The following is a 55,595-nucleotide window of genomic DNA, read 5'->3' on the forward strand; positions in this document are numbered from 1 at the left end:
TAGTGATGTTGTTGAGGAGGCCCACAGGTGCACCACAAGTTTCGAATTCAGTGATGTTCTTGAGGAGGCCCACAGGTACATCACAAGTTTCGAATTCAGTGGTGTTCCTGTGGGAGCGGGTTTACCCGCGAAGAGGCCGGTCCTGCTTATGGCATACCGGGAAGTTCATTGGGCCGCAGGTCGAACACCAGCACTTCGGCATCCACGCCATTGCCCAGCTCCAGCAGCTGTTCCTGGCGCACCCGCACGCCGTCGCCTTCATTCAGCACCTGGCCATTGAGCTCGATGCTGCCACGAGCCACATGCACATAGGCATGGCGGTTTTCCGGCAAGACCAGCGACGCGCGCTCCGCTCCATCAAACAGCCCGGCATACACCCGCGCGTTCTGCCGTACCTGCAATGACCCCTCGGCCCCATCCGGCGAGATGATCAGGCGCAACTTGCCGCGTTTCTCCTCGGCACTGAAGTGCTGTTGCTGATAACGCGGTGTCGCCCCGTTGACGTTGGGCACGATCCAGATTTGCAGGAAGTGCACCGGCTGCGCCTGGCTGTGGTTGAACTCGCTGTGCGCCACGCCGTGGCCGGCACTCATCAGCTGAACATCGCCCGGCCGGATCACCGAGCCAGTGCCCAGGGTGTCCTTGTGCTCCAGTGCGCCTTCAAGCACATAGGAGAAGATTTCCATGTCGCGGTGCGGATGCTCGCCAAAGCCTTTACCGGCAATGACACGATCATCGTTGATGACCAGCAGGTCGGAGAAGCCCTGCTCGTCGGGGTTGCGGTAATGGCCAAACGAGAAGGTGTGGAAGGATTTCAGCCAGCCATGAAAGGCCAGGCCGCGGTCTTGAGCGTTACGGACGGTGAGCATGGTGAATTCTCCTTGAAACGCCGAGGCTGAAAGGGCTGGCGGCTGTTTGAAAAAGACCCGCCTGGGCGGGTCTTTTGTTGTTCAACGAGTCACTGCAGATGCACCTTCAATTCCCCAGCCGCCTGGCGCATCGCCGCTTTTACTGCTGGCACCTGGCTCAACGGGTTGAGCAGCCCATAGTCATGGATCATGCCGTTGTACCGTACTGAGGTCACCGTTACGCCCGCCGCATTCAGCTTGCGTGCATAAGCCTCACCCTCGTCCCGCAGCACATCGAATTCGGCAGTCTGCACCAGTGCTGGCGGCAGGCCCTTGAGCTGCTCGCGGCTGGCGCGCAGCGGCGAGGCGTCGATCTGTTCCCGAGCCTTGGCGTCGGTGGTGTAGTTGTCCCAGAACCATTTCATCATCCCGGTGGTGAGGAAGTGCCCCTCGGCAAACTGCTTGTACGACGCAGTCTCGAAGCTGGCATCGGTCACCGGCCACAGCAGCAACTGGAAGCGCAGTGCCGGGGTGCCGGCCTCTTTGGCCTTGAGCGCGACCACTGCCGCCATGTTGCCGCCAACGCTGTTGCCAGCGACGGCCAGGCGCTTGCCGTCGACACCGATTTCCTTGCCGTGTTCGGCCACCCACTGGGTTGCGGCGTAGGCCTGGTTGATCGCCGTCGGGTAGTGCGCCTCTGGCGATGGGGTGTAGTCCACGTAGACCGCCACCGCGCCAGAGCCGACCACCAGGTCCCGGATCAGCCGCTGGTGGGTCGGGAAGTCGCCGAGCACCCAGCCGCCGCCGTGGAAGAACATGAACACGGGCAGGTCACCTTTGACATTGGCCGGGCGCACCACTTGCAGCTTGATCGACTGGCCGTTGGCCGGGATGGTGCGTTCCTTGACCTCGATACCGGACAGGTCGACCTTCACCGAAGCCTGGGCGCCGGTCAGCACGGCACGGGCGTCTTTAGGGCTGAGCTGCTCGAGCGGCTTGCCACCCCCTTGTTCCAGCGCTTCGAGGAAGGCCTGGGTGTGCTGTTCGACGCCTGGGCTGCCGGCGGCGAATGCGGTCGATACGGACAGGGCGAGGAGGGAAGCGGTGAGGCCCTTGTGGACAATGTTCATGCGCGAATCCTTTTCTGTTCAAGTGTTGGTATTGGGCGTCTTGCCTGGCCTTCAGGGCCATCGCTGCGACCTGTGTGTAGATTAAGAAGATGCACTTTCGAGAAAAAGCCGCTATAAAGCGTTTGACTGTCACCAAGAGTGAGACAATGAACCCCTACGAAGACATGCGCATCTTTGCTCAGGTCATGGAGGCCGGTAGTTTCACCGCCGCTGCCGACCGCCTGGGCATGTCCAAGCAATCGGTCAGCCGCCGCCTGATGCAGCTCGAAGAGCGCCTTGGCGTGCGCCTGCTCAACCGCTCCACCCGGCGCCTGGACGCCACACCGCTGGGCCAGCACTACTACCAGTCGGCGCTGCGCCTGCTGGGCGAGGTGCACCAGGTGGAGCACGACATCAGCGGCCAGGCCCAGGCCTTGCGCGGCACCTTGCGCGTCAGTGCGCCGCTGTCGTTCGCCATGGCTCACCTGGGCTGCCTGCTGACCGAGTTTCTGCAGTTGCATCCCCAGGTGGATGTGGAGGTGGACCTCAGCGACCGCCCGGTGGACCTGATCGGCGAGGGCTACGACCTGGCGCTGCGTATCGGTGCGCTGGAGGACTCCAGCCTGATTGCCCGGCGCATTGCCGATGTCGCGCGGGTGTATTGCGCGAGCCCGGCCTACCTCGACGCACGTGGCGTACCGGCCAAGCCGGAAGCACTGGCCGAACATGATTGCCTGCCCTACGGGCACTCGCGGCAGGTGCAGTGGCAGTTCCGCCAGGGCGGCAAGGTGCAGACGATCCAGGTGAGCGGGCGCATGCGGGCGAACAACGGCGAGTTGCTAAGGGATGCGGCGATTGCCGGGATGGGGGTGACCTATTTGCCGACCTTCATCGTCGGGCAGGCGCTGGCGGACGGGCGGCTGGTGACGGTGCTGGATGAGTGGGCGACGCCGGCGTTGCAGTTGTCGGCGGTGTATCCGCAGCACCGCCAGGTGGCGCGGCCGGTGCAGGGGTTTGTGAACTTCCTGCGCGAGCGGTTGGTGCAGCTGTAAAGCTGGGGCTGCTTTGCAGCCCTTTCGCGACACAAGGCCGCTCCTACAGGCGATCGCATTCCCCCTGTAGGAGCGGCCTTGTGTCGCGAAAGGGCCGCAGAGCGGCCCCCATGGATATCAAACCTCCAACTCGTCCACCCCAACCCACCCACCCTCGAACTCACCCATGGCATCCAGCACCGCTTCCTGGAAATACGCCAGCGACGCCCTGTCGAACAGCAGCTGCAACGCCGGCAGTTCATCACTCCCGACATTCACCACGATCACATTGATCCGCGCCGCCGAAGTCTGCGCCACGGCCCCGACCGCAAACGCCTGCGGACGCAAATCGACCCCGCACAACTTGGCCATCACCGCACTGCAGTGTTCCCCCGACAGCTGCAACCAGGCATGGCTGTCCTGGCGCGGCAGCAGGTAGTTGCGCCGGGCATCCTGCACCCATGCCTGTTCTTCGGCGGCTACCCGCGTGCCTTGGTCGGCAACGCTGCCCAGCAACAGATACTCGCTGGCCGACAGGCGCGCCACCCAGCTGCCGTCATCCTGGCGCAACGCCTGGTTGGGCAGCGCTGGCAAACGGTATCCACGCTCCTGCAAATACGCCGCACTGTCCCCCCCGCGAAAACCGACCCGCGCCAGGTCGGTCAGGTCGCTCAACGCACAGGTGTGCAGCAGCTCGGTCCGGGGGCTGCGTGGGATGAAGGCTTCGGCTTTCAGACTGGTCATGGCTCAGAGCTCCTGGCGCAGGTTGTCGGGGTCATGGAAGGGCAGTTGCACCACCTTGGCATTGACCATCAGGCCGCCTTCAACGCGGATCGGGATGTGCATGCCAGGCGTCGCCTGATGGGCGCTGGCGTAGGCCAGGCCGATGATCTGCCCCAGGGTTTGCGAGTACTCGCAGGAGGTGACGTTGCCGCTGATGTCCGGGCCGTCCAGCACCAAGTGGCCTTCCAGTGGCTGCGGGCTGCCCTTGGGCAGGGTGAAGCCGACCAGCTTGCGCTTGAGTGGCTGGGCTTCGAGGATCTCGATCGAGCGCTTGCCGACGAAGAACGGCTTCTTGCGGCCGATCGCCCACTGCATGTCGATTTCCGCCGGGTGGGTCATGCCGTCGGTGTCCTGGCTGATGATCACGTGGCCTTTTTCCAGGCGCAGCAGGCGCTGGGTCTCGACGCCAAATGGGCGGATGCCCAGCCCGGCACCAGCCTGCATCAGGGCGTCCCACAGGCGCTCGGCGTGGCGCGCCGGCACGTGCACTTCGTAACCCAGCTCGCCGACGAAGCCGACGCGCAGGATACGCGCCGGGATGCCGGCCACCGTGCCCAGGCGTACACCCAGGTAGGGGAAGGCAGCGGCCGACAGGTCGACATCGTCACAGACCTTGGCCAGCACCTGGCGCGACAGAGGCCCGGCCAGGTTGACCGCGGCCAGCGCGGCAGTCACGTTGGTGATGTCCACGTCCAGGCGCCACTGCGCGTTCCACTTGAGCATCTGCTGGTAGATGCGGTCGACGCCGCTGGTGGTGGCGGTGACATAGAAGTGCTGCTCGGCCAGCCGCGCACAGACGCCGTCGTCGATCACCACGCCGTGCTCGTTGGTCATCAGCGCATAGCGGGTGCGGCCGATGGGCAGCTTGGCGAAGCCGAAGGTGTACAGGCGCTCCAGCAGCTCGGCGGCGTCCGGGCCGCGCACATCCAGGCCTCCGAGGGTGGAGACGTCGATCAGGCCGACTTTCTCGCGCACATGGCGGGCCTCTTCCTGCATGCAGCGCTCGCGCTCTTCGGGCTTGCCGTAAAAGGCCGGGCGCTGCCAGATGCCGGCAGGCATCATCTTCGCGCCGGCTTGCAGGTGGCGGCGGTGCATTGGCGTCTGCCGGTACGGGTCGAATGCGCGACCGGCGACATGCGCCAGCTTCTCTGCCTGGAACGGCGGGCGGGCGGTGGTCACCCCGGTTTCGCTGATGCTGCGGCCGGTGGCCTGGGCCACCAGGCGCGCGGTGGGCAGTGCCGAGTGGCGGCCCTGGGACGGGCCCATGCCGACCGTGGAGAAGCGCTTGACCAGTTGTATGTCGCGGTAGCCGCTGCGGGTGGCGTTGACGATATCGCGCACTTGCAGGTCCTCGTCAAAGTCGACGAAGTCCTTGCCCTTGGGGTGTGGGAAGATCGGCCAGGGGAAGTTGACCTTGGCCTCGGCAACGTAGGCCGATGGCGTAGGTGCTTGCAGGCCCAGCGCGGCGAGTGCTTCAGCAGCGCCGCGGCTGGCGTCGGTTAGCACGTTGTCCAGGCGGTGGCGGCCGTTCACGGAGCCTGCGATACCCAGCCCGGCTGGCAGGTTGCTGATGGTGAACTCGTCACGGTTGACGTCATAGGCCAGCTTGCCACCGGCCTGGCACAGCAGTTGGTACACCGGCATGTAGCCGGCGGACATGCACAGCAGGTCGCAGGCCACACGCAGGCCCTGCTCGGCAACCTTGCCCTGGCCAGTGACCGGGCGGATGTCCGCGCCCGTGACATGGCGCAGGCCTGCTTCGTGCAGGGCTTCATAGACGGTGCAGCCCAGGTGCAGGGGAATGTCGCGGCGCTTCAGCTCGCTGGCCAGCGCGGCATCGGCAGGCGCGGCGCGCATGTCGACCAGGGCGGCGACGGCCACGCCTTGCTCCTGCAGGTCGAGCGCGGCCAGGTAGCCGTCATCGTGGCCGGTGAGGATCACCGCACGCTGCCCCGGCTTCACGGCGTAAAGCTTCATCAGCCGCTGCGCGGCACTGGTCAGCATCACCCCGGGCAGGTCGTTGTTGCGGAATACCACGGGCTGGTCGAACGAGCCGGCCGCCACCAGGCAGCGCGTGGCCCGCACCTTGTACAGGCGTTTGTGCTGGATCACCGGCAGGTAGTTGTCGGTGAACCAGCCGTTGCAGGTGGCTTCGCACAACACCTGTATGTTCGGGTGCCCTTCAACGGCGGCCAGCAGTTCCTTGCGCAGGCTGCTGGCGCGGCTGCCGGCGATGTCGAAGCGGGCGTAGGTCAGCGAGCCGCCCAGCACCGGCTGCTGCTCGACCAGCAACACCTTGGCCCCGGCATTGGCCGCGTCCAGCGCAGCGCGCAGGCCAGCCGGGCCAGCACCGATGACGGCGACATCGACAAACAGATAGGCCTTGTCGTAGTACTGCGGCCTGAAGCCCAGGTCCAGCACGCCGAGGCCGGCCTTCTTGCGGATCAGCGGCTCCCAGACCTTCCACATGCCCTTGGGCTTGTAGAACGAGCGGTAGTAGAAGCCCACTGGCATGAAGCGCGAGAACTTGCCCAGATAGGCGTCGCGGTCATGCTCCAGGCTGCCGCTGAAGTTCTGCCCGGTGACCACCTGGCCATCACGGGCGGCTTCCATGTCGGCCAGCACGTTGGGCTCTTCGGGTAGTTGCACCAGGGTGTTGGCGTCCTGCCCGGCCATGCTCAGCGGGCCACGCGGGCGGTGGTATTTGAACGAGCGCGACAGCAACCAGCGGCCGTTGCCAAGCAGGGCGCTGGCAATGGTGTCACCGGCAAAGCCCGAGCAGGCCTGGCCGTCGAATTCGAAACGAACGGGCCGCTCGCGGTCGATCAGCAGGCCCATGGGCGCGGGGAGGCGAGTGAGGCTGTTCATCCGGCGATCTCCGGGGTGGCGGCGGGGCTGAAGTCGACGCGGCGGTCGAACAGTTGTTTGGGATCGAAGGTGCGCAGTACCTGGTCGCTGACAGTGTGGCGCTCGGCCAGGAACCAGTAGCTGGAGGCGTTGTGCAGCCACCATTCGATGACCACGCCGGCCAGGTTGTCGCTGTTGAACACGTAGTCGGCCCACTCGGCGTCACTGCAACTGGCCGGGTCGGGCATGTGCTTGAACTCGCCGCCGTAGGTGAACTCGCTGATGTTGCGCGGGCCGTTCAAGGGGCAGGTCAGGATCTTCATCGTCGTATGCTCCTAGTGGCTGGCCGCGGTGGCGCCCATCTCGTTGACTTGCTGGAAGCGGCTGAAGCGCTCCAGGGCGAATGGCGCAATCATGTCTGGCACCTTGCCGCCGCTGGCGACCAGCTCGGCCATGGTCTTGCCGCAGATCGGCGTCGCCTTGAAGCCCCAGGTGCCCCAACCGGCATCCAGGTAATAGTTCTCGACCGGCGACAGGCCCATGATCGGGCTGTAGTCCGGGGTCATGTCGGTCATCCCGGCCCACTGGCGCATCAGCTTGGCGTTGGCCATGAACGGGAACATCTCGATGGCATGGGCCAGCAGGCTTTCCTTGAGGTCGAGGGTGGAGCGGGTGTTGTACAGCGGGTACGGGTCGGAGCCGCCGCCGAAGACGATCTCGCCACGGCTGGTCTGCTGCACGTAGCAGTGCAGCGCCGAAGAGCTTACCAGCGGGTCGAGGAACGGTTTGAACGGCTGGGTGACCATGGCTTGCAGCGGGTAGGTGTGGATCGGCGCGCGGATGCCCGCCTTGGCCATCAGTAGCGAACTGGCACCGGCCACCGCCTGCACCACGCAACCGCACTGCACGGTGCCGCGGTTGGTCTTGACCGCTTCGATGCGGCCGTTGCGGATCAGCAGGTCCTGCACGTCGGTCAGCTGGTGGATCTCCACGCCGCGCTTGGCGGCCTGCTTGGCGTAGCCCCAGGCCACCGCATCGTGGCGCGCGGTGGCGCCGTCGATGTGCCACAGCCCCGCAAGCACCGGCAAGTGCCCAGGGTCGAGGTTCAGGCTCGGCACCAGCTCGCGGATCTGTTGGCGGTCGATCATTTCGGTGCGCCCGCCGAAGTGCTTGTTCACCTCGGCGCGCTGGCGGAAGGCGCGCACTGTGGCGTCTGTGTGCGCCAGGGTCAGTTGGCCACGCTCGGAGTACATGATGTTGAAGTCGAACTCGTTGGACAGGTTCTGGAACATCCGCACCGATTCTGCGTAGAAGCGCACGCCCTCGGACGTCAGGTAGTTGGAGCGGATCACCGCGGTGTTGCGCGCAGTGTTGCCGCCGCCCAGGTAGGCCTTTTCCAGCACCGCGACATGGGTCACGCCGTGGTACTTGGCCAGGTAGTAGGCGATGGCCAGGCCATGGCCGCCGCCGCCAATGATCACCACGTCGTAGCGTGGCTTGAGTTCGCACGGTGGCGGCAGGTCGACCTCCACCGGGTAGTCGGCGCTCAGGCCGTATTTCAGCAGGGCGAAAGGCATGCGGTGCGCTCCGGGTGGGCGGCCTGTTGCTGCAGGTCGAGGGCGAGCAGGGTGTTTTTCATCAGGTAGGCGATGGTCATCGGGCCGACGCCGCCGGGCACCGGGGTGATGGCGGCGACCTGGGGCAGTGCGGCGGCGAAGTCGACGTCACCGACCAGGCGGCTGTGGCCGGCCTCCTCGATGCGGTTGATGCCGACGTCGATCACCACCGCGCCGGGCTTGAGCCAGTCGGCACCGATCAGGCGCGGCTTGCCGACGGCGGCGACGACGATATCGGCCTGGCGGCACAGTGCTGGCAAGTCGCGGCTGCGCGAGTGCACCAGGGTCACCGTGCAGTCGGCCTGCAGCAGCAGGGCGGCCATGGGTTTGCCGACAATGTTCGAGCGCCCGACCACCACCGCATGCTTGCCGCGCAATTCGCCGCAGGCATCGCGCAGCAGGCGCATGCAGCCGCTGGGTGTACAGGGGGTGAGCACGTCACGCCCCTGGGCCAGGCCGCCGACGTTTTCGCTGTGGAATCCGTCGACGTCCTTCAGTGGGCTGATCGCCTGGAGAATGCGGTGTTCGTCCACATGCTTGGGCAACGGCAATTGCACGAGGATGCCGTTGACCCCGCAGTCACGGTTGAGCCGGTCGATCAAGGTCAGCAGCTGCGCCTGGGTGGTGTCGGCTGGCAGGCGGTGTTCCAGCGACCGGATGCCCACTTCCTCGGCGCGCAGCACCTTGTTGCGCACATACACCTGGCTGGCTGCGTCGGCCCCGACCAACACCACTGCCAGGCCCGGCTGCACGCCAGCCTGGCGCAAGCGTTGCACCTGCTCGCGGACCTCGGCCAGCACCCGCGTCGCAGTGGCCTTGCCGTCGATCAGCTTGATGCTGGGGATGGCGTTCATTTGAAGATCACCGTGCGGTCGTGGTTGAGGAACACCCGGTGTTCGAGGTGGTACTTCACTGCGCGGGACAGGGCGATGGTCTCGGTGTCGCGGCCGATCGCCACCAGGTCGCCGGGGGCGTAGGCGTGGTCCACGCGCTGCACTTCCTGTTCGATGATCGGGCCTTCGTCGAGGTCGCTGGTGACGTAATGGGCGGTGGCGCCGATCAGCTTGACCCCGCGCTGGTAAGCCTGGTGATAGGGTTTGGCACCCTTGAAGCCGGGCAGGAACGAGTGGTGGATGTTGATCGCCCGGCCCGACAGCTGGCGGCACAGGTCATCGGAGAGGATCTGCATGTAGCGCGCCAGCACCACCAGCTCGGTGCCGGTGTCCTCGACGATGCGCATCAACGCGGCTTCCTGCTCGGCCTTGGTCTCTTTGGTCACCGGCAGGTAGACGAAGCGGATGCCCTGGCGCTCGGCCATCGGCCGCAGGTCGAGGTGGTTGGAGACCACGGCGGTAATCTGCATGTCCAGCTCGCCTTTGGCGTGGCGGTAGAGCAGGTCGGCCAGGCAGTGGTCGAACTTGCTGACCATCAGCAACACGCGCAGCGGCCGGGCACTGCTGTGCAGGCTCCAGTCCATGTCGAAACGCCGGGCCACGTCGGCGAAACCCGCTTCCAGTTGCGGGGTGTCACCCGTGATGCCGGTGTTGTAGCGGAACACGGCGCGCATGAAGAAGCGGCCATTGTCCTCGTCGTCGAACTGCGCCATCTCGCTGATGTAGCAACCGTGCTCGGCCAGGTAGGTGGTCACCGCGGCGACGATGCCGGACACGGCCGGGCAACTGACGCGCAGGATGAAGTGATCGGGAGCGGGGTGCATGTCGGATAGGCCTCGTGATGGAGTGGGGCAGGTCGGGCACAAGGGCAAAAGAAGTTTCGCGGCGGGCGAAGTGATGTTTCTTGGTGGGAATATAAATTTCCCTTTGGCGATTTATAGGCGAAGCGAGGGGCTGCGGTCTAGTGGTTTGTGAAATTTTTTATCCTGTCAGGAAAGTTCTGGTCAGGCGTTCACCGCGAACTGGCCGTGAGGCTATGATTGCTCCATGAGTTCCCCACCCCCGCTTCGCCAACCGTGCCCCCCTGGCGCCTGTGACTGCGGCCGCGAACACCTGGTCGAGCACCCGCCGGCGGCCCAGCGCATCCTGCTGCTCACCCGCCAGGAAGAAAAGCGCCTGCTCGAACGCTTGGAACACCTCAAGGACCTCGAAGACCTGCAGCGTCTGCAGCTGAAGCTGTACGAAAACCTCGGCATCCGCGTGCACATCAGCCCAGGCTTCAACGAGGTACGTACCATGCGCGGCATCGTTATTGAACTGGACGACCAGCCCGGCCTGTGCCGCAAAACCCGCCAGTCGATCCCGGCCGCGATCCGCCGGGGCCTGGAACGCAATCCAGAGGTGGCGTTCCGCTTGCTGGATGCTCACGACCTGTTGCGTAACACCTGAGAGCAGGCGCGTTTTTTGTAGGAGCGGCCTTGCCGGGGCGCTAATTTTTATGAAGCGTCCTACGTCTACCTGAGAACCTCCCTGCGCCAAGCGCGCAGCGGCATCCAACACTCAAGGAGACAGGCAATGACTTCCGTATTCGACCGCGACGATATCCAGTTCCAGGTAGTGGTCAACCACGAAGAGCAATATTCCATCTGGCCGGACTACAAGGCCATCCCCGAAGGCTGGCGCGCGGTGGGCAAGAGCGGCCTGAAGAAGGACTGCCTGGCCTACATCGACGAAGTGTGGACCGACATGCGCCCCCTGAGCCTGCGCCAGCAGATGGCTGAAGCTGCCGCTCAGTGACCACGCTCAACCTGCTGTGCCTGCCTTACTCCGGGGCCAGTGCCATGGTCTACAGCCGCTGGCGGCGCAAGCTGCCGGCCTGGCTGCAGGTGCGCCCGGTGGAGTTGCCCGGGCGCGGCGCGCGCATGGGCGAGCCGCTGCAGACCGACATGCAGGCCTTGGCCCGGCAGCTGGCCAGCGAGCAGCGGCTGACCGCCAACGCCCCGTACGCGTTGCTTGGCCACAGCCTGGGCGCTTTGCTGGCCTTCGAGCTGGCCCACGAACTGCGCGCGCTGGGCTGCCCGCCACCGTCCGCGTTGTTCGCCTGCGGCACCGCAGCGCCGACCCGGCGCGAGGACTATGACGGCAACAACTGGCGCGTGCCCAAGAGCGACGATGAGCTCAAGCATGAGCTGCGCGAGCTCAACGGCACCCCGCCAGAGGTGCTGGACAACGCCGAGCTGATGAGCCTGACGTTGCCGATCCTGCGTGCCGACTTTCTGCTCTGCGGCCGTTACCTCTACCGCCAGCGGCCGGCCTTGCCGTGCCCACTGCACGTGCTGGGGGGCGAAGCGGATCGGGCCAGCGCAGAGCAACTGCAGGCCTGGCGCCAGGAGACCCACGGCACGTTCACGCTGCAGATGTTCCCTGGCGGCCACTTCTTTATCCATGAACACGAAGACCAGGTGCTCGGCGCGCTGACGCAGGCCCTTGAAGCGCATAGGCTTTCTGCCTGATTGACGCCGCCGCCTGCCTGGGTGAGGCTAGGCCTTTTCCCAGGCAAGGGGCAGACAATGCTGATCGAACATCGCAAGGCCACGCTGCTGGTCGTCGACATCCAGGAAAAACTCATCGGCGCCATGGGCGACCCGCAAGGCACCGGCGACCGCGCGCGCTGGTTGCTGGCCGCCTGTGCCGACCTGGAGCTCCCGGTGGTGATTTCCGAGCAGTACCCCAAAGGTCTGGGCCATACCTTGCCTGCACTGCTCGCCGCTGCCCCGGCTGCCGAGGTGGTGGAAAAGACCCATTTCTCGTGTGTGGCCGCCGAGTGCCTGCCCGCCAGCCTGATGGCCCGCGAGCAGGTAATCGTCTGCGGCATGGAAACCCACGTCTGCGTGCTGCAGACCGTGCTCGGCCTGCTGGCCCTGGGCAAGCAGGTGTTCGTGGTCGAGGATGCCTGTGACAGCCGCACGCCGGCCAACAAGGCGGCGGGGCTGGCACGCATGCGCCAGGCCGGGGCGCAGGTGGTGACCCGGGAAATGGTGTTGTTCGAGCTCATGGGCAGCGCCAGCCACCCGCAGTTCCGCCATATCAGCAAGACCTACATGGTCGGTGAACAGCCCTGAACGGGCGGCTGCTGGCGGCAGGGCTGATGGCCCTGGCGCTGTTGCAGGGCTGCGCCGGGCGCCACGAGGAAGAACCTGAAGCCGACCCGGCCAAGGTGCGTGCCCAGCTGCTGCGCCTGTTGCCAGCGCAGGCCAAGGACCGCGAAGGCTGGGCCAAGGACATCCAGTTGGCCTTCGAGGCTCAGCGCATCACGCCGAGCAAGCGCAACCTGTGCGCCGTGCTGGCGGTGACCGAGCAGGAGTCGACCTTCAACGCCGACCCGCAGGTGCCAAACCTCGGGCGCATCGCCCGCGAAGAAATCGACCGCCGTGCGGCGCGCCTGCACATCCCCGGTCTGCTGGTCGACGGCGCACTGAAGACCCCCTCGGGTAACGGCCAGAGCTATCAGCAGCGCCTGCTGGCGGTGCGCAGCGAGAAGCAGCTGAGTGCGCTGTACGACGAGTTCATCGCTCGCCTGCCACTGGGCAAGACCTTGCTTGGGGGCTTGAACCCGGTGCACACCGGTGGGCCGATGCAGGTCAGCATCGAGTTCGCGGAAAAGCACGCCAAGGATTATCCCTACGCCTACGACGGCACCATTCGCCAGGAAGTGTTCAGCCGCCGTGGGGGCATGTACTTCGGTATTGCCCACCTGCTCGGCTACCCGACGCATTACGAACGGCAGCTGTACCGCTTCGCCGATTTCAACGCGGGTTGGTACGCCAGCCGCAATGCCGCGTTCCAGGCAGCCTTGAGCAAGGTCACGGGGGCGGACCTGGCGCTGGATGGCGACTTGATCGCCCCGGGTTCGATCATGCCCGGCAGCACCGAGCAGGCAGCGCGCAAGCTGGGGGTGAAGCTGGGGCTGCGTAATCCACAGATCCGCAGCCAGCTGGAATTGGGGGATAGCCTGGCGTTCGAGGACAGCAAGCTCTACAGCGGCGTGTTTGCCCTGGCCGATGCGGCGGCAGGCAAGCCGGTGGCGCGGGCGGTGCTGCCCGGGATCGAGCTGAAGAGCCCGAAGATCACCCGCAAGTTGACCACTGCGTGGTTTGCCGGGCGGGTGGATGAGCGCTATGAACGGTGCATGAACCGGTAGTTTTTTTGCCTGTACCGGTTTCTTCGTGTCGGTTTGCGTGGGGATGGCGTCAGGGCCATCCTGTGCTCGCCATGACAGGTTCAGCGTCTATGAGATCGAGCGCCGCCCGCGCGGCGCATCGCGGATGAATCCGCTCCTACATTTGTTGCAACGTGCCGAACCTGTGACGCCATGGTCGCCTGCCTTGGTGCATGCCTTGAGTCTTGCAAACCGGCTGACAACCATGGCCTCACAGGCATGGCCACGTTGCAATAAATTGTAGGAGCGGATTCATCCGCGATGCGCCGCGCGGGCGGCGCTCGATTTCACAGGCGCTGAAGGCTTTGAGGCGAACACCCCGCAGGCGGCGCTCGAAACAGGCGGCATCACCCTTTGCTCAACGCCCTGACCACCTGCTCGACACTGGCCTTGAGCCCGGCCAGTGCATCCTCAGGATCACTGTCCACCACCAGCAACCTCGCTCCGGCCGCCTCGATCACCTTGGCCAGCGCCGCATCCGGTTGCCGATGATCCAGCACCAGTGCCACATCCTGCCCCTTGAGGTTCTCGCCCAGCGCTTTGAGCGCCGCCGCGTCCCATTTGCCCTCCGCCGGCAGCGGCTGTTCCACCACATCCAGGTTCAAGCCGCTGGCCAGATACCCCAGGCGCTCGGACAGGCTGACCACACTCAGGTTATCGACCTTGGCCAATTGCGTCTGGCTGCTGGCAGTCATCTCCAGCAACTGGCGTTTGAGCCCTGCCAGGTTGCCCTGGATCTTGCCCTTGTCGGCAGGCGCCAGGCGCTCCAGGTCATTGGCCAGCACATCGGCCATGCGCCCCAGGTTGGTGGGGTTCAGCCAGGGGTAAGCGGCGTAGGCGTCGTCACCGCTGACGGCGATGCCCGGCAGTGCTCCATCCACCGGCCGCGCCGCGTCGATCTCGACGATGCGGATGTTGCTGCGCCGCGCCATCGGGTACAGCGGGTCGTCACGCCAGATCGAGCGCACGCCGATCACCGCATCGGCCTGCTGCGCGGCACTGGCCAGTGCCGCGCCACCCCGGCTGCTGAAGTACGACGGTTGGCGGCTGGCCGGCAGGTTGGCCGGTGCGGCGCGCTTGAGCTGCACGGCGGTGCCGGCGAGCAGGGCGCCGGCCAGGCTGTGGGTCACGGGCAGGGTGGTCAGCACTTGCGTGGCCGAGGCCAGTGCAGGCAGGCCGGCGAGGGCGACGGCCAGGGTCAGCTGTTTCAGGTTCATGCCGGGTTTCCTTGCAGGCGTGGGACGAGGGCGCGGGCCAGCGCGGCGAGAGCGAAGCAGATACCCGCGACCAGAATGATCGCCGCGCCCGAGGGCACCGGCAGGTCGAGGACGATCGGCAGGAGGATGCCGAGCAGCGTGCTCAGGGTGGCGATCAGCACCGCAATGAAGAAAAACCCCTTCAGCGACTGGCTGACCAGGCGCGCCGCCGCCGCCGGGATCACCAGCAGGGCACCGACCAGAATTGCCCCGATCACCTTCACCGAGGCCACGGTGACCAAAGTCACGAGCACCACGAACAGATAATCCAGGGTCTTCACCGCCACCCCGCGCACCGCCGCCAGCTGCGGGTTGAAGCTGGCCAGCATGATGCGGTTGTACAGCGGCAGGGCCAGAGCCGGCACCAGCAGCGCGACGATGCCAAGCACCATCAGGTCCTGGGCGCTGACAGTCAGCACCGAGCCGAACAGTACATTCTCGAGGATATGCACGTTGATCTTGCCGGCCAGCATCAGTAGCAGGCTGGCGCCGAGGGCCAGCGACACCGAAAGGAACACGCCGATCAGTGTGTCTGGCGACAGCCCGGTGCGGTTGCGCAGGAAGTTGAGCAGGATGCCGAACAGCAGGCAGTAGCCGAACAGGCTGCCATAGGGGCCGGTATAGGGTTCGCCAAGCAGGATGCCGATAGCGACCCCGGTGAGCGCGGCATGGCCGACCGCTTCGGAGAAGAAGGCAAAGCGCTTGACCACCACCAAGGTGCCGAGGCCACCCAGTACCGGGCCGATCATCAGGCCGGCCAGCAGGGCATTTATCACGAAACCGTAGGCCAGGGCCTCCGGCAGGTAGCCAGCGCCGGCCCAGCCCTGGACCAGTTGGCGGAATGCTTCAAAGCTCATCTGGCAAGGCTCTCGCTGCGAGGGTTGACGGAGAACAGGCCAAGCAGGCGCTCCGGGGTCAGGGCCTGGGCGGGCGGGGCGTCGAACAGCACCTGGCGGCTCAGGCCAGTGACCCGGTCTGCCAGGCGCAGCACGGCTGCCAGGTCATGTTCGATCCACAGCACCGTGGTGCCGGCCTGGCGCCAGCCTTGCAGCAGCTGTTCGAACACCTGGATACCGGCTTCGTCGAGCGCCGACATTGGCTCGTCGAGCACCAGCAGTTGCGGTTCGGGAATCAGGCCCTGGGCCAGCAGCACGCGCTGGCGTTCACCGCCGGACAACGCGCCCATGCGCCGTTTGCGCTTGTCGAGCATGCCGACCCGAGCCAGCGCTGCATCGATCGCCGGCTGCACCCGGCGTGACAGGCCAAGGAACGCCGGGCGCCGCTGACACATGGCGGCCATGAAGTCGTCCACGGTCATCGGCAGCCCACGGTCGAACTCCAGCGCTTGCGGCACATAGCCGATCACCTGCTGCGCACCCGGCCAGTGCAGGGTCAGCTCGCCCTGATGCGGCATCTGCCCGAGCAGGGTCTTGATCAACGAGCTCTTGCCGCCGCCATTGGGGCCGACGATGGCATGCACGCTGCCGGCGGCAACGCTGAACTGCACCTGTTCGAGAATGCGTGTGCGGCCCAGGGTCAGGTCGATGCCGGCGAACTCGATGCGTGGCCCACCGGGCGCCGTGAGGTTGGCAGCGGCGGTCATGCGCGGTTCTCCTGGATGGCGCGGACCACGGTGTCGAGGTTGCGCTTCATTTCGACTTCGTATTTATCCTGGGTGTATTCGCCGTAGGAAATGTGCGTCAGCGGGTACAGGCGCACGCCGGATTCACGCTGGATGGTTTCGACATAGGCCGAGGGGAAGTCCATTTCCGAGAAGATCACTTTCACGTCCAGCGCCTTGAGCTGGTCGATGGTCTTCTTCAGCTGTGCCGGGCTCGGTTCGATGCCGTGGGCAGGTTCGACGACCGCCGTCACTTCCAGGCCAAAATCGCGCACCAGGTAGTCGTAGGCGGCATGAATGGTGGCCACGCGCAAGGTGGCCGCCGGTGCTTCACTGACCTTCGCCAGGGCTTCGGCGCGCAAGCCCCGCAGGCGCTTGGCGTAGGCCCGGGCATTCTGCGTGTAGAACCTGGCGTTGTCCGGGTCGAGCTTGCCCAGCTCACGGGCGATGTTGTTGACCTGGGCGATGGTGGTGCTGATCGACAGGAAGGTGTGCGGGTTGACCACCTTGCCAGCGCCGCGGGCGGCGATGCCGGTGGCCGCCAGCAAGGGCACGTTCTGGTTGGCTTCGATGGTTTTTATGCTGGGCTTTTCGCTGGCGGCGATCATGCGGTCGGCGAAGTCGTCATGCCCGACACCATTGAGCACCACCACGTCGAGCGTGCCGATGCGCTTGATGTCCTCGGCGCGCGGTTCGTAGGCATGGGGGTTGAACCCGGCCGGAATCAACGGCACCACTTCGGCCTTGTCGCCAACGATATTGCTCACGTAGCTGTAGTAAGGGTGCAGGGTGATGCCGATGCGCAGGGGCTTGCCGGTGTCGGCCAGGGCCAGGGCTGGAAGGGCGCAGGCCAGGAGCAGGGCGAGGGCTTTGCGGAACATGGGGGAGTCCTTGGGTTCAGTGACGGTGTTCGCGGGTGACCCCGGCGTCGTAATGGCTGACCACCTGCTGCCAGCCGGCGGCGCTCAGTGCGGCCTGGCCGAGGTCGTCGGGGAGCACGGCGGCGCTGTCGCGGCGCAGCCAGATGTCGACCTCGGCGCTGCCCGCGTCGGGCAGGATCAGCAAAAAGCTGCCCGCCACCTGCGGCGCCTGGCTGCGGCCCAGATAGGCACCGCTCGCCAGCCACTGCCACTGGTGGCCACCACGGCTCTGGCTGCCGGCATCGACCACGAACGGTGGCAGGCCTTCCTCGGCCAGGGCCTCGGTGCTGGGCGTGGCGGCGTTTTCCTCGCGCAGCAGCTGGATTTCGTCGAGCGCCACGCGCAGGTCGGTATAGATACCTTGCTCGGCCGCTGTGAGGTCGCGACGGGCGTCGATCTGGTGGCTGGCGATGATCTGTTCGTCCTCGCGTTCCCCACGCATTAGCACCACGCTGGTGGCGAGGGCGACGATCAACAGGCTGACCAGCAGCACGTAGAGGGTTTCGTGCCCGGCACCCGCCGGGCGCACCACCTGGGTGTGGCTCATGGCTGGGCGGCTCATGGTTGCGCGATGTCGGCGTGGTCGACTTCCACGACATGGCCGGGGCCTGCGTCGAACAACACGTAGAACTCGCCGTCGGGACGCTTGAAGGTCAGGCTCGAGTCGTCACCGAGCTTGCCGCCGACCAGCACCTGCTCGTCGTAGCCGATCACGTCGAGGGTCACCCCAGGCGCGCCGCTGCCATCGGAAAAACCGCCGGTGCATTTCACCTGGCCGCCGGCGACTTCCTCGCACTCGCACATCGGGTTGTGGGCCAGGGCCGGGCCTGTGGCCAGCACCAGCAAGGGCAGGGCGAGCCTGCGCATCAGGTGTTTCATGGTTTGCCTCCTTGTTTTTCGAGCCAGGCCACAGTGGCCGGCGAAGCTTTGGCCAGGGGCACGGATGCCTGGTGCAGGCTGCCGTCCCAGCCTTCGAGGGTGATCCAGATCTGCGCATCGGCGCGGGTGCGCGGCGGTATCGGCAGGTTGGTGACCATGCGGTATGGCGCGCCGAAGAAGATGGTGCCGGCGGCGCGCAGGCTGCGCGGCTTGCCGATGCGCAGGTAGACCGCCTTGACGTCATTCACGCAGGCCTTGCACAGCGCTGCGTTGAACAGCTTGAAGTGGCCGGCTGGGCCGTCGGCGCGTGGTGCTTCGTTGCGCAGTTCGGCGAGGTCGAGGCTGTAGGGGCCGACCTGAATGTCGCTGATCGGGTTTGCACCTAGCCCGGCGTCACCACGGAACAGCCTGACGTCGGCGAAGTACTTGGGCATGAACCCCAGCGGGATGAGGATCAGCAGGATGTTCAGGTGAAAGCGCCACTTCAGCCACCATTGCTTGAGTGGGGGGGCGGGCAGGGCTCGGGCCTGGCTCATGGGCGAACCTCCAGGGTGGTTTCGCGGCTTGTGTTGTGGGGGGCGCGTTCGCTGCGCTTGAGCGCCGCAGCCGTGGCTTGAGCGGTGCGCTTGGTCCAGATCAGCAGGCCGCTGAACACCATCAGGGTCAGGATCAGGCCGAAGAAGAACCAGATCAGCTTGATCGGCAGCCCGCCAAAGTCGCCGGTGTGCAGCGGGCGCATGGATTCGGTGACGAACTCCAGGGCCGAGCGGTCGCTGAGCAGGAACTGGCTGTCGACCTGGCGGGTGTAGGGGTTGACCGAGGCGCTCTGGAACATCAGCGGGTACCAGCCACGCCCGCCCATTTCGATGTGGCTGTAGGCGGTGGCCGGCAGTGAGATGGAGGTGATGTCCAGGCTCGGGATGGCCAGGCCGGCGATGCGGGCGGCCTCGTCCAGGTCGATGCGTGGCGCCGGGCTGCCATCAGGTGTCTGCGGCACCTGCTCGCGGGCGATCACCGGCACGATTGGCTCGCTGGAAATGGTGATGTGGTAGTCGGAGAGGACCGCCCGGATCAGGAACCAGATGCTGGTGATGGAAATGACCGCGATGAACCAGATCGACCAGACGCCAGCGAGGCGGTGCACGTCGCCCCAGAAGATGCGCGCGCCATGGCCGGTACGTACCGGTTTGAAGAAGCCTTTCCAGAACTTCTTGTACACCACCAGGCCTGTGACCAGTGACGCCAGCATTGGCAGCCCGAGCAGCGAAACCATGTACCAGCCCCAGCTGAAGCCGTTGGTGAACGGCACCAGCCACCAGCCATGCAGGGCGCGGGTGAAGGCTTCGAAGTTGAAGTCTGGCATCTTGCCCTGAATGGCCCCGGTATACGGGTTGACGTAGAGCATCGGGCTGGAACCATCGGCGTAGGTGACCCGCGCCGTGAGCGCGAAGTGCGTGCCGTCTGGCTGGCTGAGCGAGTTGACTGCCATGTCCGGCTCGGCCTTGTGCATGGCATCGAGCACTTGCTGGAAGCTCAGGCGTTGGGCGCCGTCGTCGGGCTTGCTGGCACGCACGTCGGGGTTGGCCAGCCAGACGATCTCCTGGCTGACCACGGCCAGCATGCCGGTGAAGCAGACGATCAGCACGAAGAACCAGATTGGCAGGGCGAGCCAGCTGTGGACCAGGAACCACAGCTTGGATTTGGATTTTTTCGGTGATTTGGCCATCGGTCAGTCTTCTGAAAAAAAGGGGCGAGCACAGGCCCAACCAAAGAGGGGCTGTTCTTCAAAAGACGAATGAGAATGAAAATCCTGCTGGATTAAGTGCAAGCAAATGTTTCGACGGGTACAAACGCCGACAGGGCGCGCGTGGCGCCCTGTTGGTGGGGGAGCCGCGTGAATCAGGCGCTGGTCAGCGCCACGGCCGGCTGTGCCTTGCCATGCTGGCGTGCCAGGTCGTGGTACAGCGCCTGGCCGATTTCGGCGGCACGCGAGGGCAGGACCGAAAGCAAGGTGTCGCTGAGGCCGTGGCTGTTCTCGCAGAACCCTTGCAGATAGACCGAAGCCTGCAGGTCCGGGCTGGCCAGTACCCGGTAGTTGCGGTCGACGCTGAAGTCTTCCACATAGTTCGCCAGCGGGGCGAGCAGGTCGCGGTGCGAGCGGCGCTCGTAGCCGGTGGCAAGGATGACGGCGTCGTAGCGGTGGGTCTGCTGCTGGCCGGTGGCCAGGTCGCGCAGGGTCAGTTCGATGCCGTCGCGGGTGGCCACCACGGCCTCCACCTGGCGGCGGCACAGCACGTTGTGGCGGAACTGGTGCGCCACCTTCTGCCGGTAGAGGATGCCGTAGATGCGCTCGATCAGGTCGAGGTCGACCACCGAATAGTTGGTGTTGTGGTACTCGCCGAGCAACTTGGCACGCTGGTCGGCTGGTTCGTTGTAGACCAGGTCGGTGTAGTCCGGGGAGAAGATCTCGTTGACGAACGGACTGTCATCGGCCGGCTTGAGGGCGGAGCCGCGCAGCACCATGTCGACCTTGACCGACGGGTAGCTGTCGTTGAGGTCGATGAACGCCTCGGCGGCGCTCTGGCCCGAGCCGATCACGGCAATGCGCATCGGTTTGCCGGCCGTGCACGGCAGCTTGTTCAGGCTGCTCAGGTACTGGGAATGGTGGAAAACCCGTGGATCATCCTTGAACGCGCCGAATTTTTCGGGAATTTTCGGTGTGCCGCCGCTGCCGACCACCACCGAGCGCGTACGCCGGCTCAATTCCCGGCCTTGCTCATCACGCGAGACCAGGCGCAGGTGCTCGACGCGCCCAGCTTTTACTTCCGGCTCGATGCGCAGCACTTCTTCGCCATACACAGCCTGAGTGGCGAAATGCTCGGCTGCCCAGCGCAGGTAGTCGTTGTACTCCAGGCGGCAGGGGTAGAAGGTGCCGAGGTTGATGAAGTCGGCCAGGCGCTGTTTCTGGTGCAGGTAGTTGACGAAGCTGTAGGGGCTGGTCGGGTTACGCAGCGAGACCAGGTCTTTGAGGAACGAGATCTGCAGTTCGCTCTGGGTGGCCAGGGTTTCGCCGTGCCAGCGGTATTGCTTCTGCTTGTCGATGAACAGCGCATCGAGGGCGTGGCCCTGGCTTTGGGCGAGTTCTTCCAGGGCGATGGCCAGGGCCAGGTTAGACGGGCCGAAGCCCACGCCGATCAGGTCCTTGATTGTTTCCGGGTGTGCAGACTGGCTCATGGCTGCGATTCCATAATGGGGCGAATGTGGGCGCATGCCGGGGCTCCGGCGCCTGCGCTTGTACATTGGGTGGAACGAGCCAGCGGAAGGGGAATTTACTGCCGGGGAGGGTGCTGGCGGCCAAGCGGGGCTAAAGGTCTGGGCCTGCCGGCCGATATGCAGGTCAACTCAAGGACCCATTGCAACGCAGGGAGAAAGACATGGTAGGTATAGCAGCAGTCAGCATCAGCAACGCCTCGACCCTGGCGGCCAGCACCCTTCAGGCCGGCGACAGTGACAAGACCGAGGCCGGCAGCTCGACGCTGCAGGTCGACACGTCGAAAGTGCGCGGCGACGGGCAGGCTCAGGCGGCGGGTGGCGCTCAGGGCAGCAGCGAAAGTGATGAGCCGGCGCACATCAAGCAGCTGCGCGAGATGATCAAGAACCTGCAGAAGCAGATGGCGGAAGAACAAAGGCAATTGGCCAGCCTGATGGCGCAGAAGGGCGATGACACCACCAAGCTGGCGGCAATCACTGCCAAGCAGGCCAGCATCGCCACCCTCAGTGGGCAGATCATCACGGCGACCGGGCAATTGCTCGAAGCGCTGCAGGAGACCGGTGGCAGCAGCGCGGGCGGGGTGGTAAACACCCAGGCCTGAGGCCTGCCGCACCGGCCTGCAGGGCATGGCACCGGCGTGGCCGGTGCTCGCGGGCAAGTCGGGGCGCCGAACCGCCGCTCCCACAGGCAATCTGCAGGCTTCAGGTTACTCCGAAGCCAGGCGTCCCTTGCTGTGCTTGTCCGCCTTGTACTGCATGGCTACTGCCGGTGCCGGCTTGGTCGCACCGGTTTCCAGCCACTGGCGCATGCGGGTGGCATCGGCGAAGTGGGTGTACTTGCCGAAGGCATCGAGGATCACCATGGCTACCGGGCGGTTGTCCATCTTGGTCAGCAGCACCAGGCAGTGGCCGGCCTCGTTGGTGAAACCGGTCTTGGTCAGGCTGATGTCCCAGTTGCTCTTGTTCACCAGGTGGTCGGTGTTACGGAAGCCCAGGGTGTAGTTCGGCTTGCGGAAGGCCACGGTCTTCTCGCGGGTGGTCGACAGCGCGCTCAGCATCGGGTACTTGCGCGATGCCATCAGCAACTTGGCGAGGTCGTGGGCGGTGGAGACGTTCTGCGTCGACAGGCCGGTCGGCTCGACATAGCGGGTGTGCGCCATGCCCAGGCTGCGGGCCTTGGCGTTCATCGCCTTGATGAAGGCCGGGTAGCCGCCCGGGTAATGATTGGCCAGGGTGGTGGCAGCGCGGTTTTCCGACGACATCAGGGTAATCAGCAGGGTTTCCCGGCGGTTCAACTCGCTGCCCAGGCGCACGCGCGAGTACACCCCTTTCATGTCCGGGTTGTTGGCGATGGTCATGGTGAGCATCTCATCCATGGGCAGCTTGGCATCCAGCACCACCATCGCTGTCATCAGTTTGGTCACCGAGGCAATGGGCACCACGCGATCGGCGTGGCTCGAATACAGTTCCTGGTTGGTATTCAGGTCGATCAGCAGGGCGCTGCCAGACGCCAGGTGCAGCTTGGACGGGTCGCGTTGGACCTGAGCCGGGGGTTGTGCAGCAGCGGTCGACGGAAGGGTCGCAGTACCTGTGAGCAACAGCAGCAGGCTGAGGATGGACAGGGATGTTTTCACGTTGAGGCTCACTAAAAGTTGGTATGTCGTTGGCTGTGCAAGGGTTTTCCCCCAAAAAACCGATGCATTCTGGAGTATGGCTGAACGCCTGTCGATTGCTCGTTGAGTCGACTCACAGAAATGAAAAAAGCTTCATGCTGTATCGGTTTTCCTGTCTCCGTTCGTCGGTTCGCCCAAGCAAAAAAAGACCCGCCAGAGGCGGGTCAGAAGAGGCGTCGGGAGCAACGCACAACACATTCGGTCAAGCGATCAGGCAAGCGGCCTGAAGCTGTTCAGCCAAGGCCTGGGCCGAGGCTCGTGTGGCCAGCGGGCCGCTGACAGCCTCTCCATTGCTTACCAGGTACCAGCAGGCCAGCAGGCCTTGCTCGCGCAGGGTGACGGGGACGGCAGTGCCGACGACGGACATGATCTGGATAGTGGCCATGGGGACCTCCTGTGAAACATGGCCCTACCTTACGCAGCAGCCGGTACGGTTTGAAATCAACTCGCTCAATAGTGCTCATCAGTTTTATCAACGATTACCAGCGTGGCGGGCCGTAATACACAGGTGGCGGGCCATAATAGGGGCGGTACGCCGGCGGCGGCGGTGCCGGCACGTAGTACGGTTGGTAGTACACCGGCTGCGGCGGGGCCTGCACATACACGGGTGGTGGCCCATAGTAGGCTGGCTGGCGCTCGACATAGACGGTGCGGTCGCGGCCGCCATACACCGTCGCCCCGACCACGGCCCCGACCACGGCCGCGCCGACCAGTGGGCCTGGGCCATACCAGCCATGCCCGCCGCCACCATGGGCAGAGGCTTGCCCGCTGATGGCCAGGGCACCGACCAGCAGGGCGATTCCGGGAAGATGACGGTTCATGAGACTTCCTCGCAAGATAACCCCGCGCTTGGGGCCTTATTACTATGACTCCGGTCTCTGTAAGGCGAGCACAGGGGAACGGTAAAGGTTGTGTAAGGGACGACCAGTGGTTGTGTCTGCTAGGCTGCACAAACGATTCAGTTATGAAAAAGGAGCAGGTTATGGCGACAACTCCCAGCAGAGATACCGTGCTGTGCATATCCCTGGCCGGGCGGCCTGGCACCTTTGGCGTGCGTTTTCATAATCACCTCTATCAGCAGCTGGGCCTTGACTATTACTACAAGGCCATGACCACCGACGACCTGCCGGCAGCCGTTGCAGGGATTCGCGCGCTGGGCATTCGCGGCTGTGGCGTGTCGATGCCGTACAAGGAAGCCTGCATGGCCCTGGTCGATGAAGTCGACCCGTCGGCAGCGGCGATCGAGTCGGTCAACACCCTGGTCAACAACGCTGGCCACCTGAAGGCCTACAACACCGATTACCTGGCCGTGCGGCAACTGCTTGAGACGCACCAGGTCGACCCTGCCACCGCCTTTGCCTTGCGCGGCAGCGGTGGCATGGCCAAGGCAGTGGCCAGTGCCCTGCGCGATGCCGGGTTCCGCGAGGGCATCATCGTTGCCCGCAACGAACAGGCCGGGCGGCAGCTGGCGGACGTTTGCGGGTATCGCTGGCTGGCCGAACTGGGCGACCTGTGCCCGCCGATGCTGGTGAACGTGACACCAATCGGCATGGCCGGCGGGCCAGAGGCCGAGGTGCTGGCCTTCAGCGAAAACGCCATTGCGGCGGCCGAGCGGGTATTTGATGTGGTGGCGATGCCAGCGCGCACGCCATTTATCCAGCGGGCAGAGGCGCTGGGCAAGCCGGTGATTACCGGGCTGGACGTGATCGCGTTGCAGGCATTGGAGCAGTTCGTGCTGTACACGGGGGTACGGCCGAGCCGTGAACAGGTTGAAGCGGCTGTGGCTTATGCGCGAAATGTCTGATTAACGCGATCTCCTGAATGAGCGGCCTTGTGTCGCGAGCGGGCTGCAAAGCAGCCCTTTCGCGACACAAGGCCGCTCATTCAGCTCCCGCGCAGGTCTTCAGAAGGCTTTGTGCCCTTTGTCCAGCTGCTCGTCCACCAATGCCCGGCCATGGGCCAGCGACACATGCTGAGCATTCTCAAGGTCCGAGAAGAACTTCATCGGCATGGCCATGCGCCTGCTGGTGTGCCCCTGGGGGTCGGTGATCAGGCAGCCGGCGGCATAAGGCAGGGGGGAGTCGGGGTGGGGCATCACGCTGGCGGTGATGGTGTGGTCGCGGTATTCACAGTGAAGAGATTGCATCGTCCTGTACCTCGCTGTGGCATGTGAAGCGCTTACCTTCATATACCACAGCAAGGGGCCAGGAGTTCCCGCCCCGACGAGTGCGAACTGCGGCTGTCAGCCTTTCAGTTCGGTTGGCTGGATCACTTCCACCCAGTAACCGTCTGGGTCCTTGACGAAGGCCAGGTGGTTCATGCGGCCGTCCTGCAGGCGCTTCTGGAACGGTACGTTCAGCTCTTCGAAGCGGGCGCAGGCAACACGCACGTCCGGCACCGAAATGCAGATGTGGCCAAAGCCGCGGGGGTCGGTGTTGCCGTTGTGGTAGGCGAACTCGGCGTCGTTCTCGGTGCCGTGGTTGTGGGTCAGCTCCAGCACGCCCGGGATCGACTTCATCCACTGGTGGCGCGCGGCGTCGTCGGCAGGGATCTGCGCCGGGTCGACCAGGGCCAGGAAGTACAGGCTGAAGGCAGCTTCAGGGAAGTCACGCTTGTCGACCAGGCGGAAGCCCAGCACGCGGGTGTAGAAGTCCAGCGACTTCTCGATGTCCTTGACCCGCAGCATGGTGTGGTTGAAGACGAACTGGGCGGTGGCAGCGTCTGGCTGCGCGGTAACGCCAGGCAGGGTTTGCAGATCGTGCAGGCTCATGGGTACTCCAGAGACGGGGCCGGCAACAGGTGCCAGCGAAACAGACAGGAGGGCCATGATACGGCAGTGAAGCGTTTGCGCAAATGAAAGCGCCCTGCTCGAGGGGAGCAGGGCGCTGGAATTAGAGGCCCGCATGTGCGGGCGCGTGATGGGGTCGCTAGTCCTTTAGCTGTCTCGATACTGCTGCAGTCCTTGTGAAAAAAGTGTGAAGTGGGCGTTGAAGTTTCATCAGCGCACCCAGCTTTCCACGGTAGCGGCCCCGTACTGTTCTTTCCAGGCCTTGAGGCCGCGGTGGTTGCCGCCTTTGGTCTCGATCAGCTCGCCGCTGTGCGGGTTTTCGTAGACTTTCACCACGCGCGGGCGACGCTGCTGTTTCGGTGCACTGGCGGTGCCGCGGGTAACCGCCTTCGGGTCGAGGATGGCGATGATATCGCGCAGACTTTTGTCATAGCTTTTCATCAGGCCGACTAGTTTCTGCTCGAATTCGATTTCGCGTTTGAGGCCGGCATCCTTTTTCAGCGCTTCCAGTTGTGCCATCTGTTCCTGGAGCGCTTTTTCGGCAGCACGAAACTCTGCAAGTCTGGACACTGTAATCACTCCTGTACGTCTTCGGTGGCAGGGCGTGACGAACATTGATAAGACTAAACGCCGGCCACGCGGGTGGGTAAAGCTGTTCGCTGACATCGAGTGTAGACACTTGCAGGAATTCGGTAAACCGCAAACTTTTTATAAGTAAGACGGGAACTTTCCAAGTTTTCCGAGCAGTAATTGATGCGTTTTTCGGCCCGCCTGGGAGAGGTTCTAGACCATGGTCCAATGGCCCGGCCCAGAGCGTTTGAGCGATGATTTCAGATGATGGTCGGCGTATGTTCGGCCGCGACGCATTCGCGTGACGCAGGTGCGTCATGATTTGTTTTTTCGCCTTTCTTGTGGATGTTCCTGCGCATGTTTTCCCCCCTTCCTCTCGCCCCCGGGCGCCGTGTTGCCGGCCTGTTCCTGTTGTGTACCGGCGCGCATGCCCAGGCCGCCGGTTTTCTTGAAGACACACGTGCCAAGGTCGAAGCACGCACTGTCTATTTCAACCGGGATTTCCGTGACGGCCACAGCAGTTCAAGCCAGGGTGCGTCAAAACGTGAAGAGTGGGCGCAAGGCTTCATTCTCAATGTGCAGTCGGGTTATACCCAGGGCCCGGTCGGCTTCGGTGTGGATGCACTGGGCATGTTCGGTTTGAAGCTCGACTCCAGCCCGTCCGACAGTAACAGTGGTTTGCTGCCGTCTTCCGGGCACGACCCACGTCACTCTGCCGACCAATACGCGAAGATGGGCCTGGCGGCCAAGGTCAAGGTGTCCAACACGGTACTGAAGTACGGCTCGATGATGCCGGATGTACCGTTGTTGAAATACAACGATGGTCGCCTGTTGCCGACCCTGTTCCACGGCGCAATGCTGACCTCCGAAGAAGTACGCGACCTGAAGTTCACCGTGGCCCGCTTGAACAAGTACACCGCGCGTGACTCCACTGATCGTCAGGACATTCGCGTGCATTGCAAGAACAAGCGCTATGCCTGCGGTATCGAAGCCGATCACTTCGACCTGGCTGGGGTGGACTACCGTTTCAACGACCGGATCAGTGCCCAGTATCAGGTCGCCAAACTGGAAAACATCTACCGCCAGCATTTCCTTGGCCTGGTTGCCAGCCAGCCACTCGCGGTCGGTAGCCTGTCGGCAGACCTGCGCCTGATCAAGAGCGATGACATCGGCAGCGCCCGCGCCGGCGAGATCGACCACCGTGCCTTCAGCGGCATGCTCGGCTACAGCCTGGGCGGGCACAAGATCAGCGCCGGCTGGCAGCGCATGTACGGTGAGAGCGCCATGCCGTACCTCGATGGCAGCAACCCGTACCTGGTCAACTACGCCCAGGTCAACGACTTCGCCGCCGCCCAGGAACGCTCCTGGCAGTTGCGCTACGACTACGATTTCAAAGCCCTCGGCGTGCCTGGCCTGAGCTTCTTTACCCGCTACATCAACGGTGACCACATCAAGGTCCCAGGCAGCAATGCCGAAGGCAAGGAATGGGAACGCGACACCGAACTCAAGTACCAGGTACAAAGCGGTACCTTCAAGGATGTCAGCGTGCGCCTGCGCAACTCCACCTACCGCAGCAACTATGAGAAGTGGGCGCGTGACATGGACGAGACCCGGGTCATCGTCAGCTATAACTTCTCTATTCTCTAAATCACAGGCCGGGCGGTGCCATGAAAGACTTGCTGTTGATCGGCATTGGCCCGGGCGACCCACGCCAGATCACCGTTGAGGCGGTCGAGGCATTGCGCAGCGCCACGCTGTTCTTCGTGCTCGACAAAGGTGCTGGCAAGGATGAACTGGTGCGCCTGCGCAAGGCCATGCTTGAACGCTACCGGCCGGAGGGCGGCTACCGCCTGGTGCAGGTCGCAGACCCGCAGCGTGATGCCGAGGCTGCGGATTATACGGGCGCGGTTCACGACTGGCACCGCCAGCGTGCCGCACTGTACGCCCGGTTGATCAGTGAGGAGATGGGCGCCGAGGATATCGGCGCCTTCTTGCTATGGGGTGAACCGGGCCTGTACGACAGCACCTTGCGCATGCTTGACCTGGTCCGCGAACGCGGGGTGGACGTGCGCCTGCAGGTGATCCCTGGCATCAGCAGTGTGCAGGCGCTGGCGGCGCGGCATCAGGTTCCGCTCAATCGCATTGGCGAGCCGCTGACTGTGCTGCCAGGGCGGCGCTTGGCCGAGCAGGGGCAGGTGGACAACGTGGTGGTGATGCTCGATGGGCAATGCGCGTTCGCCACGCTGGAGGACCCGGCGCTGGTGATCTACTGGGGCGCTTACCTGGGCACCGAGCATGAAGTGCTCATCGCCGGGCCATTGCAGGCCGTGAAGGCACGGATTCTTGAGGTGCGCGAGCGGGAGCGGGCGCGCATGGGGTGGATCATGGATACTTACCTGCTGCGGCGGGAGCTGTAAGGTGGGGTGCCTGTACCGGCCTGTACCGGCCTGTTCGCGGCTGAAGCCGCTCCTACAGGGATGTAACAGGCCTGTAGAAGCGGCCTTAGCCGCGAAACAGGTGCCGCCGATCTCAAGGCGTACCCAGAATTTCCAAGACCTTGTCGCGCAACTGGTCGATGGTGAAAGGCTTGCCAATCAGGTGCATGCCCTCGGGCACATCGACACTCTCGGCATAACCGCTGGCAAACATCACCGGCAGCAGCGGCCGCGCCGCACGGGCCTTGGTCGCCAGTTCTTCGCCGCGCATGTCCGGCAGGCCCACGTCGGTTACCAACAGAGCCAGTTGCTGGCTGGTATCCTCGATGATCTTCAGCGCCGCCGTGGCATTTTCCGCTTCAATAGTGCTGTAGCCTAATTCATCGAGCACTTCGAGCATCAGCATACGGACGATGTCGTCGTCTTCGACAACCAGAAGGTGCATGGTGGGTTCCCTGTTGAATAAGTCATGTTCCTACTCTGTGCGCCAGGCAGCAGCAGAAGTTCCCGAGGATACCGGCAGTCGCACTTCGATGGAACGATTCTCACACTCTGCCTTCAAATACTGGCTAAATGCCCTGCCGAAGCCGCCCAAGCGGGTTAGACTCGCCTGTTGACCGGTGAGCGCAGCGGCAGACAATAACAGGCTTTAGCCGCCACACTTTTCAATGGACTTTTTTCGCGCGGGCGTTTTCAGATGATTCAAGCAGCCTCGATGGACCAGCAAAGCTTCCGCAAGCTTTTGAGCCGCAATATCGGCTTACCCCTTGGAGTAGGCCTGCTTGGCGCCGTGGCCTTTGTCGCGGTGATCAACTACCTGCTTTCGGCCATGCAATGGGTCGAGCACACCGATCGGGTGATCGGCAATGCCAACGAAACGGTCAAGCTGTCGATCGACATGGAAACCGGCATGCGCGGTTTTCTGATCACCGGTGAGGAACGCTTCCTCGACCCTTACGAGGTGGCCAAGCCGCGCATCTTCAGCAGCCTGCAGAGCCTGCGCGTGATGGTCGAAGACAACCCGCAGCAGGTCGACCGGATCGACCGGCTGATCGCCCTGCAGAACGCCTGGAACGAGTTTGGTGGCGAGATGATCAGCCAGCGCCGCGGCGGTGGCGACTACCGCGCCTCGGTCGGCAATGGCCGTGGTAAGCGCATCACCGACGAAATACGCAAGGAGTTCGACGGCCTGATCGCCACCGAACAACAGTTGCGCATGGCGCGCACCGAGAAGGTCAGCACGGTCACCCTCACTGCCATTTCCGTGTTTGTGCTATTGATTGTCGGCCTCAGCGCCTTGCTCGCCTACCTTGGCCGCCGTGACCTGTTGGCACTGTCGGCCAGCTACACCGAAAACCTTCAGGCTCAGCAGCGCGCCGCCGAGCGCCTGGAGCACCAAGCCTGGCTGCGCAATGGTCAGACGCAACTGGCCGAGCAGGTGCTGGGCCAGCTGACCTTGCCAATGCTTGGCGACAATATCCTGCGCTTCTTCGCCAGCTACCTGGGCAGTGTGGTCGGTGCGCTCTACGTGCGCGACGAACATGGCCGCCTGGTGCGGGTGGCCAGCTATGGCCTGAGCAGCGAAGAACAGGCCCGCCAGCAGGTGCTGGGTGACCACGATGGTTTGCTGGCCCAGGCCGTGCGCGAAGGGCGCCTGTTGCGCCTGGACGACCTGCCGCAGGATTACTACCGGCTCAGCTCGGGCCTTGGCGACGGCCTGCCGCGTGGGGCCTTGCTGATGCCTGCGCGTAACGACGGGCAGATCAACGGCGTGCTCGAACTCGGTTTTCTGCGTCCGCTGCAGGACCGCGACGACGAGCTGATGGAGCGGGTGAGTGAAAACCTCGGCACCTCCATCGAAAGCGCCCGCTACCGCCAACGCCTGCAGGAAGTGCTGGCCGAAACCCAGCAACTCAACGAAGAACTGCAGGTGCAGCAGGAAGAACTCAAGACCGCCAACGAAGAACTCGAAGAGCAATCGCGGGTGCTCAAGGAGTCCCAGGCGCATCTGGAAACCCAGCAGGCGGAACTTGAACAGACCAACGAGCAGTTGTCCGAACGCACCGACGCCCTGGACCGCAAGAACGACGAACTCAGCCAGGCTCAGGAAGAACTGCAGGCCCGTGCCGACGACCTGCAGCGCTCGAGCAAGTACAAGTCCGAATTCCTCGCCAACATGTCCCACGAGCTGCGCACACCGCTCAACAGCTCGCTGATCCTGGCCAAGCTGCTGGCCGAGAACGGCGAGGGCAACCTCAGTGCCGAGCAGGTCAAGTTCGCCGAATCCATCTATTCCGCTGGCAACGACTTGCTGAACCTGATCAACGACATTCTCGACATCGCCAAGGTCGAGGCCGGCAAGCTCGAAGTGCGCCCCGAAAGCACACAGCTCGAGCGCCTGGTCGAAGGCCTGCGCGGCATGTTCCTGCCGCTGGCCGAGCACAAGGGCCTGGGCTTTGACGTCACGGTCGAAGCACAGGTGCCAGCCACTTTGTTCACCGACCGCCAGCGCCTGGAGCAGATTCTCAAGAACCTGCTGTCCAACGCCATCAAGTTCACCGAGCGTGGCCAGGTGAGCCTGAACATCGGCTACCAGGCCGGCAGTGGCATCATCTTCTCGGTGCGCGACAGTGGCATCGGCATTGCCGCCGACCAGCAGCAGGCGATTTTCGGCGCCTTCCACCAGGTCGATGGCACCAGCAACCGCCGCTACGGCGGCACCGGCCTGGGCCTGTCGATCTCGCGCGACCTGGCGCATCTGCTTGGTGGGCAGATCACCGTCGACAGCAGCCCCGGACAGGGCAGTGTGTTCAGCCTGTTCATGCCCGAACGCTACGAGTCGCAAGGTGAGGAGATCGAAGCGCTCAGCCTGCGGCCCGCGGTCGACAGCTTGCCGCCGGCGCCGTCGATTGCCGCGCCTGCAGTGTCCAAGCGCCCGGCCCCGGCCTTCAGTGATGACCGCGAGCGCGCCCCGTTTGGCAACCGCTGCATCCTGGTGGTCGAAGACGAGCCCAATTTCGCCCGCATTCTCTACGACCTGGCGCACGAACTGGGTTACAGCTGCCTGGTGGCGCCGTGCGCCGATGAGGGCTTCGAGCTGGCCGAACAGTACGTTCCCGACGCCATCCTGCTGGACATGCGCCTGCCCGACCATTCCGGGCTGACCGTGCTGCAGCGCCTCAAGGAACAGGCCACCACCCGGCATATCCCGGTGCACATCATCTCGGTGGAAGACCGGGTAGAGGCGGCCATGCACATGGGCGCGGTGGGCTATGCGGTCAAGCCAACCAGCCGTGAGGAGCTCAAGGAAGTCTTCGCCCGCCTGGAAGCCAAGCTGACCCAGAAGCTCAAGCACATCCTGCTGGTGGAAGACGACGACCTGCAGCGCGAGAGCATCGCCCGCCTGATCGGCGACGATGATGTCGAGATCACTGCCGTGGCCATGGCCCAGGACGCCCTGGCGCTGCTGCGCGAAAATATCTACGACTGCATGATCATCGACCTCAAGCTGCCCGACATGCTCGGCAACGAGTTGCTCAAGCGCATGACCGCCGAGGATATCCGCTCGTTCCCGCCGGTGATCGTCTACACCGGGCGCAACCTCACCCGCGAGGAGGAGGCCGACCTGCTCAAGTATTCGCGCTCGATCATCATCAAGGGCGCGCGCTCGCCAGAGCGCCTGCTCGATGAAGTGACGCTGTTCCTGCACAAAGTGGAATCGCAGCTGTCCCATGAACGCCAGCGCATGCTCAAGACCGCGCGCAGCCGCGACAAGGTCTTCGAAGGGCGCAAGGTGCTGCTGGTAGACGACGATGTGCGTAACATCTTCGCCCTGACCAGTGCCCTGGAGCACAAGGGCGCGATCGTCGAGATCGGCCGCAACGGGCGCGAAGCCATCGAGCGCCTGGAACAGCACGATGACATCGACCTGGTGCTGATGGACGTGATGATGCCGGAGATGGACGGCTTCGAGGCCACCCGCCTGATCCGTCAGCAGCCGCGCTGGCGCAAGCTGCCGATCATCGCCGTGACTGCCAAGGCGATGAAGGACGACCAGCAGCGTTGCCTGCAGGCCGGCGCCAATGATTACCTGGCCAAACCGATCGACCTGGACCGCCTGTTCTCGTTGATCCGTGTGTGGCTACCGCAACTGGAGCGAATTTGACTAGCGAGCGCAACACCGACATCGAGATCCGGCTGCTGATCGAGGCGATCTACCTCAAGTACAGCTACGATTTTCGCAACTACTCCGGCGCGTCGATCAAGCGCCGGGTCCTGCATGCGCTCCGCCAGTTCGACTGCCTTACAGTGTCGGCGCTGCAGGAGCGGGTGCTGCACGACCCGGGCATGTTCATGCAGCTGCTGCAGTACCTGACGATCCCGGTCAGCGAGATGTTCCGCGACCCCGGCCACTTCCTCGCGCTGCGCCAGGAAGTGGTGCCGCTGCTGCACACCTGGCCATCGATCAAGGTGTGGATTGCCGGTTGCAGCACCGGTGAAGAGGTGTATTCGATGGCCATCCTGCTGCGCGAGGAGGGCCTGCTCGAACGCACCATCATTTATGCCACCGACATCAACCCACATTCGCTGGACCGCGCCAAGCAGGGTATCTACTCGATGCAGAGCATGCGCGAGTACGAAGAAAACTACCGCCTGGCCGGCGGGCGCCGCGACTTTGCCGAGTACTACACCGCCGCCTACGGCAACGCCATCATGGACGGCAGCCTGCGCGAAAACGTGACCTTTGCCGACCACAGCCTGGCCACCGACAGTGTGTTCTCGGAAACCCAGCTGGTGTCCTGCCGCAACGTGCTGATCTACTTCAACAAGGAACTGCAGGACCGTGCCCTCGGCCTGTTCCACGAGTCCCTCTGCCACCGTGGTTTCCTGGTGCTGGGCAGCAAGGAATCGGTGGATTTTTCCGCCTATAGCGAGCGTTTCGAGCCGTTGGTCAAACCCGAACGGATCTTCCGCAAATCATGAACGGCGTGCGCGCGGTGGTCATCGGCGCCTCGGCGGGCGGCGTTACGGCACTGTTCGCGGTGCTCGGTGCGTTGCCTGCCGGTTTCGCCATTCCGGTGCTGTGCGTGCTGCACCTGCCTGACGACCGCCACAGCCAGCTGGCCGAGGTGCTGCAACGGCGCTTGCAGCGGCCGGTGCGCCAGGCCTGTGACAAGGATGCCATTGTCCCAGGGCAGATCTACGTGGCCGGGCCGGGCTATCACTTGTCGGTGGAAGCCGACCTCAGCCTGTCACTGAGCCAGGAAGAACCGGTGCATTTCTCGCGCCCGGCCATCGATTTTCTCTTTACCTCGGCGGCCGATACCTATGGCCCCGGGCTGCTCGGCGTGCTGCTCACCGGGGCCAACGAAGATGGCGCCGAAGGGCTTGCCTACATCAAGAACAGCGGCGGCCGGACCGTGGTCCAGGACCCCCGTGACGCACAGGTGGCGCTGATGCCGGAGGCCGCCCTGGCCCTGCACACGCCTGACCTTATCCTTTCTCTGAGCGGTATCGGGCAATTGCTCGCTACTCTGGAACCCAGCGCATGCTAAGCCTCACCACTGCCAAACTGCTGATCGTCGACGACCTGCCGGAAAACCTGCTGGCCCTCGCCGCCCTGATCCAGGGTGAAGACCGCGAGGTGCACCAGGCGCAGTCGGCGGAAGCGGCCTTGTCGCTGTTGCTCGAGCACGAGTTCGCCCTGGCCATTCTCGACGTGCAGATGCCAGGCATGAACGGCTTCGAGCTGGCCGAACTGATGCGTGGCACGGAGAAGACTCGCAACATTCCGATCGTCTTCGTCACCGCTGCCGGGCGCGAAATGAACTATGCCTTCAAGGGCTACGAGAGCGGCGCCGTGGACTTCCTGCACAAGCCCCTCGACACCGTGGCGGTGAAGAGCAAGGTGTCGGTGTTCGTCGACCTGTATCGCCAGCGCAAGGTGCTGGATCGCCAGTTGCAGGCGCTTGAGCGCAGCCGCCAGGAGCAGGAGTTGCTGCTGGCCCAGCTGCAAGTGGCGCGTGGCGAGCTGGAGCATGCGGTGCGCATGCGCGACGACTTCATGTCGATCGTTGCCCATGAAGTGCGCACGCCGCTCAATGGCCTGATCCTGGAAGCCCAGTTGCGCAAGATGCACCTGGCGCGCAGCAATCACGACGCGTTCAGCCCCGACAAGCTGCAGGCCATGGTCGAGCGTGACGAGCGCCAGATCAACAGCCTGATCCGCCTGATCGAGGACATGCTCGATGTGTCGCGCATCCGCACCGGCAAGTTGTCACTGCGGCCCAAGGCGTTCGACCTGAGCCAGCTGGTACGCGGCCTGGTGGAGAACTTCGCGGCCCAGGCCACGGCCTTGCAGACGCACATCGAGCTGCAGCGCTGTGAGCCCTTGCAGGGCGAGTGGGACGAATTTCGCATTGAGCAAGTGCTGGCCAACCTGTTGTCCAACGCTTTGCGCTATGGCGAGCGCCAGCCGGTGCAGGTGCGGGTGTTCGAGCAGGGCGGCATGGCCTGGGTGCAGGTGCAGGACCACGGGATCGGTATCAGCGCTGCCAACCAGCAACGTATCTTCCAGCAGTTCGAGCGCGTGGCCACCCAGCAGGCTAGCGCCGGGCTGGGGCTGGGGTTGTATATCTCCGAGCAGATCGTCCATGCCCATGGCGGGCGTCTGGAGGTGCAAAGCGAGGAGGGCAAGGGTGCCACGTTCAGCCTGCAACTGCCGCTGGCGGGCGAAACCGAACAAAACGACCAGCTGCGGGCAACCTCCGCGTAAGCCTGGGGTCAGATGGCCAACTGTATGAATTTCAAGGCGTTATCATGAGTGAAGATGCACAAGATGTAGTACTGGTGGTCGAGGATGAACCGGCGATCCGGATGATCCTGCGCGATTACCTGGCGGGTGAGGGCTACCACGTGCTGGTGGCTGAAGACGGTGAGCAGGCGTTTGCCATCCTGGCGAGCAAGCCGCACCTGGACCTGATGGTGACCGATTTCCGCTTGCCGGGTGGCATTTCCGGGGTGGAAATCGCCGAGCCTGCGGTGAAGCTGCGGCCGGACCTGAAGGTGATCTTCATCAGCGGCTACCCGGCGGAAATCCTTGAGTCCGGCAGCCCGATCGCCCGCAAGGCACCGATCCTGGCCAAGCCGTTCGACCTCGACACCCTGCACGAGCAGATCCAGGCGCTGCTGCGCTGACTGCTGCAGGCTGAGCGATATCTTCGTGGGAGCGGCCTTGTGTGGCGAAAGGGCCACGCAAGGCCGCGCCTGAAATGACCGTGCGTTACGTTAGGGTCCGCTCGATCCCGCCGACCAACAGGCTCTCCATCAACCCGAGCCCTTGTTGCTCAGGCAAGCCCTTGAGCATCCCCGGCAACTGGTTGAGCAAGGTCGCCACGACATGCGCCGTCGCCACCAGTGCTTCCCCCTGCAAAGTCGCCCGCGGCGCGATCAGGCGCAGCAACCCCGCTTCATAGCGCTTGCGCAGCAACCCCAGGTGCACCTGCTGCTGCTCGCTCAAGCAGCACAAGTCGCGTTCGGCCAGGCGAAACTGCATGGGCCGCTCGGCATGCAACTGCCAGTGCGCGGCAATCAGGCAGTTCAACGCCGACCCCCCACGTGCCATTGCCCGCCGCCCCTGTTCCAGGGTCGCCTGCAGCTCTTCGTACAACTCCTCGATCAGGTCGAACAGCAGGTCCTGCTTGCTGGGGAAATGGTGATACAGGGAGCCGGCGGTCAGGCCCACATGCGCTGCCAGCTCGCGCATGCTGACCTGGCCAAAGCCCTTTTCAGCGAACAGTGCCATGGCCCGGTCACGTCGCTCCTCGAAGTTGGCACAGCGCATGGCGGCATTGACCGGGGGCATGGCGTGCACTCCTCAGTAGGTGAAGAAACCACGGCCGCTCTTGCGCCCCAGCCATCCGGCCGCGACCATTTCCTTGAGCAGCGGGGCAGGGCGGTACTTGCTGTCGCTGAAGCCTTCATGGAAGGCCTCCATGATTGCCAGCAGGGTGTCCAGGCCGATGAGGTCGGCCAGGGCCAGCGGGCCGATCGGCTGGTTGCAGCCTAGGCGCATGCCGGTGTCGATGTCCTCGGCACTGGCCAGGCCTTCCTGGCGCACGAAGATCGCTTCGTTGATCATCGGCACCAGGATGCGGTTGACCACGAAGCCTGGGCGGTTGCCGGCGGTGATCGGCGTCTTGCCAAGCTTTTCAGTGACCACCAGCGCCTGGGCATAGGTGCTGTCGCTGGTCTGCAGGCCGCGGATGATTTCGACCAGGGCCATCATCGGCACCGGGTTGAAGAAGTGCACGCCAATGAAGCGCTGCGGGTGCTCGATGCTGGCTGCCAGCTGGGTCACCGACAGCGACGAGGTGTTGGTGGCGATCAGGCAGTCGGCCGCGACGTTGGCCGCCACCTGCTGAAGAATGCGCTGCTTGAGCTGCAGGCTCTCGGTGGCGGCTTCGATCACCAACTGCGCGCTACCCAGTTGGGCGTAGTCGGTGCTGGTGCGGATGCGGGTTTTTGCCGCTTCGGCGCGCTCGGCCTCGAGCGTGCCCTTGCTCACCTGGCGCTCCAGGTTCTTGCTCAAGGTGGCCACGCCACGCTCCAGCGCGGCGTCGGAGACGTCCACCAGCAGGACCTGGTAGCCGGCCACCGCGCACACTTGGGCGATACCGTTGCCCATGGTACCGGCGCCAATCACGGCAATCTGTTCAATCGTCATGTTTCAGCCCCCTCAGACGCGCTCGAAGACCACGGCAATGCCCTGGCCGCCACCGATGCACATGGTGGCCAGCGCGTAGCGGCCCTGGATGCGCTGCAGTTCGTGGATGGCCTTGGTGGCGATGATCGCCCCGGTGGCACCGACCGGGTGGCCGAGGGAAATGCCCGAGCCGTTCGGGTTGACTTTCTCCGGGTCGAAGCCGAGTTCGCGGGCCACGGCGCAGGCTTGGGCGGCGAACGCTTCGTTGGACTCGATCACGTCCAGGTCGTTGACGCTCAAGCCGGCCTTTTCCAGCACCTTGCGGGTCGCCGGGATCGGGCCAAGGCCCATCAGTTCCGGCTCAACGCCAGCGTGGGCGTAGGCCACCAGCCGCGCCAGTGGCTTCAGGCCCAGGCGGCGCACGGCGTCACCGGTGGCCAGCACCAGGCCGGCGGCGCCATCGTTGATGCCGCTGGCGTTGCCGGCGGTGACGGTACCGTCCTTCTTGAACACGGTTTTCATGCCGGCCAGCTGCTCGGCCGTTACATCGGCACGCACGTGCTCGTCGACGGCGAACTGCACGGTGCCTTTGCGGGTTTTCAGTTCAATCGGCACGATCTGGCTGTCGAAGCGGCCTTCGGCCTGGGCACGGGCGGCGCGGCGCTGGCTGGTCAGGGCCAGTTCGTCCTGCATTTCGCGGCTGATGCCCTGCTGGGCGGCAACATTTTCCGCGGTGATGCCCATGTGGAAGTGCTCGAACGGGTCGTGCAAAACGCCGACGGTGTAGTCGATGCCTTGCAGATCCCCCATGCGCGCGCCCCAGCGAGCCTGTGGCAGCAGGTACGGGCCACGGCTCATGGACTCGGCACCGGCGGCCAGGGCCACTTCGGCATCGCCCAGCAGCAGGCACTGCGCGGCCGAGACGATGGCCTGCAGGCCCGAACCGCACAGGCGGTTGACGTTGAAGGCCGGGGTTTCCTTGGGGATGCCGGCGTTCATGGCCGCCACCCGCGACAGGTAGGCGTCGCGTGCTTCGGTAGGGATGACGTTGGCCATTACCACATGGCCGATCTGCTCGGCAGACACGCCCGAACGTTCGATGGCGGCGCGGGTCACGGCGGTGGCCAGGTCGGCCAGTGGCAGGTCCTTGAGGGCACCACCGAAACCACCGATGGCGGTACGGACGGCACTGACGACATAGATTTCTGCGCTGCTCATAGAGGCTCCGATTGCGAAGGCATGGCGGGAGCAGGCCAGGCTCTGCGAGAATGGCCGGCGATCCCGAGGTGGGTCCGAGTCTAGGCAAAGGCTCCCTTGCAGCCTATGCCGGATCTGTTCAGTCAACCTGGCATTTTTTGCCACTCAGCATAAACAGTGAATTCCGCCATGCGCGATAGCGATTCGGTCGCGGTGTACTTTCTCAATGCCATGCTGCATGCCTTGCGCGAGCAGCCCGAGGTGCTCGAGGGGCGGCTGCGCGGCGTGGGCATCGACCCGGCCGTGCTCGGTCAGCCCCAGGCACGGGTGCCGGCCAAGGCATTCGCGCGATTGTGGCTGGAGCTGATCGAGCTGCTGGACGATGAGTTCTTTCGCCTCGACAGCCATGGCATGCCACTGGGCAGCTTTGCCCTGATCTGCCGTGGCTTGATCCAGGAACCGAACCTGGAAAAAGCCCTGCGCCAGTGCATGAGCAGTTTCGCCCTGTTCCTGCGCGACCTGCGCGGAAACCTCACGTTGCGCGGTGGGCGTGCGGTGATCAGTGTTCAGTCGGCGATCGCCGACCCGCTGACCCGGGTGTACGCCGAGGAAACCTACCTGGTGCTGATGATCGGCCTGCTGTGCTGGCTGGCCGGGCGGCGCATCGCCATTGATCGCACCGAACTGGCGGTGGCACGCCCGGCCCAGGACGATGACCCGTTGTTGTGGGGGCCGGACCTGCGCCTGGGTAGCGGGCGCACCGAGGTCGAGTTCGACAGTGCCTGGCTGCGCTTGCCGGTGGTGCAGGACCTGGCGGGCCTGAAAACCTTCCTGCGCAGTGCGCCACAGGGCCTGGTGATCCGCTTTCGCAATCAGACTGGCCTGGTTGCCGAGGTCTATCGGCATTTGCGCGCCCGCCGTTATGGGCAATGGCCGACCTTGGCGGCCATGGCCGAGCAGCAGGGGATCAGTGCCAGTACTTTCCGCCGCCAGCTGGAGCGTGAAGGGCGGTCGTATCAGCAGATCAAGGATGAAGTCCGCCGCGCGATGGCCTTCGAGCATTTGCGCGAAGGCACGTTGAGCATCGCCGAGATTGCCGAGCAGGCCGGCTTCCAGGAGCCCAGTGCGTTTCACCGGGCATTCAAGAAGTGGACCGGGCAGAGCCCGGGCAGCTATCGGGCCAGGTTGGCCGGGCTTGCCAACCTCAGTCTTGCAGGTCGGCTGCCAGCGCCTTGACCCGTTTCAAGTCACCCTTTGCAATTTTTGCAACCCTCGTCCCGTACTCGGCATCGGCCTTGTAAAGGAACGACAGCATGATGTGCTTGCTCTGCTCATCGGCAACAGCCAGTGATTGGCCAAAGCTGTTGACCAGGTCGTGCTGCTCGCTTTTCGAGTAAGCGCGGTAAAGGTCACCGGCCTGCTTGAAGTTCTGTTCGCGGGTGATGCCCTGTTGCTGGGTCGTGCCGCTCAAGGCCAGCTGGCTGTAGCGCGCAGACTCGGTGGTGCTGCGCGGCTGCAGGCGGCTGGGCTGGTAGTTGACCATGTCACGGGTGCGGTTGGGGTTGAGTGCGCCATCCTGGTTGCCATTGTTGACGGCCGCTCGCGGCTGGTTGATCGGCAGGCTGCCAGCGTTGGCGCCGACCCGGTACATCTGGGTGTCGGCATAGGAGAAGAGCCGGCCCTGCAGCAAGCGGTCTTCGGAGGGCTCTATACCCTTGATCAGGTTGGAAGGCGCCAGGGCGACCTGTTCGGTTTCCTGGAAGAAGTTGCCGACATTGCGATTGAGCACCATCTGCCCCACCCGACGCTCAGGCACTTGCGGCCAGACCTTGGTGGCGTCCAGCGGGTCGAAGTCGAAGCTTGCCAGCTGCTCTGGGCGCAGGGTCTGAATGTAGAGGTCCCACTTGGGATAGTCGCCACGGGCAATGGCGCTTACCAGGTCCTCGGTCATGTGGCTGAAGCTTTTGCCCTGGATCTGCTCCACAGCTTTGGGGTCGAGGTTTTCCTGGCCTTGCAGGCTCTTCCAGCGGAACTTCACGTAGGTGGGTTCACCTTTGGCGTTGACGAACTTGTAGGCATGCACACTGTTGCCATCCATGTGCCGATAGCTTTTAGGGGTGCCTTCATTGGAGTACAGCAGGGTCAGGGTGCGGGTGGCCTCCGGCATGTGCGAGAGCAGGTCGAAGCGCCGGGCATCATTGCCCAGGTTGTTGCGAGGGTCGGGCTTGAAGGCATGGACCAAGTCCGGGAACTTGATGGCGTCGCGGATGAAGAACGTAGGGAAGTTGTTGCCCACCAGGTCCCAGTTGCCCGTCGAGGTGTAGAAGCGGGTGGCGAAGCCTCGCGGGTCGCGCAGGGTTTCCGGCGAGTGCAGGCCATGCACCACCGACGAGAAGCGCACGAACACCGGGGTCTTCTCGCCGGGGGTGAACAGCGGCGCCATGGTCAGCGCCGACAAGTCTTCGGACGCGGTGAACTCGCCATGGGCGCCGGTGCCGCGGGCGTGCACCACGCGTTCCGGGATGCGTTCGCGGTCGAAGCGCTGGAGTTTCTGAATCAGTTGCACATCCTGCAGCAAGGTCGGGCCAGTGGCACCGGCAGTCTGGGAGTGCTGGTTGTCACCGACTGCAGCGCCGTTATCGCGGGTCAGGGGCATGGCGAGCAGCGCAGGGCTCGCAAGAACAGTTGCGCACAGCAGCGTCAACGCAGCGCAGTTGGGGCGGGTCAGAAGCATGGTGAAGGCACTCGCTTGATCAAGGGAGCGCCGATGCTAGTCAAGCTGCAGGTACCTCACCGTAAGGCTGTACGGCTCATGCTGTATGACGTTTCACTGCTTCGAGTCAGTGGATAGCCACCGGGTTGATGTTGACCTGGGTCGAGCCCTTGTACAACGGCTGCCCCAGCACGAACAGGAACTCGAAGGCTTTGTCTTTGACCAATGCGCGGGTGTCGATCAGTTCCAGGTTGTAGATCCCTCGCTTGGCCAGCATGAACTGGTTGACCGGGAATTCTTCACCGGTCGGATTCGGGTACACCTCCGAAGCCCAGGTATCCCCGCCGAAGGCGACGATGCCCTGGTCCGCCAGCCACTCGGCGGCCGCCAGGTCGATGCCAGGCTCGGTGGCGAGGAACTGCTGGTTGTCTTTGCCGATCAACTCCAGCCAGCCGGTGTTGAACAGCACCACATCGCCCTTGCGCAGGGTGATGCCTTCGTTCTTCAGCACGGCCTTGATGTCGTCGACACTGAACGCGGTGCCACCGGGGACGATGGCCTTGCCGTAGTGGGCGGTCATGTCCAGCACCACGCCGCGGGTGACCATCGGCGGCACCTTTTCCACGCCCAGCTTGATCACGCCTTCGACGGTGACGAAATCGGCCGCCTTGTTGCCGTTGTAGTAGACGTTGTCGATACCGATATGGCCGATGCCGTTGAGCTGCGTGCCGACGCCGGTCCAGCCGTTGACCAGTTCGTCGTTGAAGGTGAATTTGTTGCGGCCCAGAGTCTGGCCGGCCTGTTCACCGGGCTGGATGTTGTACAGGTGGAAGCTGCGATGGCGGAAGGCCGGCAGGTCTTTGCTGACGGGTACTGCCAGGGGGTAGGTCTTGCCGGTCTTGACCAGGCTCACGGCCTGTTTCACCACCTCGGGTGTGAGCAGGTTGGCGGCGCCGATCTCGTCCTGCCTGCCATAAGGCGAGGCCTGCCAGTCGGCGGCCAGGGTGGCCTGGGCGGTGCTCGCCAGGGCAGCAGCGAGCAGCAGGGGCTGGAAGCGTTTCATCGAATTCTCCTGAAGGTGAAGCGTTGTCAGGAGCGCATTCTGGGCAGGGCAGCGGTGGGGAAAAAGCGGCCCGGGAGACAATGACTTTTGCCTGCCGGTCAATAACCGTCGTCGTTCAGGGCCAGGCTCTGGCGCAGCTGTTCGACCATCGACACGCGCAGCGTTTCTGGCGCCTTGACCCGGATCGAGCCGGCCTGGGAGAGCAGCCAGCCCATCAGCGCCCGGCTGTCTTCGACCGTGGCCGCGAGCATCGCGCCGCCATTGTCGTGGGGGGCCAGGCGCATGTCTTCGGAGAGTGGCTGGTCTTCCAAGCGACGGGCGAGGCCATCGTCGACCCAGGCTTGCAGTTCGATCTGTTGCGAAGGGCTGAGTACATCCGGCTGCAACTGTTGGGCGGCATCCAGGCTCAGGCCAGGCTGCCAGTACCAGCCATAGGGCATGCCCTTGCTGTTGCAGTGCAGCGGGAACAGCGTTGCCAACTCATTGAGGTCGCGCTCGACGGTACGTTTGCTGGTCTTGTGGCCGACCCTGGCCAGTGCGGCCTGCAACTGTGTGGAGCTCATCCCGGGATGGCGGTCGGGCAGCAGTTTCAGTAGCTGCCATTGTCGGGCGATGGTGTGGCGGGTCGGGTGGCTGGGCACGGGGCTTCGTCCTTGAAGGCCAGGCACGGAGTGTGCCTGAGTGATGGCATATAGCTATTGCGAGAGGATACTCCTTCGGCGGATGGGATCCAAGTTCAGCGAGATCGGCGGTTGTTGGAGGCATCCCAGGAAAGTGCCGTGTCAAGGCCTCCGGGTGACCGCCACCGCACTTTAAGCGCCTGTGAGATCGAGCGCCGCCCGCGAGGCGCATCGCGGATGAATCCGCTCCTACATCTGTTGCAACGTGCCAAACCTGCAACGCTATGGTTGCCAGCCCTGGCGCATGCCTTGAGCCTTGTAAACAAGGCTGACAACCATGGCCTCACAGGCATGGCCACGTTGCAACAAATTGTAGGAGCGGATTCATCCGCGATGCGCCGCGCGGGCGGCGCTCGATCTCACTGGCACCAAGAGCTCGAGGCCGACACCTGCCCAAGACAGTTCAATTCAGGCGAGCCACCCACTTTCCGCCGCGTCCGCCCGCCTTCAATTGCGAATGGGGCGCAAAGCGCCCCCATGTTTTCAATCCAAAGTGGATGCCAAAGCCTGCAGGCCACCTTCATAGATGCCCTTGAACAGCGCCTGCGCCTCTGCATCGCTGACCCCAGCCGGGGTGAATTCGCCGAACCATTCGATCAGGCTGCCCTGGCCATCGGCCTTGACCCGCAGGGTCGACAGGTAGCCCGTCACCGGGAACGGGCTGGTGAGGATCGTGTAGCTGTAGCTGCGTGCCTTTTCGTCGAAGGCCATCAGGCGTTCGACGATGCTGTTGCCGTCTGGGTCTTTCAGCGAGCGCACGCGGCCGCCTTCGCTGGACAGGCTTTCAGGGATGAACGGCAGCCAGTCGGGCAGGCTGTCGAAGCCGCCGATCAGGGCCCAGACGTGGTCAGGGCTGTGTTGGGTGTGCAGGGAAGCGTAGGCAGCTGCCATGGTGTAAGTCTCCAGTTGGCTTCAGATAGCGAGGCTGTCGACCACACCGTCGACCCGCAGGGCCGCGCCGGTGGTGGCAGAGGAATAAGGGGAGGCCAGGTACACCGCCAGGTGAGCGACTTCGTCGACCTCGGCGACGCGTTGGATGATCGAGCTTGGCCGTGCGTTGCGCACGAAGTGGTCGGCTTCTTCACGGATGCTGCGCCCGGAGGCCTGGGCGGCGTCGGCCACCAGTGCGGCGACGCCGTCGGTCAGGGTCGGGCCGGGCAGCACGGCATTGACCGTTACCCCGGTGCCGGCCAGGCGCTTGGCAAGGCCGTCGGACACAGCAAGGTTGGCGGCCTTGGTCACACCGTAGTTGATCATGTCGGCGGGGATGGCGATGCCCGATTCGGAGGAGATGAACAGGATCCGCCCCCAGCCTTTGCCGACCATGCCCGGGGCATAGTGGCGAGCCAGGCGCACGCCGGACAACACGTTGACGTCGTAGAAGCGCTCCCACTCGCTGTCGGGCACCTCGAAGAAGTCTACGTCGTCGTAGATGCCCAGGTTGTTGACCAGGATATCGGTCTGCGGGTGGGCGGCGAACAGGGTTTCGGCGCCTTCGGCAGTGCCCAGGTCGGCAATCACGCCGTGCACACTTCAGGGCCTCGCCTGGTCTAGCGAGTCGAGGAGGCGCGGATCGTTGTAGTGGTGGTATCCGTTGGCAAGCGCCAGTGGAGTGAGGTCTATCGTGCGGCTCAAAAGCGTTAGATCAAGCACTGTTGCAATGCTTCGATAAACACCTCTTCGGCCCGGCTCAACCGCTGTTCCCTGTTCCACAACAGGTGAATGTCCACATCGGCAATTCCTTCTTCAGGTGGCAGCTTCCACAGCAGCCCTGCCGCCACGTCCGGCGCTACCACATGCTCGGGCAGGCAGCCGATGCCGAACCCGGCAATCACCAGTCGGCGCACTTCTTCAAGGCTCGGCGACGACGCCACGATCCGCCCGGAAAACCCCTGCTGGTCGCGGAAAATGGTCAGCGGCGACAGCATGCCGCCAATCTGGTCGCTGGTGAAACTGACGAAATTCTCCCGCTGCAGATCGCCCTCGGCCTGGCCGAACAAGGCATGGTGCTTGCCGCAGAAAAACGCATAGCGCTGGCGCAGGAACAGCCGCTGTTCCAGGCGTGGTTGCGGCCGGCGATTGAGGCTCAGGCCTGCGGTGGCGGTTTTTTCCTGCAATGCGGCAACGATGTCCGAGCTGCGCATCACGTCGATTTCCAGATCGACCCTTGGGTGCTGGCGATGGAAGTCCGCCAGGAAGTCATCGAACCGCTCGCTGACGATGCGGCTGATCATCAGCAAGCGCACCTTGCCTACCAGTTCGTCCGCCGGCTGCTCCAGCAGGCCGCCGATCTGCGACATCTGCCCATACACCTCACCGGCCAGCTGAAACAGCTGCTCGCCCATGTCGGTGAGCACGAAGCGTGGCCCACGGCGAGCGATCAGCTGGCGGCCGAGCTGTTCTTCGAGGCGTTTCAGCGCTTGGCTCACGGCCGGTTGGGTAAGGTGCAGGCGGGCAGCCGCGCGGCTGATGGACAGCTCCTGGCCGATCACGCGGAAGGTGCGCAGCAGGTTCCAGTCGAGGCGGTCGTTGAGCAGGCGGTCGGACATGGCAGGCTCGATGATAAGCAGGGCTAATAGTGCGAATAATAAATAGAAAATTGACTAATCATAGCCCCAGGACGATAAATCGCAGTCATTGAGGCCAGTGATATCGGTGCTGGCCTCTTCGCGGGCAAGCCAACACCGGCCACCAAGCCAAGCGCCACCAGAGCGTAACCGTGACCCCCTTAACTCCTGCCAGAAAAACAAGCAAAGGAGCCACCATGAAGCCCACCGCTTCGCCCCAGCCGCGTCGTGCCGCCGCCGCCGCGTTCATCGGCACCATGATCGAGTGGTACGACTTCTACATTTACGCCACCGCCGCCGCCCTTGTGTTCGGTGCCTTGTTCTTCCCCTCCGACGACAGCCTGTTCAGCACCATGGCCGCGTTCGGCACCTTCGCCGTGGGCTTCTTCGCCCGGCCGCTGGGTGGCATTGTCTTTGGCCACGTGGGCGACCGCATCGGCCGCAAGAAGTCGCTGGTCATCACCCTGCTGATGATGGGCATCGTCACCGTGTGCATCGGCCTGTTGCCGACCTACGCGCAGATCGGCGCCGCTGCGCCGGTGCTGCTGATCATCCTGCGGGTGATCCAGGGCATTGCCGTGGGCGGTGAGTGGGGCGGGGCCGTGCTGATGGCCGGCGAACATGCGCCCAAGGGCCGCCGCAACTTTTTCGCGTCGTTCGCCCAGCTGGGCAGCCCTGCAGGCCTGATCCTGTCGCTGCTGGCCTTTGGCGCGGTGACCCGCCTGCCGGAAGAAGACCTGATGAGCTGGGGCTGGCGTGTGCCGTTCCTGGCCAGCGCGCTGTTGCTGCTGGTGGGCCTGGCGATTCGCCTGGGGGTCAACGAGTCCCCCGAGTTCATTGCCAGCCGCGAGCAGGCAGCCAGGGCCCAGCGCAAGGAGCAGACACCGGTGCTGGAAGTACTGCGTACTGCCTGGCGCCCGCTGTTGCTGTGCATCGGTGCCAACACCCTGGGTATCGCCGGGGTCTATTTCACCAACACCTTCATGATCAGCTACACCACCCAGCAGTTGCACCTTGAGCGCTCGCTGATCCTCGAATGCCTGTTCTTCGTGGCGGTCATCCAGTTCTGCGTACAGCCGCTGGCCGCCTGGCTCTCGGAAAAGCTCGGAGCCACCCGCTTCCTGGCCCTGGTCGCCCTGCTGGCGATGGCCTCGCCGTACCCGATGTTCGTGTTGGTCAGCTCCGGCGAAGGCCCGCTGATCGTGCTTGGCATCGCCCTGGCGGCGGCTTGCATGGCGTCGTTCTACGCGGTGATCGCCGGCTACGTCAGCGGCATGTTCGACACCCGCGTGCGCTACACCGCGATTTCCATGGCCTACCAGGTTTGTGGCGCCATCGCTGGCGGCCTCACGCCACTGATCGGCACCTGGCTGGCCCACACCTTCACCGGACAATGGTGGCCGATGGCCGTGTTCTACACCCTGATCGCCAGCATTTCCCTGGTCTGCGTGCTTGCCCTGGCACGCCAGTACGCCCGTAGCCAGCGCCTGGAACTGGCCTGATCGATCCACCTGATTCTGGAGTACCCGCACATGTTGAAAAGCAATGGCGAACGCCTGTGGGCGAGCCTGATGGCCATGGCCGAAGTCGGTGCCACCGCCCGTGGCGGCAGCTGCCGCCTGGCCCTGAGCGACGAGGACAAGGCCGGCCGTGAACTGTTCAGCCACTGGTGCCGCGAAGCCGGCCTGACGCTGACGGTGGATGCCATCGGCAACCTGTTCGCCCGCCGCGCCGGCAGCGACCCGGCTGCCGCCCCGGTGATGATGGGCAGCCACCTCGACACCCAGCCCGAGGGCGGCCGATTCGATGGCGTCTATGGCGTGCTGGCGGGCCTTGAAGTGGTTCGCCGCCTCAACGACCTTGGCATCCACACCCGCAAGCCGCTGGAAATCGCGGTGTGGACGAACGAGGAGGGGGCGCGCTTCACCCCGGCCATGTTCGGCTCGGCGGTATTCACCGGCACGCTGGCGCTGGACCAGGCTCTGGCCATCCGCGATGCCGATGGCATCAGCGTCGCTGACGAACTGCAGCGCACCGGCTACGCCGGCCAGCGCCCGTTGGGCGGCCAGGTCGACGCCTATTTCGAGGCGCACATCGAGCAAGGCCCGATCCTTGAAGACAACGCCAAGGCCATCGGCGTGGTCAGCGGTGGCCAGGCCATCCGCTGGCTGGATGTGACCGTCGAAGGCATGGCCGCCCACGCCGGCACCACGCCGATGCCGCTGCGCAAGGACGCCCTGTACGGCGCCGCGCGGATGATCCAGGCGGTCGAGCAACTGGCGGCAGACTTTGCGCCAGAAGGCCTGACCACCGTGGGTGAACTGTCGATCGCCAAATCCTCGCGCAACACCATCCCCGGCGTGCTGCGCTTCACCGTCGACCTGCGCCACCACCGCGACGAAGCCATCGAGGCCATGGAACGCGACCTGACCCTGAAGCTGCAGGCCATCGCCAACCCGCGCGGTCTGCAGGTCCGTATCGAACGCCATTGGGTCAGCCCGGCGACGCCGTTCGACGCCGACTGTGTAGCTGCCGTGCAGCAGGCGGTGGACGGGCTTGGTTATGCCCAGCAGACCATCGTCAGCGGCGCCGGCCACGACGCCATCCTGCTGGCCCGCTACTGCCCGACGGCGATGGTGTTCATCCCCTGCGTCGGTGGCCTGAGCCACAACGAAGCCGAAGACGTACTGCCCGAAGATGCCCGCCAGGGCGTCGATGTTCTGCTCAATGCCGTGCTGGCCCGCGCCGGCCAGGTCGAACAAGGAGAAGCCTGATGCGTTGCTACTTCCACCCCGAACAGCTGCTGCACCATCCGCGCAGCTACTACTCGCGCGGTGCCATGCGCACCCCGCAGGAAGTCCCCGAGCGCGCCCAGCACCTGCTGCAGGCCGCCAAGGACCTGGGCTTCGACATCCGCCAGCCCGACGATGCCGGCCTGGCGCCGCTCAAAGCTGTGCACGGCGAAGCGTACCTGGCGTTCCTCGAAGAGGCCCATGCGCGCTGGAAGGACGTGCCCGAGGACTGGGGCGACGAGGTGATGTCGAATATCTTCGTGCGCGAGCCCAACGCCCTGCGCGGCATCCTCGCCCAGGCTGCGCGCTACCTGGCCGACGGCAGCTGCCCGGTGGGTGAAAACACCTGGCGTTCGGCCTACTGGTCGGCGCAGAGCGCGGTGGCCGCGGCCAAGGCCATTCTCGATGGCGAGCCCGCCGCCTACGCGCTGTGCCGGCCACCGGGGCACCATGCACGGTTCGATGCGGCCGGAGGGTTCTGCTACATCAACAATGCCGCGGTGGCGGCTCAGGCACTGCGCAGCCGCTATAGCCGTGTGGCGATTCTCGACACCGACATGCACCACGGGCAGGGGATCCAGGAGATCTTCTACGAACGTAACGATGTGCTGTACGTGTCGACCCATGGTGACCCGACCAATTTCTATCCGGGGGTGGCGGGGTTCGAGGACGAGCGCGGCAGTGGCGTGGGGGAGGGGTACAACCTGAACCTGCCGATGGCCCATGGGGCCAGCGAGGCGGACTTTATGGGGCAGCTGGAGATTGCGCTGGATGCGGTGAAGGACTTTGGCGCCGAGGTGCTGGTGTTGTCGCTTGGGTTCGATATCTATGAGCAGGATCCGCAGAGCAAGGTGGCGGTGACGACTGACGGGTTTGCGGCGTTGGGTGAGCGGATTCGGGCGTTGCGGTTGCCGTGTGTGATTGTGCAGGAGGGGGGCTATCACCTGGAGAGCCTCGAGGCGAATGCGCAGGCCTTCTTTATGAACAGGGTCGACTGGCGATAAGTGCTGCACGCCGGCAGTGGTGTTGGCGCTGCCGGCTTCCAGTTTGCCTGGGGGCAGGCGGATGCGCTGGCTTCGGCTTTGGAGCGCAAGGGGCTGGGGAGGTAGGGGGGGCTGGGCTGACAGGTGATTGCCACAACATTTTCAGCGCTGATGAGCGGCCTTGCCGGTTCGGCGCCCGGCAAGGCCGCTACTCCAATAGCGGCGTTACCCTTTAACCTCCTGCTTGAACTTCAAGCGCCACCCATGCAGCAGCGGCTCGGTATACCCGCTAGGCTGTTCACGCCCCTTGAACACCAAGTCGTGTGCCGCACGGAACGCATGCGAGTCGGCAAGGTTCCCTGCCATCGGCCGGTACGCTGCATCCCCGGCATTCTGCTGGTCCACCACGTTGGCCATGCGCTGCAGCGTCGCCTCGACCTGGTCACTGCTGACCACCCCATGGTGCAGCCAGTTGGCGATGTGCTGGGCCGAGATACGCAAGGTGGCGCGGTCCTCCATCAGCCCGACGTCATGGATGTCCGGCACCTTCGAACACCCCACTCCTTGCTCGACCCAGCGCACCACATAGCCGAGGATGCCCTGGCAGTTGTTATCCAGTTCGGCCTGGATATCGTCCGCGCTCCAGGGCCGGCCCGGGCTTACTGGAATGCTCAGCAGGTCGTGCAGCAGCTGTTCGCGCTCAGCCCCCAGGTCGACCTGCTCCAGCTGTGCCTGCACCGCAGGCACGTCCACCTGGTGATAATGCAGCGCATGCAAGGTCGCGGCAGTGGGCGAGGGCACCCAGGCGGTGTTGGCGCCGGCACGCGGCTGGGCGATCTTCTGTTCGAGCATGGCCGCCATCAGGTCGGGCATGGCCCACATGCCCTTGCCGATCTGCGCCTTGCCGCGCAGGCCACAGGCCAGCCCGACCAGCACGTTGCTGCGTTCATAGGCCTGGATCCAGGTGCTGCCTTTCATGTCGCCCTTGCGCAGCATGGCACCGGCCTCCATGGCGGTGTGCATCTCATCGCCGGTGCGGTCAAGGAACCCGGTGTTGATGAACACCACCCGTGCCGCCGCGCTGGCGATGCAGGCCGCCAGGTTGACGCTGGTGCGCCGCTCTTCGTCCATGATGCCCATTTTCAAGGTGTGCCGGGGCAGGCCCAGCAGGTCCTCGACGCGGCCGAACAGCTGGTCGGCGAAGGCGACCTCGGCCGGGCCGTGCATCTTCGGCTTGACGATGTACAGGCTGCCTTCGCGGGAGTTGCCGCGGCGCTTGAGGTCGTGCAGGCCGATCAGGCTGGTGACCACGGCATCGAGGATGCCTTCGGGGATCTCCCGGCCATCGCGGTCGTGGATCGCCGGGTTGGTCATGAGGTGGCCGACGTTGCGGATGAACAGCAGCGAGCGGCCGGGCAAGGTCAGTGGCTGGCCATTTGCACCGTGGTATTCGCGGTCCTTGGCCAGCGCGCGGGTAAAGGTCTTGCCACCCTTGTTTACCTGCTCGCTGAGGTCGCCCTTCATCAGGCCCAGCCAGTTGCGATAGACGTTGACCTTGTCCTCGGCATCCACCGCCGCCACCGAGTCTTCGCAGTCGATGATGGTGGTCAGCGCGGCCTCGACAAGAATGTCCTTGACCCCGGCGCGGTCGGCCTTGCCGATGGTGCTGGCCGGGTCGATCTGGATTTCGAAGTGCAGGCGATGGTGTTGCAGCAGGATTGCCGTTGGCTGGCCGGGTTCGCCTTGATAGCCGCGCAGTTGCGCGGTGTCTTCCAGGCCGACCTGGCGGCCATCGCTCAAGGTCACCTGCAGCTTGCCCTGGTTGATCGCGTAGGCCTGGGCGTCAGCATGGGAAGCGCCTGCAAGCGCTGCCGAGCGGTCGAGAAAATCCCGGCCGAATGCAATCACCCGTGCACCGCGCAACGGGTTATAGCCTTGGCCGCGCTCGGCGCCGTCATTGTCTGCAATGGCGTCGGTCCCATACAGCGCATCGTACAGCGAGCCCCAGCGGGCGTTGGCGGCGTTCAGGGCATAGCGGGCGTTGCTCAGCGGGACTACCAGTTGCGGGCCGGCTTGCTCGGCGATTTCGCGGTCGACCTGGGTGGTGCTGATACGCGCCTGCTGCGGCGTGTCGACCAGGTAGCCGATGCTGCGCAGGAAGGCCTGGTAGGCGGGCATGTCGCTGATCGGGCCGGGATGCTGGCGGTGCCAGGTGTCCAGTTCGCGCTGCAAGCGGTCGCGTTCGGCGAGCAGCTCGCGGTTGCGCGGGGCGAGGTCGTGGACCAGGGTGCTGAAGCCTTGCCAGAAGCTGGCGGCGTCGATGCCGGTGCCGGGCAGCACTTCATCCTCGATGAAGCGTTGCAGGGTCGGGTCGACCTTGAGTTGATGGGTCATTGTCTTCTCGCTCGGTGTTCAGGTTTCAGAAAGTGTGCCGCTTGTGCCGGCCACTTCGCGGCTGAAGCCGCTCCTACAGGTACTGCGCAACCTTTGAAACCTGTGCGGTCCTTGTGGGAGCGGCTTTCGCCGCGAAGAAGCCGAAGCCGGTTCTAAAGGGCAGCCGCGCCTGCCTTGGCCACCTGGGCATCCTGTTCGGGCTTGACCCCGGACACGCCGATGGCACCTACCACCTGGTCATCGACCAGCACGGGCACACCGCCTTCCAGGCTGGTCAGCAGCGGCGCGGTGACGAAGGCGGTGCGCCCGCCATTGACCATCTGTTCGAAGTCGCGGGTTTCCTTGCGCCCCAGTGCGGCACTGCGGGCTTTTTCCACGGCGATGTAGGCGCTGGACGGCGCGCAGCCGTCCATGCGCTCCAGGGCCAGCGGATGGCCGCCGTCGTCGACCACGGCGATGGTCACGTTCCACTGTTGCGCCTGGGCTTCCTGGCGGGCGGCAGCGAGCAGGCGGGTCACTTCTGCCTGGCCGATCACGGACTTGCTATGCATGGCTGTTCTCCTGGCTCAAAGCTGCTTCGACGATTTCGATCCAGTGCCGCACCGGCGTGCGCCCGGCCCCGTCGAGGTGGGTCTGGCAGCCGATGTTGGCGGTGGCGATGACTTGCGGTTTGCCGCTTTCCAGCGCATTCAGGCGGTTGTCGCGCAGTTGCCGCGACAGTGCCGGCTGGGTCAGCGAATAAGTGCCGGCCGAGCCACAGCACAAGTGGCCGTCCGGCACCGGGGTGAGGGTGAAGCCCAGCCGCGTCAGCAGGCTTTCCACCTGGCCGCCGAGCTTGAGCGCATGCTGCAGGGTGCACGGGCAATGGAAGGCCAGGCGCTGTTCGGCGCACAGGCCGAGCTGTTCGATCGGCTCGTCGCGCAGCACTTCGACCAGGTCCCGCGACAGCGCGCTGACCCGTGCCGCCTTGGCGGCGTAGTGCGGGTCTTTTTCCAGCAGGTGACCGTAGTCACGCACAAAGGCGCCGCAGCCACTGGCGGTCTGCACGATGGCCTCGGCACCTGCCTCGATGGCCGGCCACCAGGCATCGATGTTGCGCCGTGCGCGTTGCAGGCCCTGTTCCTGGGCATTGAGGTGGTAATCCACCGCGCCGCAGCAACCGGCCTCGCAGGCTGGCTCCACGCTGATGCCCAGGCGGTCGAGCAGGCGCGCGGTGGCCGCGTTGGTGTTGGGCGACAAGGCGGCCTGCACGCAGCCTTCGAGCAACAGGATGCGCCGGGCATGGCGCGGTGCGGGGCGTTCGCCGGCCGGCGCCACCTGGGCCGGCAGCTTGCGCTTGAGGCTGGCCGGCAGTACCGGCCGCAGGGCCTGGCCAGTGCGGGTCAGCGCCTTGAACAGCGCCGGGCGCGGCACCACTGCGCGCAGGCCCTGGCGCAGCAGGCGCTGGCCGAGCGGGCGCGGTACCTGCTGCTCGACCACCGCGCGGCCGATATCCAGCAGGTCGTGGTACTTCACCCCTGACGGGCAGGTGGTTTCACAGTTGCGGCAGGTCAGGCAGCGGTCCAGGTGCAGTTGCGTGCTGGCGGTGACCGGCGCGCCTTCAAGCACCTGCTTGATCAGGTAGATGCGCCCACGTGGCCCGTCCAGTTCGTCGCCGAGCAACTGGTAGGTCGGGCAGGTGGCCGTGCAGAAACCGCAGTGCACGCACGAACGCAGAATGCTTTCGGCTTCTTCGCCGCGGGCCAGGCGCTTGGCGCTTTCGCTCAGGTTGGTTTGCATGGGCGTGGCCTCACAGGTCCGGGTACAGGCGGCCAGGGTTGAACACGCCCTGGGGATCGAGTTGCTGCTTGAGGGCGTGGTGGTAGCGCATCAGTGCTGCGGGCAGCGGGGCGGTGCTGTCATCGCCCGGGGTGTAGCCGGTGACGTGGCCGCCGACCTTGGCGGCCTGTTCACGGATCAGCTGCGCCGGTGCCGTCGACTTGAGCCAGCGTTGCGCGCCGCCCCAGTCGATCAGCTGTTGCCCAGGCAGGTCGAGATCACCGCTGGCCGTGGGCACCGACAGCCGCCACAGCGGTGCCCGGTCATCGAAGAAGGCCAGGCGCTGTTCGCGCAGGTCGTTCCAGAAACGGCTGTCGAGTTCGTCGCCGCCCAGGCGCTGGCGGGCCGACTGCACCGAGCCTTCACCGCCTTCCAGGCGCAGGTACAAGGTGTCGCCATCGTGGCAGGCGGCGCTGATCGGCAACGGTTGCTGGCCCCATTCGGCCAGTTCGGCCAGGGCCTGGTGGCGGTCCATCGGCAAGCGCAGGCTGAGGCACGCACGTGGGCGTGGCAGTACCTTCAGCGACACTTCGGTCAGCAGCCCCAGGCAGCCAAAGCTGCCGGCCATCAGCCGCGAGACGTCGTAGCCTGCAACGTTCTTCATCACTTCACCGCCAAAACGCAGCAGCTTGCCGTGCCCGGTGATCACCCGCGTGCCGAGCACATAGTCACGTACCGAGCCAGCCCACGGCCGACGCGGACCCGACAAACCGGCCGCGACCATGCCGCCAAGGGTTGCCTCGGCGCCCAGGTGTGGTGGCTCGCAGGGCAGCATCTGCCCGGCCTCGTGCAGCGCCGCTTCGATTTCCAGCAACGGCGTACCTGCGCGGGCCGTGAGCACCAGTTCGGTCGGGTCGTAGCTGACGATGCCCCGGTGGGGGCGGGTATCGAGTATTTCGCCAGCCACCGGGCGGCCGAGCATGGCTTTGCTGTTGCCACCCTGGATGCGCAGCGGCGTGCCCAGGTTCAGGGCCTGGTTGACCTGTTCGAGCAGGTCCTGGCTCATGTCGCGGTCCATGCTCATCAGAATCGCTCCAGCTCGGGGAAGGGCAATTGCCCGTGATGCACGTGCAGGGCGCCGAACTCGGCGCAGCGGTGCAGGGTGGGGATGTTCTTGCCCGGGTTGAGCAACCCTTGGGGGTCGAATGCGGCCTTCACAGCGTGGAACAAGGTGATTTCGTCGCTGTTGAACTGCGCGCACATCTGGTTGATTTTCTCGCGCCCCACACCGTGCTCGCCGGTGATGCTGCCGCCCACCGCCACGCACAGTTCAAGGATGCGCCCGCCGATGGACTCGGCGCGTTCCAGCTCACCCGGCAGGTTGGCATCGAACAGGATCAGCGGGTGCATGTTGCCGTCGCCGGCGTGGAACACGTTGGCCACGCGCAGGCCGTACGCCTCGCTCAGTTCGCTGATGCCCTTGAGCACCCGGGGCAGTTCGCGGCGCGGGATGGTGCCGTCCATGCAGTAGTAGTCCGGCGAAATGCGCCCCACCGCCGGGAAGGCGTTCTTGCGCCCGGCCCAGAAGCGCACGCGCTCGGCTTCGTCACAGGCCAGGCGTACTTCGCGGGCACCGGCCTGCTTGAGCACCCCGGCTACCCGCTCGCAGTCTTCCTGGACATCGGCTTCCACGCCATCCAGTTCGCACAGCAGGATGGCGGCCGCGTCCACCGGGTAGCCGGCATGGATGAAGTCCTCGGCGGCGCGGATCGCCAGGTTGTCCATCATCTCCAGGCCGCCGGGAATGATGCCGGCGGCGATGATTTCGGCCACGGCCCGGCCGGCGTCCTCGACACTGTCGAAACTGGCCAGCAGCACCCGCGCCACTTGGGGTTTGGGCAGCAGTTTGACGGTCACTTCGGTAACGATGCCGAGCATGCCCTCGGAGCCGGTGAACAGCGCCAGCAAGTCGAAGCCCGGGCTGTC

56 protein-coding genes and 1 pseudogene (1 of these 57 running past the window's edge) are annotated in these 55,595 nt (G+C 64.6%); 19 read left to right on the forward strand and 38 right to left on the reverse strand.

The window, feature by feature from the left end; all coding sequences use genetic code 11:
- Positions 1–146: 146 nt before the first annotated feature.
- Entirely contained in the window at positions 147–869 is a 723-nt protein-coding gene (locus H040_RS21185; protein ID WP_027918498.1) for a pirin family protein, read from the reverse strand.
- An 89-nt stretch (positions 870–958) separates the two neighbouring features.
- Positions 959–1,978 carry an alpha/beta hydrolase gene (locus H040_RS21190; protein WP_027918499.1) on the reverse strand — a complete coding sequence of 340 codons (1,020 nt, stop codon included), beginning with the start codon at positions 1,976–1,978 and terminating at the stop codon, positions 959–961.
- Between the two features lie 146 nt (positions 1,979–2,124).
- Between H040_RS21190 and H040_RS21195 the strand changes: the two genes are divergently transcribed.
- Positions 2,125–3,009: a LysR family transcriptional regulator gene (locus H040_RS21195; RefSeq protein ID WP_027918500.1), complete on the forward strand. Its 885-nt coding sequence runs from the start codon at positions 2,125–2,127 to the stop codon at positions 3,007–3,009.
- A 117-nt stretch (positions 3,010–3,126) separates the two neighbouring features.
- On the opposite strand, the gene H040_RS21200 is transcribed toward H040_RS21195, so the two are convergent.
- From H040_RS21200 to purU, 6 genes are read right to left on the reverse strand one after another with little or no spacing between them, the layout of a single operon-like run.
- Positions 3,127–3,732 carry a sarcosine oxidase gene (locus tag H040_RS21200; protein WP_027918501.1) on the reverse strand — a complete coding sequence of 202 codons (606 nt, stop codon included), beginning with the start codon at positions 3,730–3,732 and terminating at the stop codon, positions 3,127–3,129.
- A gap of 3 nt (positions 3,733–3,735) precedes the next feature.
- Positions 3,736–6,639 (reverse strand): FAD-dependent oxidoreductase, encoded by a 2,904-nt coding sequence (locus H040_RS21205; protein WP_027918502.1) that lies wholly within the window; start codon positions 6,637–6,639, stop codon positions 3,736–3,738.
- On the reverse strand, positions 6,636–6,941 hold the full coding sequence (locus tag H040_RS21210; protein WP_027918503.1) for a sarcosine oxidase subunit delta: 306 nt from the start codon (positions 6,939–6,941) through the stop codon (positions 6,636–6,638). Before H040_RS21210 ends, H040_RS21205 begins: the two co-directional genes overlap by 4 nt.
- A gap of 12 nt (positions 6,942–6,953) precedes the next feature.
- Complete coding sequence (locus tag H040_RS21215) at positions 6,954–8,195, reverse strand: FAD-dependent oxidoreductase (RefSeq protein WP_027918504.1); 1,242 nt, start codon at positions 8,193–8,195, stop codon at positions 6,954–6,956.
- Entirely contained in the window at positions 8,177–9,088 is a 912-nt protein-coding gene (folD, locus tag H040_RS21220) for a bifunctional methylenetetrahydrofolate dehydrogenase/methenyltetrahydrofolate cyclohydrolase FolD (protein WP_027918505.1), read from the reverse strand. Before folD ends, H040_RS21215 begins: the two co-directional genes overlap by 19 nt.
- Entirely contained in the window at positions 9,085–9,951 is an 867-nt protein-coding gene (gene purU, locus H040_RS21225; protein WP_027918506.1) for a formyltetrahydrofolate deformylase, read from the reverse strand. The genes folD and purU overlap by 4 nt, the downstream gene beginning before the upstream one ends.
- A 223-nt stretch (positions 9,952–10,174) precedes the next feature.
- On the opposite strand from purU, the gene H040_RS21230 reads away from it, so the two are divergent.
- The 5 genes from H040_RS21230 (at position 10,175) to H040_RS21250 (ending at position 13,328) form a co-directional block, all read left to right on the forward strand.
- A complete protein-coding gene (locus H040_RS21230) occupies positions 10,175–10,576 on the forward strand; it encodes a hypothetical protein (RefSeq protein ID WP_027918507.1) in 402 nt (133 codons plus the stop codon).
- 126 nt (positions 10,577–10,702) lie between these two features.
- Complete coding sequence (locus H040_RS21235; protein WP_027918508.1) at positions 10,703–10,924, forward strand: MbtH family protein; 222 nt, start codon at positions 10,703–10,705, stop codon at positions 10,922–10,924.
- Positions 10,921–11,640 (forward strand): thioesterase II family protein, encoded by a 720-nt coding sequence (locus tag H040_RS21240; RefSeq protein WP_027918509.1) that lies wholly within the window; start codon positions 10,921–10,923, stop codon positions 11,638–11,640. The genes H040_RS21235 and H040_RS21240 overlap by 4 nt, the downstream gene beginning before the upstream one ends.
- A 57-nt stretch (positions 11,641–11,697) precedes the next feature.
- The gene (locus tag H040_RS21245; RefSeq protein ID WP_027918510.1) at positions 11,698–12,249 is read left to right on the forward strand and encodes a hydrolase; all 552 of its coding nucleotides are present in this window, start codon (positions 11,698–11,700) and stop codon (positions 12,247–12,249) included.
- 26 nt (positions 12,250–12,275) lie between these two features.
- A complete protein-coding gene (locus H040_RS21250; protein ID WP_027918511.1) occupies positions 12,276–13,328 on the forward strand; it encodes a DUF1615 domain-containing protein in 1,053 nt (350 codons plus the stop codon).
- A 365-nt stretch (positions 13,329–13,693) separates the two neighbouring features.
- Here H040_RS21250 and H040_RS21255 read toward each other — a convergent pair whose 3' ends face one another.
- From H040_RS21255 to H040_RS21295, 9 genes are all read right to left on the reverse strand, one after another.
- On the reverse strand, positions 13,694–14,563 hold the full coding sequence (locus tag H040_RS21255) for a metal ABC transporter solute-binding protein, Zn/Mn family (RefSeq protein WP_027918512.1): 870 nt from the start codon (positions 14,561–14,563) through the stop codon (positions 13,694–13,696).
- Positions 14,560–15,459, reverse strand: a complete 900-nt coding sequence (locus tag H040_RS21260; protein ID WP_027918513.1) for a metal ABC transporter permease — start codon at positions 15,457–15,459, stop codon at positions 14,560–14,562. Before H040_RS21260 ends, H040_RS21255 begins: the two co-directional genes overlap by 4 nt.
- Positions 15,456–16,205 carry a metal ABC transporter ATP-binding protein gene (locus tag H040_RS21265; RefSeq protein ID WP_027918514.1) on the reverse strand — a complete coding sequence of 250 codons (750 nt, stop codon included), beginning with the start codon at positions 16,203–16,205 and terminating at the stop codon, positions 15,456–15,458. The genes H040_RS21260 and H040_RS21265 overlap by 4 nt, the downstream gene beginning before the upstream one ends.
- Positions 16,202–17,104, reverse strand: a complete 903-nt coding sequence (locus H040_RS21270) for a metal ABC transporter substrate-binding protein (RefSeq protein WP_027918515.1) — start codon at positions 17,102–17,104, stop codon at positions 16,202–16,204. Before H040_RS21270 ends, H040_RS21265 begins: the two co-directional genes overlap by 4 nt.
- 16 nt (positions 17,105–17,120) lie before the next feature.
- A complete protein-coding gene (locus tag H040_RS21275) occupies positions 17,121–17,690 on the reverse strand; it encodes a DUF6162 family protein (RefSeq protein ID WP_027918516.1) in 570 nt (189 codons plus the stop codon).
- 11 nt (positions 17,691–17,701) lie between these two features.
- Positions 17,702–18,022 (reverse strand): hypothetical protein, encoded by a 321-nt coding sequence (locus H040_RS21280; RefSeq protein ID WP_027918517.1) that lies wholly within the window; start codon positions 18,020–18,022, stop codon positions 17,702–17,704.
- Complete coding sequence (locus H040_RS21285) at positions 18,019–18,558, reverse strand: hypothetical protein (protein ID WP_027918518.1); 540 nt, start codon at positions 18,556–18,558, stop codon at positions 18,019–18,021. The genes H040_RS21280 and H040_RS21285 overlap by 4 nt, the downstream gene beginning before the upstream one ends.
- Positions 18,555–19,748, reverse strand: a complete 1,194-nt coding sequence (locus H040_RS21290) for a PepSY-associated TM helix domain-containing protein (RefSeq protein ID WP_027918519.1) — start codon at positions 19,746–19,748, stop codon at positions 18,555–18,557. Before H040_RS21290 ends, H040_RS21285 begins: the two co-directional genes overlap by 4 nt.
- A 173-nt stretch (positions 19,749–19,921) precedes the next feature.
- Positions 19,922–21,256 (reverse strand): lysine N(6)-hydroxylase/L-ornithine N(5)-oxygenase family protein, encoded by a 1,335-nt coding sequence (locus H040_RS21295; RefSeq protein ID WP_027918520.1) that lies wholly within the window; start codon positions 21,254–21,256, stop codon positions 19,922–19,924.
- Between the two features lie 200 nt (positions 21,257–21,456).
- On the opposite strand from H040_RS21295, the gene H040_RS21300 reads away from it, so the two are divergent.
- Positions 21,457–21,894: a spore coat protein gene (locus H040_RS21300; protein WP_027918521.1), complete on the forward strand. Its 438-nt coding sequence runs from the start codon at positions 21,457–21,459 to the stop codon at positions 21,892–21,894.
- 105 nt (positions 21,895–21,999) lie between these two features.
- Here H040_RS21300 and pbpG read toward each other — a convergent pair whose 3' ends face one another.
- From pbpG to H040_RS21315, 3 genes are all read right to left on the reverse strand, one after another.
- Positions 22,000–22,926: a D-alanyl-D-alanine endopeptidase gene (pbpG, locus tag H040_RS21305; RefSeq protein WP_027918522.1), complete on the reverse strand. Its 927-nt coding sequence runs from the start codon at positions 22,924–22,926 to the stop codon at positions 22,000–22,002.
- Positions 22,927–23,167: 241 nt separating this feature from the next.
- On the reverse strand, positions 23,168–23,350 hold the full coding sequence (locus tag H040_RS21310) for a hypothetical protein (protein WP_027918523.1): 183 nt from the start codon (positions 23,348–23,350) through the stop codon (positions 23,168–23,170).
- A gap of 94 nt (positions 23,351–23,444) precedes the next feature.
- A complete protein-coding gene (locus tag H040_RS21315; protein WP_027918524.1) occupies positions 23,445–23,786 on the reverse strand; it encodes a hypothetical protein in 342 nt (113 codons plus the stop codon).
- A 161-nt stretch (positions 23,787–23,947) separates the two neighbouring features.
- On the opposite strand from H040_RS21315, the gene H040_RS21320 reads away from it, so the two are divergent.
- Positions 23,948–24,769 (forward strand): shikimate 5-dehydrogenase, encoded by an 822-nt coding sequence (locus tag H040_RS21320; protein ID WP_027918525.1) that lies wholly within the window; start codon positions 23,948–23,950, stop codon positions 24,767–24,769.
- Positions 24,770–24,868: 99 nt separating this feature from the next.
- Here the strand turns inward: H040_RS21320 and H040_RS21325 are convergent, their stop codons facing one another.
- From H040_RS21325 to H040_RS21335, 3 genes are all read right to left on the reverse strand, one after another.
- Entirely contained in the window at positions 24,869–25,111 is a 243-nt protein-coding gene (locus H040_RS21325) for a hypothetical protein (RefSeq protein ID WP_027918526.1), read from the reverse strand.
- A 96-nt stretch (positions 25,112–25,207) separates the two neighbouring features.
- Complete coding sequence (gloA, locus tag H040_RS21330) at positions 25,208–25,735, reverse strand: lactoylglutathione lyase (protein WP_027918527.1); 528 nt, start codon at positions 25,733–25,735, stop codon at positions 25,208–25,210.
- Between the two features lie 228 nt (positions 25,736–25,963).
- Positions 25,964–26,323 (reverse strand): histone-like nucleoid-structuring protein, MvaT/MvaU family, encoded by a 360-nt coding sequence (locus tag H040_RS21335; protein ID WP_027918528.1) that lies wholly within the window; start codon positions 26,321–26,323, stop codon positions 25,964–25,966.
- 357 nt (positions 26,324–26,680) lie between these two features.
- On the opposite strand from H040_RS21335, the gene H040_RS21340 reads away from it, so the two are divergent.
- Positions 26,681–27,970, forward strand: coding sequence for an OprD family porin (locus H040_RS21340; protein WP_027918529.1), 1,290 nt, complete (start codon positions 26,681–26,683; stop codon positions 27,968–27,970).
- A gap of 20 nt (positions 27,971–27,990) precedes the next feature.
- Positions 27,991–28,740 carry a precorrin-6A synthase (deacetylating) gene (cobF, locus tag H040_RS21345; RefSeq protein WP_027918530.1) on the forward strand — a complete coding sequence of 250 codons (750 nt, stop codon included), beginning with the start codon at positions 27,991–27,993 and terminating at the stop codon, positions 28,738–28,740.
- Between the two features lie 112 nt (positions 28,741–28,852).
- Here cobF and H040_RS21350 read toward each other — a convergent pair whose 3' ends face one another.
- Positions 28,853–29,203, reverse strand: coding sequence for a response regulator (locus H040_RS21350; RefSeq protein WP_027918531.1), 351 nt, complete (start codon positions 29,201–29,203; stop codon positions 28,853–28,855).
- Positions 29,204–29,455: 252 nt separating this feature from the next.
- Here H040_RS21350 and H040_RS21355 point away from each other — a divergent pair, with 252 nt between their 5' ends.
- The 5 genes from H040_RS21355 to H040_RS21375 are packed head-to-tail and all read left to right on the forward strand — an operon-like array spanning position 29,456 to position 35,955.
- Complete coding sequence (locus tag H040_RS21355) at positions 29,456–32,923, forward strand: response regulator (RefSeq protein ID WP_027918532.1); 3,468 nt, start codon at positions 29,456–29,458, stop codon at positions 32,921–32,923.
- Positions 32,920–33,741 (forward strand): CheR family methyltransferase, encoded by an 822-nt coding sequence (locus tag H040_RS21360; RefSeq protein ID WP_027918533.1) that lies wholly within the window; start codon positions 32,920–32,922, stop codon positions 33,739–33,741. Before H040_RS21355 ends, H040_RS21360 begins: the two co-directional genes overlap by 4 nt.
- Complete coding sequence (locus H040_RS21365) at positions 33,738–34,313, forward strand: chemotaxis protein CheB (protein WP_027918534.1); 576 nt, start codon at positions 33,738–33,740, stop codon at positions 34,311–34,313. Before H040_RS21360 ends, H040_RS21365 begins: the two co-directional genes overlap by 4 nt.
- On the forward strand, positions 34,307–35,533 hold the full coding sequence (locus H040_RS21370) for a hybrid sensor histidine kinase/response regulator (protein WP_027918535.1): 1,227 nt from the start codon (positions 34,307–34,309) through the stop codon (positions 35,531–35,533). The genes H040_RS21365 and H040_RS21370 overlap by 7 nt, the downstream gene beginning before the upstream one ends.
- Before the next feature lie 44 nt (positions 35,534–35,577).
- Positions 35,578–35,955 (forward strand): response regulator, encoded by a 378-nt coding sequence (locus tag H040_RS21375; protein ID WP_023629509.1) that lies wholly within the window; start codon positions 35,578–35,580, stop codon positions 35,953–35,955.
- A gap of 85 nt (positions 35,956–36,040) precedes the next feature.
- On the opposite strand, the gene H040_RS21380 is transcribed toward H040_RS21375, so the two are convergent.
- The 3 genes from H040_RS21380 to H040_RS21390 are packed head-to-tail and all read right to left on the reverse strand — an operon-like array spanning position 36,041 to position 38,680.
- Positions 36,041–36,622, reverse strand: a complete 582-nt coding sequence (locus H040_RS21380) for a TetR/AcrR family transcriptional regulator (RefSeq protein WP_027918536.1) — start codon at positions 36,620–36,622, stop codon at positions 36,041–36,043.
- 12 nt (positions 36,623–36,634) lie between these two features.
- Positions 36,635–37,483: a 3-hydroxybutyryl-CoA dehydrogenase gene (locus tag H040_RS21385; RefSeq protein WP_027918537.1), complete on the reverse strand. Its 849-nt coding sequence runs from the start codon at positions 37,481–37,483 to the stop codon at positions 36,635–36,637.
- Positions 37,484–37,495: 12 nt separating this feature from the next.
- Entirely contained in the window at positions 37,496–38,680 is a 1,185-nt protein-coding gene (locus H040_RS21390) for an acetyl-CoA C-acyltransferase family protein (protein ID WP_027918538.1), read from the reverse strand.
- A 168-nt stretch (positions 38,681–38,848) separates the two neighbouring features.
- Between H040_RS21390 and H040_RS21395 the strand changes: the two genes are divergently transcribed.
- Entirely contained in the window at positions 38,849–39,895 is a 1,047-nt protein-coding gene (locus H040_RS21395; protein WP_050437203.1) for an AraC family transcriptional regulator, read from the forward strand.
- Here H040_RS21395 and H040_RS21400 read toward each other — a convergent pair.
- The 6 genes and pseudogenes from H040_RS21400 to H040_RS21430 form a co-directional block, all read right to left on the reverse strand.
- Positions 39,864–41,315, reverse strand: a complete 1,452-nt coding sequence (locus H040_RS21400; RefSeq protein WP_256208058.1) for a catalase — start codon at positions 41,313–41,315, stop codon at positions 39,864–39,866. The genes H040_RS21395 and H040_RS21400 overlap by 32 nt on opposite strands.
- 184 nt (positions 41,316–41,499) lie before the next feature.
- Positions 41,500–42,435, reverse strand: a complete 936-nt coding sequence (locus H040_RS21405) for a cyclase family protein (RefSeq protein WP_027918540.1) — start codon at positions 42,433–42,435, stop codon at positions 41,500–41,502.
- 98 nt (positions 42,436–42,533) lie between these two features.
- Complete coding sequence (locus H040_RS21410; protein WP_027918541.1) at positions 42,534–43,076, reverse strand: WYL domain-containing protein; 543 nt, start codon at positions 43,074–43,076, stop codon at positions 42,534–42,536.
- 522 nt (positions 43,077–43,598) lie between these two features.
- The gene (locus H040_RS21415; RefSeq protein ID WP_027918542.1) at positions 43,599–44,006 is read right to left on the reverse strand and encodes an SRPBCC family protein; all 408 of its coding nucleotides are present in this window, start codon (positions 44,004–44,006) and stop codon (positions 43,599–43,601) included.
- A gap of 21 nt (positions 44,007–44,027) precedes the next feature.
- Positions 44,028–44,645: pseudogene (locus H040_RS21420) on the reverse strand (SDR family NAD(P)-dependent oxidoreductase); the annotation flags it as partial.
- Positions 44,646–44,755: 110 nt separating this feature from the next.
- Positions 44,756–45,664 carry a LysR family transcriptional regulator gene (locus H040_RS21430; RefSeq protein WP_027918543.1) on the reverse strand — a complete coding sequence of 303 codons (909 nt, stop codon included), beginning with the start codon at positions 45,662–45,664 and terminating at the stop codon, positions 44,756–44,758.
- A gap of 215 nt (positions 45,665–45,879) precedes the next feature.
- On the opposite strand from H040_RS21430, the gene H040_RS21435 reads away from it, so the two are divergent.
- Genes H040_RS21435 through H040_RS21445 form a run of 3 tightly spaced genes read left to right on the forward strand, consistent with a single transcriptional unit; the run spans position 45,880 to position 49,478 of the window.
- Complete coding sequence (locus H040_RS21435) at positions 45,880–47,184, forward strand: MFS transporter (protein WP_027918544.1); 1,305 nt, start codon at positions 45,880–45,882, stop codon at positions 47,182–47,184.
- A 30-nt stretch (positions 47,185–47,214) separates the two neighbouring features.
- Complete coding sequence (locus H040_RS21440) at positions 47,215–48,456, forward strand: Zn-dependent hydrolase (RefSeq protein ID WP_027918545.1); 1,242 nt, start codon at positions 47,215–47,217, stop codon at positions 48,454–48,456.
- Positions 48,456–49,478 (forward strand): histone deacetylase family protein, encoded by a 1,023-nt coding sequence (locus H040_RS21445; RefSeq protein ID WP_027918546.1) that lies wholly within the window; start codon positions 48,456–48,458, stop codon positions 49,476–49,478. The genes H040_RS21440 and H040_RS21445 overlap by 1 nt, the downstream gene beginning before the upstream one ends.
- A gap of 204 nt (positions 49,479–49,682) precedes the next feature.
- Here H040_RS21445 and H040_RS21450 read toward each other — a convergent pair whose 3' ends face one another.
- The 5 genes from H040_RS21450 to glcD all read right to left on the reverse strand — a co-directional run.
- Entirely contained in the window at positions 49,683–51,851 is a 2,169-nt protein-coding gene (locus tag H040_RS21450; protein ID WP_027918547.1) for a malate synthase G, read from the reverse strand.
- Between the two features lie 152 nt (positions 51,852–52,003).
- Positions 52,004–52,402, reverse strand: coding sequence for a heme-binding protein (locus H040_RS21455; RefSeq protein ID WP_027918548.1), 399 nt, complete (start codon positions 52,400–52,402; stop codon positions 52,004–52,006).
- On the reverse strand, positions 52,395–53,630 hold the full coding sequence (gene glcF, locus H040_RS21460; RefSeq protein WP_027918549.1) for a glycolate oxidase subunit GlcF: 1,236 nt from the start codon (positions 53,628–53,630) through the stop codon (positions 52,395–52,397). The genes H040_RS21455 and glcF overlap by 8 nt, the downstream gene beginning before the upstream one ends.
- 10 nt (positions 53,631–53,640) lie before the next feature.
- The gene (glcE, locus tag H040_RS21465; protein ID WP_027918550.1) at positions 53,641–54,693 is read right to left on the reverse strand and encodes a glycolate oxidase subunit GlcE; all 1,053 of its coding nucleotides are present in this window, start codon (positions 54,691–54,693) and stop codon (positions 53,641–53,643) included.
- Positions 54,693–55,595: the 3' portion of a glycolate oxidase subunit GlcD gene (glcD, locus tag H040_RS21470; protein WP_027918551.1), read on the reverse strand. It continues 597 nt past the right edge of the window; only the last 903 of its 1,500 coding nucleotides appear in the window; its start codon lies beyond the right edge, outside the window; the stop codon is at positions 54,693–54,695. The genes glcE and glcD overlap by 1 nt, the downstream gene beginning before the upstream one ends.

Origin of the sequence: Pseudomonas sp. URMO17WK12:I7 (assembly GCF_003269045.1) — a bacterium.
GTDB lineage: Bacteria > Pseudomonadota > Gammaproteobacteria > Pseudomonadales > Pseudomonadaceae > Aquipseudomonas > Aquipseudomonas putida_J.

Coding starts and splice junctions, on each gene's coding strand:
- H040_RS21230 (WP_027918507.1), top strand. CDS start 10,175: ATGAGTTCCCCACCCCCGCTTCGCCAACCGTGCCCCCCTGGCGCCTGT.
- H040_RS21260 (WP_027918513.1), bottom strand. CDS start 15,459: ATGAGCTTTGAAGCATTCCGCCAACTGGTCCAGGGCTGGGCCGGCGCT.
- H040_RS21400 (WP_256208058.1), bottom strand. CDS start 41,315: ATGCCCCTGACCCGCGATAACGGCGCTGCAGTCGGTGACAACCAGCAC.
- H040_RS21200 (WP_027918501.1), bottom strand. CDS start 3,732: ATGACCAGTCTGAAAGCCGAAGCCTTCATCCCACGCAGCCCCCGGACC.
- folD (WP_027918505.1), bottom strand. CDS start 9,088: ATGAACGCCATCCCCAGCATCAAGCTGATCGACGGCAAGGCCACTGCG.
- purU (WP_027918506.1), bottom strand. CDS start 9,951: ATGCACCCCGCTCCCGATCACTTCATCCTGCGCGTCAGTTGCCCGGCC.
- H040_RS21340 (WP_027918529.1), top strand. CDS start 26,681: ATGTTTTCCCCCCTTCCTCTCGCCCCCGGGCGCCGTGTTGCCGGCCTG.
- H040_RS21215 (WP_027918504.1), bottom strand. CDS start 8,195: ATGCCTTTCGCCCTGCTGAAATACGGCCTGAGCGCCGACTACCCGGTG.
- H040_RS21290 (WP_027918519.1), bottom strand. CDS start 19,748: ATGGCCAAATCACCGAAAAAATCCAAATCCAAGCTGTGGTTCCTGGTC.
- H040_RS21390 (WP_027918538.1), bottom strand. CDS start 38,680: ATGAGCAGCGCAGAAATCTATGTCGTCAGTGCCGTCCGTACCGCCATC.
- H040_RS21250 (WP_027918511.1), top strand. CDS start 12,276: ATGGCCCTGGCGCTGTTGCAGGGCTGCGCCGGGCGCCACGAGGAAGAA.
- H040_RS21455 (WP_027918548.1), bottom strand. CDS start 52,402: ATGCATAGCAAGTCCGTGATCGGCCAGGCAGAAGTGACCCGCCTGCTC.
- H040_RS21320 (WP_027918525.1), top strand. CDS start 23,948: ATGGCGACAACTCCCAGCAGAGATACCGTGCTGTGCATATCCCTGGCC.
- H040_RS21255 (WP_027918512.1), bottom strand. CDS start 14,563: ATGAACCTGAAACAGCTGACCCTGGCCGTCGCCCTCGCCGGCCTGCCT.
- H040_RS21270 (WP_027918515.1), bottom strand. CDS start 17,104: ATGTTCCGCAAAGCCCTCGCCCTGCTCCTGGCCTGCGCCCTTCCAGCC.
- H040_RS21445 (WP_027918546.1), top strand. CDS start 48,456: ATGCGTTGCTACTTCCACCCCGAACAGCTGCTGCACCATCCGCGCAGC.
- H040_RS21310 (WP_027918523.1), bottom strand. CDS start 23,350: ATGGCCACTATCCAGATCATGTCCGTCGTCGGCACTGCCGTCCCCGTC.
- H040_RS21315 (WP_027918524.1), bottom strand. CDS start 23,786: ATGAACCGTCATCTTCCCGGAATCGCCCTGCTGGTCGGTGCCCTGGCC.
- H040_RS21430 (WP_027918543.1), bottom strand. CDS start 45,664: ATGTCCGACCGCCTGCTCAACGACCGCCTCGACTGGAACCTGCTGCGC.
- H040_RS21190 (WP_027918499.1), bottom strand. CDS start 1,978: ATGAACATTGTCCACAAGGGCCTCACCGCTTCCCTCCTCGCCCTGTCC.
- H040_RS21280 (WP_027918517.1), bottom strand. CDS start 18,022: ATGAAACACCTGATGCGCAGGCTCGCCCTGCCCTTGCTGGTGCTGGCC.
- H040_RS21285 (WP_027918518.1), bottom strand. CDS start 18,558: ATGAGCCAGGCCCGAGCCCTGCCCGCCCCCCCACTCAAGCAATGGTGG.
- H040_RS21210 (WP_027918503.1), bottom strand. CDS start 6,941: ATGAAGATCCTGACCTGCCCCTTGAACGGCCCGCGCAACATCAGCGAG.
- H040_RS21435 (WP_027918544.1), top strand. CDS start 45,880: ATGAAGCCCACCGCTTCGCCCCAGCCGCGTCGTGCCGCCGCCGCCGCG.
- H040_RS21205 (WP_027918502.1), bottom strand. CDS start 6,639: ATGAACAGCCTCACTCGCCTCCCCGCGCCCATGGGCCTGCTGATCGAC.
- H040_RS21415 (WP_027918542.1), bottom strand. CDS start 44,006: ATGGCAGCTGCCTACGCTTCCCTGCACACCCAACACAGCCCTGACCAC.
- H040_RS21440 (WP_027918545.1), top strand. CDS start 47,215: ATGTTGAAAAGCAATGGCGAACGCCTGTGGGCGAGCCTGATGGCCATG.
- H040_RS21185 (WP_027918498.1), bottom strand. CDS start 869: ATGCTCACCGTCCGTAACGCTCAAGACCGCGGCCTGGCCTTTCATGGC.
- H040_RS21450 (WP_027918547.1), bottom strand. CDS start 51,851: ATGACCCATCAACTCAAGGTCGACCCGACCCTGCAACGCTTCATCGAG.
- H040_RS21380 (WP_027918536.1), bottom strand. CDS start 36,622: ATGCCCCCGGTCAATGCCGCCATGCGCTGTGCCAACTTCGAGGAGCGA.
- H040_RS21245 (WP_027918510.1), top strand. CDS start 11,698: ATGCTGATCGAACATCGCAAGGCCACGCTGCTGGTCGTCGACATCCAG.
- H040_RS21195 (WP_027918500.1), top strand. CDS start 2,125: ATGAACCCCTACGAAGACATGCGCATCTTTGCTCAGGTCATGGAGGCC.
- H040_RS21275 (WP_027918516.1), bottom strand. CDS start 17,690: ATGAGCCACACCCAGGTGGTGCGCCCGGCGGGTGCCGGGCACGAAACC.
- cobF (WP_027918530.1), top strand. CDS start 27,991: ATGAAAGACTTGCTGTTGATCGGCATTGGCCCGGGCGACCCACGCCAG.
- H040_RS21265 (WP_027918514.1), bottom strand. CDS start 16,205: ATGACCGCCGCTGCCAACCTCACGGCGCCCGGTGGGCCACGCATCGAG.
- H040_RS21355 (WP_027918532.1), top strand. CDS start 29,456: ATGATTCAAGCAGCCTCGATGGACCAGCAAAGCTTCCGCAAGCTTTTG.
- H040_RS21325 (WP_027918526.1), bottom strand. CDS start 25,111: ATGCAATCTCTTCACTGTGAATACCGCGACCACACCATCACCGCCAGC.
- H040_RS21385 (WP_027918537.1), bottom strand. CDS start 37,483: ATGACGATTGAACAGATTGCCGTGATTGGCGCCGGTACCATGGGCAAC.
- H040_RS21350 (WP_027918531.1), bottom strand. CDS start 29,203: ATGCACCTTCTGGTTGTCGAAGACGACGACATCGTCCGTATGCTGATG.
- H040_RS21405 (WP_027918540.1), bottom strand. CDS start 42,435: ATGAAACGCTTCCAGCCCCTGCTGCTCGCTGCTGCCCTGGCGAGCACC.
- H040_RS21295 (WP_027918520.1), bottom strand. CDS start 21,256: ATGAGCCAGTCTGCACACCCGGAAACAATCAAGGACCTGATCGGCGTG.
- glcE (WP_027918550.1), bottom strand. CDS start 54,693: ATGAGCATGGACCGCGACATGAGCCAGGACCTGCTCGAACAGGTCAAC.
- H040_RS21235 (WP_027918508.1), top strand. CDS start 10,703: ATGACTTCCGTATTCGACCGCGACGATATCCAGTTCCAGGTAGTGGTC.
- gloA (WP_027918527.1), bottom strand. CDS start 25,735: ATGAGCCTGCACGATCTGCAAACCCTGCCTGGCGTTACCGCGCAGCCA.
- H040_RS21365 (WP_027918534.1), top strand. CDS start 33,738: ATGAACGGCGTGCGCGCGGTGGTCATCGGCGCCTCGGCGGGCGGCGTT.
- H040_RS21395 (WP_050437203.1), top strand. CDS start 38,849: ATGCGCGATAGCGATTCGGTCGCGGTGTACTTTCTCAATGCCATGCTG.
- H040_RS21370 (WP_027918535.1), top strand. CDS start 34,307: ATGCTAAGCCTCACCACTGCCAAACTGCTGATCGTCGACGACCTGCCG.
- glcF (WP_027918549.1), bottom strand. CDS start 53,630: ATGCAAACCAACCTGAGCGAAAGCGCCAAGCGCCTGGCCCGCGGCGAA.
- H040_RS21375 (WP_023629509.1), top strand. CDS start 35,578: ATGAGTGAAGATGCACAAGATGTAGTACTGGTGGTCGAGGATGAACCG.
- H040_RS21300 (WP_027918521.1), top strand. CDS start 21,457: ATGGTAGGTATAGCAGCAGTCAGCATCAGCAACGCCTCGACCCTGGCG.